Annotated in this window: 63 protein-coding genes, 1 pseudogene, 1 riboswitch and 1 other annotated feature (1 of these 66 cut by a window edge); of the genes and pseudogenes, 21 read left to right on the top strand and 43 right to left on the bottom strand. The window is 46.6% G+C overall.

The features are described from left to right. From H525_RS0118125 to mce, 4 genes are all read right to left on the bottom strand, one after another. Positions 1-1454: the 5' portion of a methylmalonyl-CoA mutase family protein gene (locus H525_RS0118125; protein WP_245590523.1), read on the bottom strand. Its footprint begins 817 nt before the window's first position; only the first 1454 of its 2271 coding nucleotides appear in the window; the start codon lies at positions 1452-1454; its stop codon lies off the left edge, out of view. 76 nt (positions 1455-1530) lie between these two features. Beyond that, the gene (locus H525_RS0118120; protein ID WP_027417340.1) at positions 1531-2646 is read right to left on the bottom strand and encodes a M20/M25/M40 family metallo-hydrolase; all 1116 of its coding nucleotides are present in this window, start codon (positions 2644-2646) and stop codon (positions 1531-1533) included. 90 nt (positions 2647-2736) lie between these two features. Further along, positions 2737-4287, bottom strand: a complete 1551-nt coding sequence (locus tag H525_RS0118115; protein ID WP_027417339.1) for an acyl-CoA carboxylase subunit beta — start codon at positions 4285-4287, stop codon at positions 2737-2739. Positions 4288-4382: 95 nt separating this feature from the next. Then, positions 4383-4802 (bottom strand): methylmalonyl-CoA epimerase, encoded by a 420-nt coding sequence (gene mce / locus H525_RS0118110; protein WP_027417338.1) that lies wholly within the window; start codon positions 4800-4802, stop codon positions 4383-4385. A 567-nt stretch (positions 4803-5369) separates the two neighbouring features. Here mce and H525_RS27590 point away from each other — a divergent pair. Then, a complete protein-coding gene (locus H525_RS27590; protein ID WP_155837422.1) occupies positions 5370-5507 on the top strand; it encodes a hypothetical protein in 138 nt (45 codons plus the stop codon). Between the two features lie 50 nt (positions 5508-5557). Here H525_RS27590 and H525_RS0118105 read toward each other — a convergent pair whose 3' ends face one another. Beyond that, positions 5558-6163: an undecaprenyl-diphosphatase gene (locus tag H525_RS0118105; RefSeq protein WP_027417337.1), complete on the bottom strand. Its 606-nt coding sequence runs from the start codon at positions 6161-6163 to the stop codon at positions 5558-5560. Positions 6164-6251: 88 nt separating this feature from the next. Between H525_RS0118105 and H525_RS0118100 the strand changes: the two genes are divergently transcribed. Further along, entirely contained in the window at positions 6252-6797 is a 546-nt protein-coding gene (locus H525_RS0118100) for a hypothetical protein (RefSeq protein WP_027417336.1), read from the top strand. Between the two features lie 116 nt (positions 6798-6913). Here H525_RS0118100 and H525_RS0118095 read toward each other — a convergent pair whose 3' ends face one another. The 6 genes from H525_RS0118095 to H525_RS0118070 form a co-directional block, all read right to left on the bottom strand. After that, positions 6914-8362 (bottom strand): dihydrolipoamide acetyltransferase family protein, encoded by a 1449-nt coding sequence (locus tag H525_RS0118095; protein ID WP_027417335.1) that lies wholly within the window; start codon positions 8360-8362, stop codon positions 6914-6916. A 31-nt stretch (positions 8363-8393) separates the two neighbouring features. Further along, positions 8394-9377: an alpha-ketoacid dehydrogenase subunit beta gene (locus H525_RS0118090; RefSeq protein ID WP_027417334.1), complete on the bottom strand. Its 984-nt coding sequence runs from the start codon at positions 9375-9377 to the stop codon at positions 8394-8396. 12 nt (positions 9378-9389) lie between these two features. Continuing rightward, positions 9390-10388 carry a thiamine pyrophosphate-dependent dehydrogenase E1 component subunit alpha gene (locus H525_RS0118085; protein WP_027417333.1) on the bottom strand — a complete coding sequence of 333 codons (999 nt, stop codon included), beginning with the start codon at positions 10386-10388 and terminating at the stop codon, positions 9390-9392. Positions 10389-10413: 25 nt separating this feature from the next. Continuing rightward, entirely contained in the window at positions 10414-11835 is a 1422-nt protein-coding gene (gene lpdA / locus H525_RS0118080) for a dihydrolipoyl dehydrogenase (protein ID WP_027417332.1), read from the bottom strand. Between the two features lie 108 nt (positions 11836-11943). Continuing rightward, the gene (bcd, locus tag H525_RS0118075) at positions 11944-13044 is read right to left on the bottom strand and encodes a branched-chain amino acid dehydrogenase (RefSeq protein ID WP_027417331.1); all 1101 of its coding nucleotides are present in this window, start codon (positions 13042-13044) and stop codon (positions 11944-11946) included. Between the two features lie 211 nt (positions 13045-13255). Further along, positions 13256-15313, bottom strand: coding sequence for a sigma 54-interacting transcriptional regulator (locus tag H525_RS0118070; RefSeq protein WP_035101891.1), 2058 nt, complete (start codon positions 15311-15313; stop codon positions 13256-13258). A gap of 153 nt (positions 15314-15466) precedes the next feature. Here H525_RS0118070 and H525_RS0118065 point away from each other — a divergent pair, with 153 nt between their 5' ends. Then, positions 15467-15715 (top strand): DUF2627 domain-containing protein, encoded by a 249-nt coding sequence (locus H525_RS0118065; RefSeq protein ID WP_425387741.1) that lies wholly within the window; start codon positions 15467-15469, stop codon positions 15713-15715. A 2-nt stretch (positions 15716-15717) separates the two neighbouring features. Here the strand turns inward: H525_RS0118065 and H525_RS0118060 are convergent, their stop codons facing one another. The 4 genes from H525_RS0118060 to H525_RS0118045 form a co-directional block, all read right to left on the bottom strand. Then, a complete protein-coding gene (locus tag H525_RS0118060; protein WP_027417328.1) occupies positions 15718-16545 on the bottom strand; it encodes an MraY family glycosyltransferase in 828 nt (275 codons plus the stop codon). A 6-nt stretch (positions 16546-16551) separates the two neighbouring features. Further along, positions 16552-17229: a glycosyltransferase family 2 protein gene (locus tag H525_RS0118055; protein WP_027417327.1), complete on the bottom strand. Its 678-nt coding sequence runs from the start codon at positions 17227-17229 to the stop codon at positions 16552-16554. A 5-nt stretch (positions 17230-17234) separates the two neighbouring features. Beyond that, the gene (steA, locus tag H525_RS0118050) at positions 17235-18389 is read right to left on the bottom strand and encodes a putative cytokinetic ring protein SteA (RefSeq protein WP_027417326.1); all 1155 of its coding nucleotides are present in this window, start codon (positions 18387-18389) and stop codon (positions 17235-17237) included. Positions 18390-18489: 100 nt separating this feature from the next. Then, positions 18490-18870 carry a rhodanese-like domain-containing protein gene (locus H525_RS0118045; RefSeq protein ID WP_027417325.1) on the bottom strand — a complete coding sequence of 127 codons (381 nt, stop codon included), beginning with the start codon at positions 18868-18870 and terminating at the stop codon, positions 18490-18492. A 183-nt stretch (positions 18871-19053) separates the two neighbouring features. On the opposite strand from H525_RS0118045, the gene H525_RS0118040 reads away from it, so the two are divergent. From H525_RS0118040 to H525_RS0118030, 3 genes are all read left to right on the top strand, one after another. Continuing rightward, complete coding sequence (locus H525_RS0118040) at positions 19054-20064, top strand: PAS domain-containing sensor histidine kinase (RefSeq protein ID WP_027417324.1); 1011 nt, start codon at positions 19054-19056, stop codon at positions 20062-20064. After that, entirely contained in the window at positions 20061-20717 is a 657-nt protein-coding gene (locus H525_RS0118035) for a response regulator (RefSeq protein WP_035101889.1), read from the top strand. Before H525_RS0118040 ends, H525_RS0118035 begins: the two co-directional genes overlap by 4 nt. A gap of 166 nt (positions 20718-20883) precedes the next feature. Continuing rightward, complete coding sequence (locus tag H525_RS0118030; RefSeq protein ID WP_027417322.1) at positions 20884-21240, top strand: VOC family protein; 357 nt, start codon at positions 20884-20886, stop codon at positions 21238-21240. A gap of 196 nt (positions 21241-21436) precedes the next feature. On the opposite strand, the gene H525_RS0118025 is transcribed toward H525_RS0118030, so the two are convergent. Beyond that, complete coding sequence (locus H525_RS0118025) at positions 21437-21640, bottom strand: cold-inducible protein YdjO-related protein (RefSeq protein ID WP_035101887.1); 204 nt, start codon at positions 21638-21640, stop codon at positions 21437-21439. 182 nt (positions 21641-21822) lie between these two features. On the opposite strand from H525_RS0118025, the gene H525_RS0118020 reads away from it, so the two are divergent. Then, the gene (locus tag H525_RS0118020) at positions 21823-22557 is read left to right on the top strand and encodes a MerR family transcriptional regulator (protein WP_027417320.1); all 735 of its coding nucleotides are present in this window, start codon (positions 21823-21825) and stop codon (positions 22555-22557) included. A 340-nt stretch (positions 22558-22897) separates the two neighbouring features. Here H525_RS0118020 and H525_RS24700 read toward each other — a convergent pair whose 3' ends face one another. The 4 genes from H525_RS24700 to surE form a co-directional block, all read right to left on the bottom strand. Continuing rightward, complete coding sequence (locus H525_RS24700) at positions 22898-24259, bottom strand: hemolysin family protein (RefSeq protein WP_035101883.1); 1362 nt, start codon at positions 24257-24259, stop codon at positions 22898-22900. A 136-nt stretch (positions 24260-24395) separates the two neighbouring features. After that, positions 24396-25079, bottom strand: a complete 684-nt coding sequence (locus tag H525_RS0118010; protein ID WP_027417319.1) for a zinc metallopeptidase — start codon at positions 25077-25079, stop codon at positions 24396-24398. Between the two features lie 92 nt (positions 25080-25171). Continuing rightward, complete coding sequence (locus H525_RS0118005; RefSeq protein WP_027417318.1) at positions 25172-26248, bottom strand: hypothetical protein; 1077 nt, start codon at positions 26246-26248, stop codon at positions 25172-25174. 16 nt (positions 26249-26264) lie between these two features. Beyond that, entirely contained in the window at positions 26265-27038 is a 774-nt protein-coding gene (gene surE / locus H525_RS0118000; RefSeq protein ID WP_027417317.1) for a 5'/3'-nucleotidase SurE, read from the bottom strand. 262 nt (positions 27039-27300) lie between these two features. On the opposite strand from surE, the gene H525_RS0117995 reads away from it, so the two are divergent. Further along, positions 27301-27753, top strand: a complete 453-nt coding sequence (locus H525_RS0117995) for an N-acetyltransferase (RefSeq protein WP_027417316.1) — start codon at positions 27301-27303, stop codon at positions 27751-27753. A gap of 99 nt (positions 27754-27852) precedes the next feature. Here H525_RS0117995 and lepB read toward each other — a convergent pair whose 3' ends face one another. From lepB to H525_RS0117980, 3 genes are all read right to left on the bottom strand, one after another. Then, on the bottom strand, positions 27853-28362 hold the full coding sequence (lepB, locus tag H525_RS24695; RefSeq protein WP_081413493.1) for a signal peptidase I: 510 nt from the start codon (positions 28360-28362) through the stop codon (positions 27853-27855). A gap of 210 nt (positions 28363-28572) precedes the next feature. Continuing rightward, a complete protein-coding gene (locus H525_RS25815; protein WP_051331146.1) occupies positions 28573-29496 on the bottom strand; it encodes a DUF1444 family protein in 924 nt (307 codons plus the stop codon). Between the two features lie 79 nt (positions 29497-29575). Next, the gene (locus H525_RS0117980; protein WP_027417315.1) at positions 29576-30784 is read right to left on the bottom strand and encodes a hypothetical protein; all 1209 of its coding nucleotides are present in this window, start codon (positions 30782-30784) and stop codon (positions 29576-29578) included. Between the two features lie 337 nt (positions 30785-31121). Here H525_RS0117980 and yhfH point away from each other — a divergent pair, with 337 nt between their 5' ends. Together yhfH and trpS are read left to right on the top strand one after the other, a co-directional pair. Beyond that, on the top strand, positions 31122-31259 hold the full coding sequence (gene yhfH, locus H525_RS26680) for a protein YhfH (RefSeq protein ID WP_081413492.1): 138 nt from the start codon (positions 31122-31124) through the stop codon (positions 31257-31259). 69 nt (positions 31260-31328) lie between these two features. Further along, positions 31329-31538, top strand: a binding site (T-box leader). A 49-nt stretch (positions 31539-31587) separates the two neighbouring features. Beyond that, positions 31588-32571: a tryptophan--tRNA ligase gene (trpS, locus tag H525_RS0117970; RefSeq protein ID WP_027417314.1), complete on the top strand. Its 984-nt coding sequence runs from the start codon at positions 31588-31590 to the stop codon at positions 32569-32571. A gap of 108 nt (positions 32572-32679) precedes the next feature. Here the strand turns inward: trpS and H525_RS0117965 are convergent, their stop codons facing one another. Together H525_RS0117965 and H525_RS24685 are read right to left on the bottom strand one after the other, a co-directional pair. Then, the gene (locus tag H525_RS0117965; protein WP_027417313.1) at positions 32680-33462 is read right to left on the bottom strand and encodes an enoyl-CoA hydratase-related protein; all 783 of its coding nucleotides are present in this window, start codon (positions 33460-33462) and stop codon (positions 32680-32682) included. Between the two features lie 72 nt (positions 33463-33534). After that, complete coding sequence (locus H525_RS24685; protein ID WP_051331145.1) at positions 33535-33963, bottom strand: DUF533 domain-containing protein; 429 nt, start codon at positions 33961-33963, stop codon at positions 33535-33537. 97 nt (positions 33964-34060) lie between these two features. On the opposite strand from H525_RS24685, the gene H525_RS27585 reads away from it, so the two are divergent. Further along, positions 34061-34300, top strand: coding sequence for a hypothetical protein (locus tag H525_RS27585; RefSeq protein ID WP_155837418.1), 240 nt, complete (start codon positions 34061-34063; stop codon positions 34298-34300). 71 nt (positions 34301-34371) lie between these two features. Here the strand turns inward: H525_RS27585 and H525_RS26675 are convergent, their stop codons facing one another. From H525_RS26675 to H525_RS0117925, 6 genes are all read right to left on the bottom strand, one after another. Continuing rightward, complete coding sequence (locus H525_RS26675; protein ID WP_081413491.1) at positions 34372-34521, bottom strand: YvrJ family protein; 150 nt, start codon at positions 34519-34521, stop codon at positions 34372-34374. Positions 34522-34544: 23 nt separating this feature from the next. Next, positions 34545-34766: a DUF2922 domain-containing protein gene (locus H525_RS0117950; protein WP_027417312.1), complete on the bottom strand. Its 222-nt coding sequence runs from the start codon at positions 34764-34766 to the stop codon at positions 34545-34547. Between the two features lie 53 nt (positions 34767-34819). After that, the gene (locus H525_RS0117945; RefSeq protein WP_027417311.1) at positions 34820-35044 is read right to left on the bottom strand and encodes a DUF1659 domain-containing protein; all 225 of its coding nucleotides are present in this window, start codon (positions 35042-35044) and stop codon (positions 34820-34822) included. 395 nt (positions 35045-35439) lie between these two features. After that, positions 35440-36312, bottom strand: a complete 873-nt coding sequence (locus H525_RS0117935) for a Rossmann-like and DUF2520 domain-containing protein (protein ID WP_027417310.1) — start codon at positions 36310-36312, stop codon at positions 35440-35442. Positions 36313-36387: 75 nt separating this feature from the next. Next, the gene (locus H525_RS0117930; RefSeq protein ID WP_027417309.1) at positions 36388-36837 is read right to left on the bottom strand and encodes a hypothetical protein; all 450 of its coding nucleotides are present in this window, start codon (positions 36835-36837) and stop codon (positions 36388-36390) included. Positions 36838-36933: 96 nt separating this feature from the next. Next, the gene (locus tag H525_RS0117925) at positions 36934-38160 is read right to left on the bottom strand and encodes a hypothetical protein (RefSeq protein WP_027417308.1); all 1227 of its coding nucleotides are present in this window, start codon (positions 38158-38160) and stop codon (positions 36934-36936) included. Between the two features lie 418 nt (positions 38161-38578). Here H525_RS0117925 and H525_RS0117920 point away from each other — a divergent pair, with 418 nt between their 5' ends. The 9 genes from H525_RS0117920 (at position 38579) to H525_RS0117885 (ending at position 44877) form a co-directional block, all read left to right on the top strand. Further along, complete coding sequence (locus tag H525_RS0117920) at positions 38579-38968, top strand: globin domain-containing protein (protein WP_027417307.1); 390 nt, start codon at positions 38579-38581, stop codon at positions 38966-38968. Between the two features lie 62 nt (positions 38969-39030). Beyond that, a riboswitch (TPP riboswitch) is annotated at positions 39031-39145 on the top strand. Between the two features lie 99 nt (positions 39146-39244). Then, positions 39245-39889 (top strand): thiamine phosphate synthase, encoded by a 645-nt coding sequence (locus H525_RS0117915; RefSeq protein WP_027417306.1) that lies wholly within the window; start codon positions 39245-39247, stop codon positions 39887-39889. Positions 39890-39904: 15 nt separating this feature from the next. Beyond that, positions 39905-41026, top strand: a complete 1122-nt coding sequence (gene thiO, locus H525_RS0117910) for a glycine oxidase ThiO (RefSeq protein ID WP_027417305.1) — start codon at positions 39905-39907, stop codon at positions 41024-41026. Between the two features lie 56 nt (positions 41027-41082). Beyond that, a complete protein-coding gene (gene thiS, locus H525_RS0117905) occupies positions 41083-41286 on the top strand; it encodes a sulfur carrier protein ThiS (protein ID WP_027417304.1) in 204 nt (67 codons plus the stop codon). A gap of 5 nt (positions 41287-41291) precedes the next feature. Beyond that, positions 41292-42056: a thiazole synthase gene (locus H525_RS0117900; RefSeq protein WP_027417303.1), complete on the top strand. Its 765-nt coding sequence runs from the start codon at positions 41292-41294 to the stop codon at positions 42054-42056. A gap of 351 nt (positions 42057-42407) precedes the next feature. After that, positions 42408-43025 carry a DUF47 domain-containing protein gene (locus H525_RS0117895; protein WP_027417302.1) on the top strand — a complete coding sequence of 206 codons (618 nt, stop codon included), beginning with the start codon at positions 42408-42410 and terminating at the stop codon, positions 43023-43025. 15 nt (positions 43026-43040) lie between these two features. Then, positions 43041-44048 carry an inorganic phosphate transporter gene (locus H525_RS0117890; RefSeq protein WP_027417301.1) on the top strand — a complete coding sequence of 336 codons (1008 nt, stop codon included), beginning with the start codon at positions 43041-43043 and terminating at the stop codon, positions 44046-44048. A 104-nt stretch (positions 44049-44152) separates the two neighbouring features. After that, positions 44153-44278, top strand: a complete 126-nt coding sequence (locus H525_RS29085; RefSeq protein ID WP_281172643.1) for a hypothetical protein — start codon at positions 44153-44155, stop codon at positions 44276-44278. A 170-nt stretch (positions 44279-44448) separates the two neighbouring features. Continuing rightward, positions 44449-44877 carry a hypothetical protein gene (locus H525_RS0117885; protein ID WP_027417300.1) on the top strand — a complete coding sequence of 143 codons (429 nt, stop codon included), beginning with the start codon at positions 44449-44451 and terminating at the stop codon, positions 44875-44877. A gap of 14 nt (positions 44878-44891) precedes the next feature. Here H525_RS0117885 and H525_RS0117880 read toward each other — a convergent pair whose 3' ends face one another. From H525_RS0117880 to H525_RS0117860, 5 genes are all read right to left on the bottom strand, one after another. Beyond that, entirely contained in the window at positions 44892-46187 is a 1296-nt protein-coding gene (locus tag H525_RS0117880) for a sensor histidine kinase (RefSeq protein ID WP_027417299.1), read from the bottom strand. Continuing rightward, positions 46180-46860 carry a response regulator transcription factor gene (locus H525_RS0117875; protein WP_027417298.1) on the bottom strand — a complete coding sequence of 227 codons (681 nt, stop codon included), beginning with the start codon at positions 46858-46860 and terminating at the stop codon, positions 46180-46182. Before H525_RS0117875 ends, H525_RS0117880 begins: the two co-directional genes overlap by 8 nt. A 224-nt stretch (positions 46861-47084) precedes the next feature. Further along, entirely contained in the window at positions 47085-48008 is a 924-nt protein-coding gene (locus H525_RS0117870) for a cupredoxin domain-containing protein (RefSeq protein ID WP_027417297.1), read from the bottom strand. Between the two features lie 171 nt (positions 48009-48179). Further along, positions 48180-48962 carry a lytic transglycosylase domain-containing protein gene (locus H525_RS29080; RefSeq protein ID WP_027417296.1) on the bottom strand — a complete coding sequence of 261 codons (783 nt, stop codon included), beginning with the start codon at positions 48960-48962 and terminating at the stop codon, positions 48180-48182. Between the two features lie 95 nt (positions 48963-49057). Beyond that, the gene (locus H525_RS0117860) at positions 49058-49789 is read right to left on the bottom strand and encodes a hypothetical protein (protein ID WP_027417295.1); all 732 of its coding nucleotides are present in this window, start codon (positions 49787-49789) and stop codon (positions 49058-49060) included. A 180-nt stretch (positions 49790-49969) separates the two neighbouring features. Here H525_RS0117860 and H525_RS24680 point away from each other — a divergent pair, with 180 nt between their 5' ends. Continuing rightward, a complete protein-coding gene (locus H525_RS24680) occupies positions 49970-50431 on the top strand; it encodes a PCYCGC motif-containing (lipo)protein (RefSeq protein WP_051331144.1) in 462 nt (153 codons plus the stop codon). A 509-nt stretch (positions 50432-50940) separates the two neighbouring features. Here the strand turns inward: H525_RS24680 and H525_RS0117845 are convergent. The 7 genes and pseudogenes from H525_RS0117845 to H525_RS0117810 form a co-directional block, all read right to left on the bottom strand. Further along, positions 50941-51243 carry a 4a-hydroxytetrahydrobiopterin dehydratase gene (locus tag H525_RS0117845; protein WP_027417294.1) on the bottom strand — a complete coding sequence of 101 codons (303 nt, stop codon included), beginning with the start codon at positions 51241-51243 and terminating at the stop codon, positions 50941-50943. Between the two features lie 103 nt (positions 51244-51346). Further along, positions 51347-52177 carry a sensor histidine kinase gene (locus tag H525_RS0117840; protein ID WP_027417293.1) on the bottom strand — a complete coding sequence of 277 codons (831 nt, stop codon included), beginning with the start codon at positions 52175-52177 and terminating at the stop codon, positions 51347-51349. Next, entirely contained in the window at positions 52174-52542 is a 369-nt protein-coding gene (locus tag H525_RS0117835; RefSeq protein ID WP_027417292.1) for a response regulator, read from the bottom strand. Before H525_RS0117835 ends, H525_RS0117840 begins: the two co-directional genes overlap by 4 nt. Positions 52543-52556: 14 nt before the next feature. Beyond that, positions 52557-54467 (bottom strand): HAMP domain-containing sensor histidine kinase, encoded by a 1911-nt coding sequence (locus tag H525_RS25810; protein ID WP_027417291.1) that lies wholly within the window; start codon positions 54465-54467, stop codon positions 52557-52559. A gap of 21 nt (positions 54468-54488) precedes the next feature. Beyond that, positions 54489-55463, bottom strand: a complete 975-nt coding sequence (locus H525_RS0117825; RefSeq protein WP_027417290.1) for a BMP family ABC transporter substrate-binding protein — start codon at positions 55461-55463, stop codon at positions 54489-54491. 121 nt (positions 55464-55584) lie between these two features. After that, positions 55585-56118, bottom strand: coding sequence for a sigma-54-dependent transcriptional regulator (locus H525_RS0117820; RefSeq protein ID WP_027417289.1), 534 nt, complete (start codon positions 56116-56118; stop codon positions 55585-55587). 452 nt (positions 56119-56570) lie between these two features. Then, positions 56571-56812 (bottom strand): annotated as a pseudogene (locus tag H525_RS0117810) (AAA family ATPase); the annotation flags it as partial.

Below are 56812 nucleotides of genomic sequence, written 5' to 3'. Positions count from 1 at the left end.
GCCTGTGGAAATTTCGCCGTGAGCGCTTTATACATGCCACCCTTTGCTTCAACTTCCTGGAACAGGGCCCACGCTTTCTGTGCTAGAGAATCGGTTAGCGACTCAACATACCAGGAGCCGCCGGCCGGGTCAATCACCCTTGACAGATGGGCTTCTTTTTCAAGAATAAGCTGCGCATTGCGGGCGATCCGGCGTGAAAATTCATCCGCCGGGCGAATCGCTTCATCAAACGGGCTCACATGCATGCTGTCAACACCGCCTACTACACCTGCAAACGCTTCGACCGTTCCGCGAAGCATGTTGACATACGGATCGTAAACAGTTTTTGTCCAAGCCGATGTCCGGCCGTGTACTTTCATTTTTCCAGCAGCCTCGCTGCCGCCAAACTCTTGAATAATGGTGGCCCACAGTAAACGCGCCGCACGGAACTTAGCGGTTTCCATAAAAAAATTGGACCCGATAGACATGGAGAACACCATGCGCGAAGCAGCCTCATCGACGGAGAAGCCCCTCGCCAGCATCTCGCGTACATATTCAACACCAGTCGCCAGCACAAAAGCAAGTTCCTGTACAGCACTGCCCCCGCCATCATGGTACGGATGGCCCTGAATCGTGATCGTCCGCAGAGCCGGGGCGTTCTCGATTGACCAGAAAGTAAGCGCCGCCATTTTATCGTATTGGTCGGCCAGCGACGACCGCAGATACCCTTCGCTTACAAGAGCTGCGAGCGGATCCATTCCGATGCAGCCGCTGAGCTTTTCAACCGCCGCTTTGTTTCGCCGCATATAAGCAGCAAGAAGAGCCAAAAAGGAAAACGCGCCTTCTCCCTGCACAAATACCGGTACTTCTTCCAGGTTGATTCCAGCCACGGCTGTTTCGATATCGGAGAGGGTGGAAAGAGAAAGACCATCCGTTCCGACGTCTTCTCCTTTCGCTTCATCTGCATCGAGACCTGAGCGTGTTGGCCGGTCCAGGACAATGTGAAGCACCGTCTGTCCACGCTCTAAATCGTGGCGTGCACTGCGGTTGAATGCTTCCGGAGTACCTGCCGTGAGTTCCTGTGAAATTCCCCACGATGTTTCCCCATACCCAAGAACATCCGTAGCGCGAAGGTACGGTGAAAAACCGGGAAAGGACGAAACGTGCGGCAGATGCTCCACATCTTCCAACTGATACAGCGGCTTAACATCGATCCCTTCATATGTGGGCGTGATTAGCTTCTCAAAAGGCGCCCCCTTAAGCGACTTTTCAACAGATTCCTTCCATTGCCCGTAGGTTGGAAGCGGAAATGCATGAAACAATTCGTTTTCTTCTTCAGACGTTAGCTGTGTTTTTTTTCTCTCTACTTTATCCATAGTATTTTGGTGTTCCCCCTTTCGTACGGGACAGAACGCCCCGCCACTCCTTTCCGCCTTGAAAGATGTAAAAGAGGGGTGGCCATCATCGATTTTCATCTGTGTTTCCACCCCATCTCTATTATTCATTATTCGACATTTTCTTTCAATTACCTCTGCCTGGTAACTTTTTTCTTTATCTCGTCGCTTCTGTACAAAGGGCAACGACTAGTTCGGCTGTTTTCACAAGTTCCTCTACCGGAATTTTTTCATTCGTTGTGTGAATGTCCTCATAGCCAATGGCAAGGTTTACGGTCGGAATTCCGTGCCCGGAGATTACATTCGCATCGCTTCCACCGCCGCTGGAGAGAACCCGCGGCTCCCGGCCGACAGCTTTTACCGCCGCCATGGCTTTCTGTACAACGAGGTCTTCTGCCGAAAACTTAAAGCCCGGATACATAATATCAATGTGCACTTCGGCGGTTGTGCCGAATTCAGCCGCGGTCTTTTCAAACGCCTGCTTCATTTTTTCCGTCTGTGCTATTATTTTATCGTGAACCAGGCTGCGTGCTTCCGCCAGAATTTCCACTCTGTCGCACACAATATTGGTCGGCCCTACGCCCTGAAAGCTGCCGATATTTGCGGTTGTCTCTTTGTCGATGCGGCCGAGCGGCATGCGGGAAATCGCCTGACTTGCCACCTGAATTGCACTGATCCCGGCTTCCGGATTCACACCCGCGTGCGCGGATTTTCCGTTAATAATGGCTTTCACTTTCGCCTGTGTCGGCGCTGCCACAATAATATCGCCAACTTTGCCATTGCTGTCGAGCGCATATCCATACTTGGCCTGCACATGAATGGGGTTCAGTACTTTAGCCCCCTGCAGCCCTGATTCTTCGCCCACCGTAATCACAAACCGGATCGTGCCGTGCGGAATCTTCTTCTCTTGTAAAATCCGAATGGCTTCAAACATAGCTGCAATTCCCGCTTTATCATCACTGCCAAGGATGGTTGTACCGTCTGATACAATATACCCCTCTTTAATGCTTGGCTTAATCCCTTTTCCGGGCACGACCGTGTCCATATGGGAGGTAAAGTAAATCGTCGGGCAATCAACGGTTCCTTTTAAAGTAACAATCAAATTGCCCGCTTCATGGCTGGTTTTGTCCGCCGCATCGTCTTCGATTACTTCAAGCCCTAAAGCTGCAAATTTTTCTTTCAACACATTACATATCATACGTTCATGCGTTGTCTCGCTGTCCACCATCACAAGTTCCATAAATTCGTTTACAATCCGTTCCTGATCTACCATGCAAAACACCTCCGACAAATTATGTACACGAACTCACTTGTCCATTATACACAACCGTGGCAATGTCCATCCAGGTTTTCAGGAAAAAACTTACAGCGGGATGTTCCCATGTTTTTTCGCAGGACGGGTTTCCTGTTTGTTGCGCAGCATCTCCAGCGCCTGGCTCAGTTTTTTTCGCGTTTCACGCGGGTCAATCACATCATCGACCATACCGCGGCTGGCAGCAACATACGGGTTGGCAAACCGTTCCCGGTATTCGGTAATTTTCGCGGCGCGGGTAGCACCCGGGTCTTCGCTGTTTTCAATGTCTTTCGCAAAAATAATGTTGGCCGCCCCTTCGGCACCCATTACGGCAATCTCTGCATTAGGCCATGCATAGACAACATCCGCTCCAATTGATTTGGAGTTAAGCGCCACATAAGCTCCCCCGAAGGCTTTCCGTAGGATAACCGTGATTTTCGGCACCGTCGCTTCCGAATACGCATACAGAATTTTTGCCCCGTGGCGGATGATACCGCCATGCTCCTGGTTAACCCCCGGGAAAAAGCCGGAAACATCCTCAAATGTAATGAGCGGTATATTGAAGGAATCACAGAAGCGGATAAATCGCGAAAGCTTGTCTGACGAATTGATGTCAAGTCCGCCCGCCATAAACTTTGGCTGGTTGGCGATAATTCCGACGCTGTGCCCATCAATGCGGCCAAAGCCTACGACGATGTTTTTCGCAAAATTGGGCTGTACCTCCATAAAATCCTGATGATCTACAACCCGGTCGATCACCTTGCGCACGTCGTACACTTTTGTTGTCTGGATCGGTACAATCTCAGCCAGGTCATCATCCCATCCGTCGTCGGGAGGTGTCTCGATCACCGGCGGCTTTTCCATACTGCTCTGCGGCAAAAAGCTTAAAAGCCGACGTACTTCTTCCAGAACTTCCGGTTCACTCGGTGCGGTAAAATGCGCATTGCCGCTAATCGAGGCGTGTACGCTCGCCCCGCCCAGGTCTTCCGATGAAATCTTCTCACCTGTAACCGCTTCAATCACTTTTGGCCCTGTGATAAACATCTGACTCGTTTTTTCGACCATAAACACGAAGTCCGTAATGGCCGGAGAATACACTGCCCCACCCGCGCACGGTCCGAGGATGACTGAGATTTGCGGCACAACGCCGGAATAAATGGAATTGCGGTAGAAAATATGGCCGTATCCGTCCAGCGATTCCACGCCTTCCTGGATACGCGCCCCTCCGGAATCATTAAGTCCAACGACAGGAGCCCCATTTTTCGCTGCCAGGTCCATAATGCGCGCAATTTTCAACGCGTGCATCTCACCGAGCGCACCGCCAAATACGGTAAAATCCTGAGAGAAGATAAACACCTGGCGGCCGTTTACTTTTCCGTATCCAACTACAACCCCTTCGCCGGGACCTTCCATTTTATCCATTCCGAAGCTTGTGGCCCGGTGTTCAATAAAAGGATTGAGTTCGACAAATGTATCCTCATCAAGGAAAAGGTCAATCCGTTCGCGGGCCGTAAGTTTGCCGCGGTTGTGCTGGGCTTCGATTCGCTTATCGCCTCCGCCGAGTTCCACTTTCATGCGGCGTTCATATAGTTCATCAATTTTTTCGTACATACTGCTCATTGTTAGTAAAGTCCTCCCATCCAAACACAGGCTTTTCTATTTATTTTTTATCCAGGTAGTCTCACAGCTGAACGGTTAGTGTTGCGGTTAAACAGTCAATGGCTGCTGCTTGCCTGTTGGCAAAGTTCAAGCAGTACCCCGTTCGTTGATTTCGGGTGGAGGAACGCTACCAGATTATTATGAGCTCCAAGTTTAGGTGTCTCATTAATCAGCCTCACCCCTGCATCCTTTAACGCGGTAAGGCGCTCCTGCTGATGGTCCACATTTAAAGCGATATGGTGAATTCCCTCGCCTTTTTTCTCAATAAATCTGGCGATCGCGCTCTCTTCGCTCGTAGGTTCCAATAATTCAAGACGTGTTTCCCCAATTTGGAGAAACGCAACGCGCACGTGTTCACTTTCGACCGTTTCATAACCCAATAGCTTTAATCCTAACATTTGCGTATAAAAATGTACGGATTCATCAAGGTTTTTAACGGCAATACCGATATGTTCAATTTTTTTAGGCGCTTCCATAATCGGCTGCTGTTTGGAATTCTCCATTGTATCCATGGTTTCTCCTCCTTATAACTCCTCGGTTTCATCTCTCTCTTTTCATTATCTAAAATTGTTCCAATATTACATATTCGTCTTTTGTTATGTAGACTCCTGCTTTATTTTGAGGAATTCTCCCGATTTTTTTCGGTTTTCCTTGCCGGGAAGTGTGACTGTTCTTTGTGCTCCTAGAACTAGTTAATCCACACGTGTACTATCAGGCGCTTTTATGGTCAATCATTTAAAATTGACATCACATAAAATATCAGCACTATGGCCATTACAAAAGCAAATATCGTATCCATTTAGGAAGATTTCCAATAATACCGATGTATAAATGGTGGGTGACGCCGCCTTGTATATGGTTCAATATAGTCTTGCCCGGACTCCTATCCGCTAATCTATTATTTTTTCGATAATTTACTCTTGCAAGATGATCGACTAGGACAGGTCTTCCGTCCGTTCATACAATATAGTAATAAAAAATGAAAGGGGGAATAAAAGTTCGAATTTATTAGAGAACTTTTAAGAAACCGCGCCAATACTTTATTGACAACCACTATTGTTCGCCGAACCAATACAACGATTACCGGTACCGTTGCTTTTGTTAACGACAACGCAGTAGGCATTGCAACAGGCGGGGTCATCCGGGTCATTCCCTTGACAAGCATTGACCAAGTTTCATAACCTGGCTTTCGCAGCTATCCATAACAAGGATAGCTGTTTTTTTGCCTGGCTTACCGGCTGTTCCTTTTATGTTGGACAGGGAAAATGCGTTGTTCTATTTTTTCATAAAAGGAGAGACCGGAATTTAAAATAGAGCCGATCATTTTCCATTGTGGAAGCCAGTCGTTAATTTTCAAAGCCGTAATTGTACCGAGAATTATTCCTGCAATGACATCACTCGGATAGTGAACGCCCACCCATATACGGGAGAAAGCGACACAAGCTGCCAATACAAGCCACGCCCGTCCTTCCCGCTTGCGGAAAAGCCAAATCGATGTGGCAATAACAAAGGCGCCGGTTGCATGGTCACTTGGAAAAGAGGCGTTTGCTGCGTGGGGAATTAATTGGATTACATGGTGTGAAATAAACGGGCGGTCCCGGTATTTCAGTAATCCGATAACCGCGCTAATCCCTAACGCAACACATGCGGATAACAGAGATTGGATAACCATGGGACGATTGTGTTTGCGGCTAAACCAGTACACAATAATCCCCAAATAGAACAAATACTCTCCATCTAATGACAGAAACCGCATCAGCGGATTTAAAGCAGGAAAAACTACTGCTAAATGATTGATAGACTGGAATATCTGGTAGTCAAACTGCGAAAAAGACATCGTTGTTCCTCCACTTTTTAATGTAGTCAAGTAAAGAGACTGGGAGGAACACAAAAAAGTTCAGGGAGAATAAAAAATTTAATTTAAAATGGTTCCGATGTTTTCCCTGTCTCATGGATACAAGGACGCACTTCCAAAATGGATCCTGGGATTATTTCATGGCGGAATCGCGGCAGCGATTACAGCCATGATAAGCGGGATCCTGTTTCTAGAGCTGGCAGGAATCCTCCTGATAGCTGCGGGAATGCTGTTATTCGCGCTCCTTTCCTTTCTGCTTTTGCCTTTCTCGTTTATATGGGGCGACGGCAGCCGGCTGGTGCTGCCTGTATTGTATTTGTATCTGTACGGGTGGATCTCGCTAAGCCTTTTAGGATACCTTTACAAAATTGTTCCGTTCCTATGGTGGACACAAAAATATAGCCAGGAAATGGGAAAAACCAATGTTCCCCTGTTAAAAGATTTAACAAACGAGAGAATAGGCCGCTGGCTGTTCTGCCTGATGATTATCAGGATGGCCAGGTACTCCTTTAGCCTCCTGGTAAAAAAGCCCGGTCATGGCGGATGTATGTCAGGGAGCTGTTTTTTAGCCGCCGCATTGTTTACGTTTGAGATTTTCAACGTTTTTAGAAAATAAGGAGATAGAGACAGATGATTACTGAAAATGCCATTTATACAAAATTACACGAGGTGTAAAAGATAGGCCGATTTAGCAGGATCCTGCTAAATCGGCCTCATTTCAATCCTAAAATCCTAATATATCGTTGTATTCGAACTGTAGGCTTCCATTTTTTCCTTTACACGCTGCAGGAAGCGGCCGCACACAAGTCCGTCAAGGATTCGGTGGTCTAACGAAAGGCAAAAATTCGTCATGTCACGGATCGCGATCATGCCATCGATCACGACCGGTCGTTTTACGATCGATTCGATGCTGATAATCGCAGCCTGCGGGTAATTGATGATTGGCATCGACTGCACGGAACCAAATGAACCGGTATTGTTTACCGTAAACGTACCTCCGCTCATGTCTTCCATCGTAAGTTTACCTTCACGCGTTCTCCGCGCGAGTTCATCAAGCGCCCGCGCAATGCCATAGATGCTCTTCTGGTCGGCGTTTTTAATGACCGGTACATAAAGGGCATCATCGGTTGCTACCGCAATCGAGATGTTGATATTCTTGCGCATGATGATTTTGTCACCGGCCCAGGTCGAATTCATTATCGGGAATTCCTTGATCGCCTCGACGACCGCCTTAATAAAGAATGGCAGGAAGGTTAAGTTAAAGCCTTCTTTTGTCTTAAATTCATTTTTCACGGAGTTGCGGAACTTCACCAGATTTGTAAGGTCAGCTTCCACCATTGTCCATGCATGGGGTGCTTCGTGCTTGCTCTGCACCATGCGGGAAGCAATTGTTTTGCGCACGCTCGTTACCGGAATCTCCGTATCGCCCGGATACAACGCTGTTTGCGGCTGCGCTTCCTCCCACACCGGGGCGTTAGAGCGAACGATTTCCATTGTGGATCGGGAGTTGTAGCTATCAAGCGGCATTTCAGCCTGCCGCTGTGGTGAAACGGCAGGAATGGCCCGGAAAGGTGTTTCCTGCCTCTGAACTTGCCCGGCAGTATTCTGCTGCACCGCCCCTCCGTTTTCGATAAAAGCCAGCACATCTTTGCGCGTTACCCGACCTTCCCTGCCGCTTCCCTGGATGAAGGACAAATCAATATCGTTCTCCTGCGCCAGACGCAGTACAGCCGGAGAATAACGCTGCTTCTTGTCTACCGTGGCCGGTTGCGCTGTCGGGGCTGCCGCCTGAGCAGACAGATTCGGCGCGGGGTCAGCGAATGCAGCCTGTTCAGCTGGTTTTACCCCAGTTTGGTGCGGACGTTCTGCCAATGTTTCCACCGCGTTCTCCTTCGTACCTGCCGGAGCTGCAGTGGAAGCCGCGTTCCCGTCAGCAGACGCACCCTCCGCATCCATATAGCAGATAAGCTGGCCTACCGCGAGGGTATCCCCTTCCTGGGCCACGAGTTCTGTAACCGTGCCTTCCATCGTTGAAGGGACTTCCGCGTTTACTTTATCGGTCGTGACCTCACAAAGAGGTTCATATTTTTTTACATGGTCACCAGGCTTAACGAGCCAGCGGGCAATCGTGCCCTCTGTCACGGATTCGCCAAGCTGAGGCATGAGCACTTCCGTTGCCATAATACAATAAGCCCCCTTATTGATTCTTCACTTAGAATTCTGCAAGCTCACGCATTGCATCCAATACTTTTTCAGGCGTTAGCATAAAAAACTTCTCCATCGGAGGGCTGTACGGCATAGCCGGTACATCCGGTCCCGCAAGGCGCTTGATTGGCGCGTCGAGGTCAAACAGGCATTCTTCTGCGATCACTGCGGCGACTTCACCGCCTACGCCGCCTTCTTTATTATCCTCATGAATAATGAGAACCTTGCCGGTCTTCTTCGCAGCTTCCACGATACTCTCTTTATCAAGCGGGTATAACGTGCGCAAATCCAGCACATGGGCACTGATGCCTTCCGCCTCAAGTTTCTCTGCTGCCTGCAGGGCAAAGTGAAGCATTAATCCGTAGCTGATAACCGTAATATCTTCTCCTTCACGCTTCACATCCGCTTTTCCGATTGGCACCGTATAATCCGACTCCGGCACTTCCCCTTTAATCAAGCGGTAGCAACGCTTGTGTTCGAAGAATAAAACCGGGTCCTCATCGCGAATGGCCGCCTTTAACAGGCCTTTCACATCGTAGGGAGTAGAGGGCGCAACGATTTTTAATCCCGGCGTACTGTTGAACATGGATTCCACGCTCTGGGAATGGTAGAGAGCCCCGTGTACGCCGCCTCCATAAGGCGCCCGGACGACGAGCGGACAGTGCCAGTCATTATTGGACCGATAGCGCATCTTTGCCGCTTCACTTACAATCTGGTTGACGGCCGGCATAATAAAATCCGCGAACTGGATTTCCGCAACCGGGCGCATTCCGTATGCGGCCGCTCCGATGGCTACCCCAACAATCGCCGACTCAGCGAGAGGCGTATCCATGACACGCTCTTCCCCGAATTCTTCATACAATCCATTCGTGGCACGGAACACGCCACCGCGTATCCCGACGTCTTCCCCCATTACGAATACGCGCTTATCCCGCTGCATTTCTTCGCGCAATGCTTGAGTTACCGCATCAATATAAGAAATAATCGCCAATTTTTCCCCCTCCTATTCCGCTTCCGCATATACATGGCGCAGCGTTTCTTCCGGTTCCGGATATGGCGCGTCCTCGGCGTACTCAGTCGCCTCATCTACTTCTCTTGCTACACGATCATTTAATTCGTTATCGACTTCCTCGCTTAGAAGGCCCACTTCCTGCAGATAAGTACGGAAACGAAGAATCGGGTCTTTGCTTTTCGCTTCGGCAACCTCTTCCCGGGAGCGGTATGCACGGTCGTCGTCGTCGCTGGAGTGCGGGACAAGCCGGTATGTTACCGCCTCAATTAATGTCGGTCCGTCTCCGCGGCGGGCGCGATCCACCGCTTCCTTCGTCGCTTTATATACTTCAATCGGGTCGTTTCCATCGATGCTGACCCCGGGAAAACCATACCCGATCGCCCGGTCCGCCACGCTCTGGCATGCGATCTGTTTCGCGAGCGGGACGGAAATCGCATATTTATTGTTTTCACAGAAGAAAATAACAGGGAGTTTGTGCACACCGGCGAAGTTCGCCCCTTCATGAAAATCGCCCTGGTTACTCGATCCCTCTCCGAAAGAAGTAAACACAACCGGATTTTTTCCTTCCATGCGCCCGGCAAGCGCGAGTCCTACCGCATGGGGAACCTGGGTCGTAACCGGGCTTGAGCCTGTAAGGATATTGTACCTGCGGCTTCCAAAGTGCCCCGGCATCTGCCGTCCGCCGCTGTTCGGATCTTCTGCTTTCGCAAACGCGGACAGCATCATGTCTCTCGCTGTCATGCCGAACGCCATGACAAAACCCATATCACGATAGTATGGACACGCATAATCTTTTTCCCTGTCAAACGCGAAAGCGGCTCCTATTTGTGCGGCTTCCTGTCCCTGGCACGAGATGACAAACGGAATTTTTCCGGCGCGGTTTAAAAGCCACATGCGCTCATCCACCTTGCGGGCAAGCAGCATCAAATAATACATATCCAACACCTGCTCATCGGTTAACCCGAGTGGTTGGTGACGATTCTCAGCCATATAAAACCCTCCTTTTATTCGATTCCTACGAATGAATCGCTTTTCCGTCGACAGCGAGCGCGGCTTCCCCCATAATTTCGGAAAGCGTAGGATGCGGATGAATCGTATGAGCGATTTCCCACGGGGTTGCATCGAGCACGCGGGCCAGCGCACCTTCGGCAATCAAATCGGTTACGTGCGGGCCGATCATATGGACACCAAGCAGATCACCTGTTTGCTCATCCACAACCAATTTGACAAAACCGTCGTATTCACCGTATACGAGCGCTTTGCCAATCGCACGGAAATTAAATTTGCCGACCTTTACGATATATCCTTGCTCCTTCGCCTCCGCTTCCGTTAAGCCAACATTGGCAACTTCCGGACGGCTGTAGGTGCACTTGGCAATCATACTGTAATCAATCGGCTCCGGATGTAATCCAGCCATATGTTCAACCGCTGTAATGCCTTCACGGGAGGCCACATGCGCGAGCTGTAACCCGCCGATTACATCCCCAATCGCGTAGATATGGGACTCCCTTGTCTGGTACATGTCATTGACCTTAATGCCGCCACGGTCAATTTCCGCTTCTATATTATTCAGCCCAATGTCTTCAATGTTCGCCTGCCGCCCAACAGAAACGAGTAGTTTCTCCGCCGTTAACACGATTTCTTTTCCGTTTTGATCGGCTTTAATGGTAATGCTGCCTTCCCCGCGTTCAAGCGTTTCCGGCATAATTTTCGCCCCGGTATGTATTTTGATTTTGCGTTTTTTAAGCAGGCGGGCCATCTCCTTGCTGATATCCTCATCTTCGAGCGGCAGAATCCGGTCGGCGAATTCGACGATTTCCACCTCTACCCCCAAATCATTAAACAGGGACGCCCATTCGACTCCGATGACACCGCCGCCTACAATCACCACAGATTTCGGCAGGGTTTCCAGCTGGAGCGCCTCATCGCTTGTCATGATGAATTCCTTATCCACTTCAAGCCCGGGGAGCATCCGGGGACGCGATCCGGTTGCAATCAGCACAAACTTCGGGGTAATGATTTCAGAATCTCCATTGGGATATTCAATATTGACGGCTCCGGCCTGCGGCGAAAAAATAGAAGGGCCCATAATCCGACCTATGCCTTCGTATACGGTAATTTTTCCGCTTTTCATTAAATGCTGGACGCCTTTATGGAGCTGCTCGACAATCTTCGCTTTGCGCTCCTGCATCCGGGCAAAATTCAGTCCGATTTCACTTGCGGTTACGCCATATTCTTCTGCATGTTTAAGCGTATGGTACACTTCGGCGCTGCGCAGCAGCGCTTTGCTCGGGATACACCCGCGGTGCAGGCAGGTGCCGCCAAGCTTATCTTTTTCTACTACCGCTACTTTCAATCCCAGCTGCGATGCGCGAATGGCGGCTACATAGCCGCCGGTTCCGCCGCCAAGGATGACGACATCATATTGATTTGACATACGGTCACCTCATTTTTATTTGCGTATAGGAAAGTATAGCTTTTCTATACGCATAAGTGCAACTAAGGCTATTGCCTGCGCCTTTCGCTTGGCTAGCCAAAGTTTTCTTTAGTGGTGGATACGGGATAGCTCGTGCTTGCCGTTCTGTAAAAACATACTGCGTGATTTCTGCACACTAGCGATGCGCTCTTCACACATCCGATCGGCGGCACGGTAGGTCGGAATGTTATCGCGCTTGGCGATCTCAATTACCTTTTGAATATTATCATATATCGTTTCGACTTTTTTCATCGCCCGCTCCCGGTTATAGCCCTGCAATTCATCGGCTACGTTAATCAGGCCGCCCGCATTGATGATATAATCCGGCGCATATACGATGCCCATCTGCTGAATCGTGTCCCCATGCCGCTCTTCCTTAAGCTGATTGTTCGCCGCCCCGGCAATGACTTTCGCCTTCAGCTGCGGGATGGTCGCATCGTTAATGACGGCGCCCAGCGCACACGGTGAGAAGATATCGCACGGCCGGCTGTAAATATCCGCAGGGTCTGCTGCTTTCGCCCCGAAGTCATCGACAGCGCGCTGAACATTTTCTTTATTAATGTCGGTTACAATAAGCGTGGCTCCCTCTGCATGGAGATGACGACATAGATTGTATGCGACGTTCCCTACACCCTGTACCACGATTGTTTTTCCAGACAAATCATCGCTGCCGAATGCTTCTTTCGCCGCCGCCTTCATGCCGCGGTACACCCCGTACGCAGTAACCGGTGAAGGGTTTCCGCTGCTGCCGAACGCCGGGGATACGCCTGTTACATAATCGGTTTCCATATGAATTAAGTCCATGTCCGCTACCGTTGTCCCCACATCTTCAGCGGTAATGTAGCGTCCGTTTAACCCCTGAATAAAGCGGCCGAATGCGCGGAACAGCTCTTCACTTTTATCCTTGCGCGGGTCGCCGATAATCACCGTTTTCCCGCCGCCCAGATTGAGCCCTGCGCCTGCTGCCTTATACGTCATTCCACGGGCCAGCCGCAGCGCATCTTCAATCGCGTCATCTTCCGTTTCATACGTCCACATCCGCGTTCCGCCAAGAGCAGGGCCAAGCGTTGTATCATGGATAGCTATAATCGCTTTTAAGCCGGAGTTTTCATCCTGACAAAAGAGAAGTTGTTCGTAATCATATTTCGTAAGATAGTCAAAAATTTTCATGGTAAGCCTCCCAATGTATATGAACTGCAAACTGAATTACGTATCCGCACACCAGTTATATTATGCAAAACATATGCCAAGCCAAACATTGAAAACGCTTCCCTAAAAAATATATACCCGAAAAGATTACGCACCTGGTTCGGTAAAGCTATCGGTTCTTATTAGTCTGCAAAAAATTACATACCGCGCAATTCAATGCATGCAATTTTTGTCACAAACCATGCTTTTCAATTTTATAGTAAAGGTTGCGAATTGACAATCCCAGTTGTTTTGCCGCAGCGGTTTTATTCCCTTTGCAGCGAGCAACCGCGGCCTGAATGGCCTTCGCTTCCACCTCTTCCAGTATATCATTGAGCGGCCTTATCGCTCCGTCCGCTGTAGGCGGAATGCCGGAATCCGCGGTTTCCTGATTTTCAGCAGCATGCAATTCCGGCAAATGGCGGGCAGTAATGACAGTCTCCTGAAAACGCATCGTTATGAGCGACCGACTAATGACATTTTCCAGCTCCCGCACATTCCCAGGCCAGGTATAGCGTGAGAGAATGTCCAGCGCTTCGGGGTCAATCTTCGTTACATTGCGGCCGTATTCGATGTTATATTTATCAAGCAGGTGGTACACCAGAATTTCAATATCCTTTTTCGTACGGTAGCGCAGCGGGGGAATAACGATAGGTAGTACGTTAATCCGGTAATAAAGGTCTTCACGAAAAAGTCCCATTTGCATCGCTCTCTCCAAATTCACATGCGTTGCTGCAATAATTCTGACATCCACCGGGATAGCCTTCCCTCCGCCAACGCGGACAATTTCTTTCTCCTGCAGCACACGCAGCAGCTTTGCCTGCGTGCTCATGCTCAATTCGCCGATTTCATCGAGAAATATCGTTCCTCCACTTGCTTCTTCAAACAGTCCGCGCTTTCCTCCTTTACGCGCGCCGGTAAACGCGCCCTCTTCATAGCCGAACAGTTCGCTTTCCAAGAGGCTTTCCGGGATGGCTGCGCAATTGACCCGGACGAACTGGTTATACTTACGGCTGCTTTCATTATGAATCGCGTGGGCGAACAATTCCTTTCCCGTACCGGATTCACCGCGTAGCAGCACGGTTGCGGGTGTAAGGGCTGCTTTGCGACCCTGCTCTATCGCATGCACCATTCCTTCGCTCGAACCGACGATATCATCAAAGGTGTACTTCGCTTCCAGTGTACGAATTAAACGTTTTGCGCGTTCCAGCTCATCGGTAAGCTTTTTGATTTCCGAAACGTCATGGATGATACCAACACTCCCTTTTAGCATGTTGTCTACGATAACGGGCGCCACGTTGACAATAATGTCTTTTTTACGCGGTCCAACCTTTAAAGGAACTCCGCGTACCGGCTGACCCGTGCGCAGCACCTGCATATGCATGCTTTCCCCTTCCGAGATATCCACATCGGCCGGTTTACCGATCACATCCTCTTCCGTCAGACCTGTAAGCCGGGTATATGCAGGATTAATCATCAGGCCGTTCCCCTGTGTATCCACTACGGAAATGGCATCGTTGGAAGACTGGATAATCGCCTGCAGTAAGCTCTTAATATCCTTTAAATCCATAATCTCTTCCGTAAGCGCAGTCACTTCCGTGATATCATGGAAAACAGCCACCGCCCCTATCATCTGTCCGCCCTCATCCGTAATCGGCACGCGGTTTGTGACAATGCGATGCCTGTTTGTAAGCCGCTGCTCTTGATTGAGCTCCGCTTCTCCCGTAGCCAGTACAACATGGAGACGGGTGTTCGGAATAATTTTTTCGGCAGGTTGCCCCATGGCCGTTTCCATCGCGATACCAAGAATGCGTGCCGCCGCCCGGTTATATAAAGTAATAACACCTTCCTGATTGACAGCCACCATCGCATCATGGGTTGAATTAATAATGGCATCCAATTCGCGCTTTTTATTATGCAATACCAAAATCAGCCGCTCGTGCTCCTCGATTAATTTTACGATGATGGAAGCGATCATTCCCGGTATAAGTACGGTCACAGACGGCTTTATTTGTTTTAACCACTCGTAAACCGCTTCATCACCTGTGGCTTCAAAAATAACGGATAATCCGTCGTCCAAAAAAGACAGAACGGAAGCGGCAACAGGGATGTTCATTTCGCGGGCTAACCTCATGCCGGGCGCGTCTTCGCAGCGGTCCACAACCCCGACAACCCGCAGGCTGTCCATATGTGAAAGCACTTTCAACAGTGCGGTTCCGCCGCGCCCGGCTCCAACAATCACCACTTTCATCGGATCCTCTCCCAAATGTGAAAAAATTTGCAGATTTCTATTTATATTTAAGCAAATTTTTTCATGTAACACAACGGTAGACAAACACCGGGTAAACAAGTAATATGATGGCAAGTAAAAAGATAACCGTTTATGAAGGAAGCAGGGATTTGCATGCTGGCACGTTTTCTCGCTGTTATGATCGTTTATGTTATCCCGGGCGCCATCGCCGTGTTTGGGTTTAAGATGATGCGTGATACCGTTTTTTTGTATTTTGACCCAACTATTCACCATTTTATGGCAGGACGTTTTTTTGCGGCGCTGGCCATGTTTTTGTTTGGCCTTTGTTTTATCGCCGGTTATATCCTCCATAAGGACCGCAAAAAAAACCGTGTGCAGTCGCGTTTTCAGAAAAAAATATAACTCTACGTTTTTCGACCCACGTGATCCAGGCGATTGAGCCATTTATTATTTTGGATGACAAGGGAAAGGGAAGACGTTTCCGCCCGCCAGTGCAGGACAATAAACAAGGCCAGCAAACAGATACGCACGGAAAACGGCAGGGCCGCGGCGCAAAAAATACCCGCAAGAAATCCAAGGGTGTTTGAACCGACGTCACCCATCATGGCCCGCGCGTTAAAATCATCGGGAGCGGCCGCCACGGTAATCGTGGATACAATAAGAACAAGCGGCCATGACGCAGGCGGGACAGACCCGAAACATACGCTAAGGAAAAGAAGGAACCAGAAGCCTTTCAGGGCGCGCCCGGGACGTACATCCAACAGGTTAATCGCATTGATTGCCAGCGTGATAATCAGAGTATTTACCACAATATTTAGCGTTCCATCGTTTATAGTAAAAGCCGCGCCGGCTGCGGCAAGCAGCCCTGCTGCGGCTTTTATCATGCCGGTGGTCAGCTGTCCGCTGTTCTGCAATGCCCCCAGATGCCCCCTTAATCCTTTTATACCGCGGTCTCCTTTCCTGTCGTCCACCCAGCCGACAAGAGAGATGAGGCTGCAAAGAAGTACCTCTCCGCCCGTTTTGACAATGGCCGTACCACCACTTCCGTCTAACTGTATCCACAGCACGTAAAAGATACATAAAAACACAGGAACAACCGTTCCGTAGCCAACCGGGATGTTTTTTTGCCGGTAATTGGCGGCAACCCATCCTTTTTCTATGTAAACATGCAGGAGATATATCATGCTCATCCGGACCAAAAACCATATCACAGGTAGAAGCAGAACGTGCATCTCTCATCACCCCCTTATCCGCTTCTGTATAAGTACGTTACAGATTGCCGCATACTGCCGGCCGCGATGGAGGAATCCCGGTAACGTCTTTCCTGTTTCACGGTGGGAAAGCGGCAGGGGAATTTCGCACACCGCAAGTCCGGCTTGCACGATGTCAATCGTCATCGCGACTTCAATCCCGAAACCGCAGTCCCAAGAACGGATGGTTTTCACGGCGCTGCGCGATAATCCCCGCTGTCCGGACAGCGGTTCGCCAAGCGTTACGCCGGTCAGCTGGCGAATGGAACGCCGTGCCGCCTGTTTCACCAATCCAAATCCGCTCTGCTTCCCGGGCGGAAAAGACGCAATCACAAGGTCAACCCCTTTATTTTCACGAAGTTTTTGCAAAAGTGCTGCGGTATGGCAGGCGCTGTTCCCAAGGTCGGCATCGATAAACAGGAAATAATCCGCGTCCGTCTTCTCCACACCGCGAAATAACGCATACCCCTTTCCCCGGTTCCGCTCATTATGTATCACGCGGTGGGCCCACACCTGTGCAATATCGCCTGTCTTGTCCGTACTGCCGTCGTTGACCACGATAACTTCGCTGCCGGAAAATGCGGGATGCCTCAATGATTGAAGTGTAGCCTGAAGGTGTGCTTCCTCATTAAACGCCGGGATAATGATGGCGGTATGTGCGCTCATTTCATTCACCCGCCTACAATCGCTTTCACATGCAGCCAAACAGCGAGCAGGCTGTTGCGAAAAACCGGATGGAAGCCCGCTGCGATCACGGCCGGGAATCCGATCCCCCCGAACATATGCAGGATAGATTTTCCCGCCGTACGCCGGGGATAAAGCTGGCTTATTCCTTTGGCATCGACAAGGCGCGTCCCAATTTTCATTCGCACGAGGAGTGTGCTGGCCATCCCGCTTCGCCCCTTTTCTAAAAACTCAATCATATTAGAATGGGTGCCTAAACTCACAATGCACCGGGACTGGTATTCGTAAGCAAGCAGCAAAGCGATATCCTGGCTCATTCCCGGCGCATGAAGCAGATGATAGGGAAGGCCAAGCCCATGGACACGCTGCTCGCCCGGTGCCCCTCCGGCAGGATAAGCGTGGACAACAATATCTTTTGCCGCCGCAAGCGCTCTATCGCTCACACTGTCCATATCCCCGATTATAATATCAGGGGTAAGCCCGAATTCAAGCAGCGCATCCGCCCCTCCATCCACGCCAATCAGCACCGGATTCACTTCATGAATATAAGCGCGAATCGCCTGTAAATCCTCACGATAGTGATTGCCGCGCGCGACAACGACCGCATCTCGGTTGATAAGAGATGTATTCAAGGGCAGTTCCGGTAAAGGATTGATAAAGTATGATTTTTCACGGATGGCGTGCTCCAGTGTATTATTAATAAACTCTTCCAGCAGACGCTGCCCATTATCCTCGGCTATCTTATGCTTCTCTTTCCAGATAGACATCGTGACGAGGGTAAGGCGGGATAGTTTTTGTCCGTTCTCATTAAATAAATAATGGCCGTCTATTGTAATCAGTTGCCCATTATGCAAGTATGAAATGATATCGGAACAGGGTGAACAATCATACAGCGGAACGTGATTGTCGAGCAACAGACGCGCCCCCTCCGTACTGTAGCGGCCTGTAAAGGAAGGCGAACAATTAATCACCGCCCTCACTCTCCGCGAGACAAGGCTATGGGCCGTTACTTCATCGATGTCCGCGTGGGAAATAACCGCTATTTCCCCCGGCTGAATCTGGTTGACGATTTGCTTTGTTAGTTTCCCGCATCGTACCCGTCCATGAATGATGCCCCTTCTCTTTCTCAATACGGAAAGCATGTTCATCACTCCTTCAATTCCTAGTATGAAAAGAAGGAACGTGTTCCATACATTTGTATAGATTGAAAAAAGCGCCGGACGCCCGACGCTTTGTAAGAACTTACTTTTTTACAATTTTCCCTTTCCACTGCTTCATGCCTCCGGACACGTTGTACAGGTTCGTGAACCCCTTCTTCTTCAGTATACGGGCTGCCTGGGCACTGCGTAACCCGCTCTGGCAAATTAAGTAGGTGTCTTTATCTTTCGGAATGCCGGATGCTGCGGATTGGACTTGTCCAATCGGAATATTGCGTGCTCCCTGAATATGTCCGCCACGGTATTCCTGCGGTTCCCGTACGTCTATGAGCTGCTTCCCTTTCGGTTCCTTCATCGCTTCCTGCAGTTCACCGGCGGAAATACTCTTTATTCCACGCGGCGGCATCAACCGGAAAATGACAAAAACAACAATTAAAACAAGCAGAACAATCGTTAACCAATCCATCTGTTTTCTCTCCTTCAACAATTTTACCTGTATAGTATGGTACTATAGCCGCTGATTTGCCGCAAGGATTATACATAACGACGTAACCAGGCAGGCACAGAAAATGGTATAATGGAAATAGAAAGTATTGTGATGATCAACTTCACTTTTTACTTATTTCATTGGGATCGGAGGAACTGCCGCGTGTTTACCAGGGAGCTTTTTCACTATTTAACGGATGGTGTTGTGATTATGGATAGGGACCGCATTATCCAGCAAATGAACCCCGCCGCCCGTAAGCTGACCGGCTGGCAGATCGGTGAAAAGGTCCCTTATTGTACATTTTGTCAGAAACGCGAGCTGATGCCAGGGGAGGAACGATGCCTTCTCGCGGAAAAAGAGCCGGTCCCCTATTTTGAATCAGAAATGCCTGTTTATGGCGAAAATCTTCCCGTAGCCTTTAGCACTACGTATCTTCCGGGAAAAAATGATATGGAGAAACAGATGGTGCTGATGATCCGGGATATATCAAAAAAGAAAAAAGAAGAAGAAGCCCGGATGGCCAAGCTTATTACCCGGCAAACGATTGAAGCCCAGGAAGCCGAAAAAAAACGGATGGCCCAGGAACTGCATGACGGTGTCGGTCAATCGTTATACAGTGTGTCGATGGGGCTGCACCGCCTCGTCCGGCAAATCGATGAGGAAGAAGCCAAAAATACCGTTGCTGAACTGCAGACGATTCTGAATGATACGATGAGCGAAGTCAAACGTTTATCCGCCAACCTCCGGCCCGATACACTCGATATGCTTGGTTTGGGGGCAGCCATATCCTCTCTGATCCACAGCATGGAGCGCCATTTTCCTATTAAAATTACGTTGAAGTCTGTCCTGCGTACCGAACACAGGATGGCCCCGCATATTGAACTTAATATATACCGGATTATTCAAGAGATTTTAAATAATATCGTGAAGCATTCTAACAGCCCTACCGCCTACGTATCCGTTGATTTTGCGAACAGACACGACCTTGTTATTTCCATTCGTGATGAAGGTATCGGCTTTAATGTAAATGAGGTTCATTCCGGCCTTGGTTTAAAGCATGTCAAAGAACGGACAGTGTTTCTGGACGGCCATTTGGAAATTAACTCCGCACCCGGCGAAGGGTCAAGCTTTCATTTATATATCCCCGGGGCGTGGAAAGGTGAGAAAAAATGAAAATTAAATTGCTGTTAATAGATGACCATAACATTGTACGTTCCGGGCTTTCTTCCTTTTTAAACAGTCAGCCTGATTTGATTGTGGTTGGGGAAGCATCGGAAGGTACGGAAGGTCTCCAGAAAATCTACGTCGTCGAGCCCGATATTGTTATCTGCGATTTATCGATGCCGAAAGGAATGGACGGGTTTACTACCCTGCAGGAAATACACCGATCCCACCCTGATTTACCGGTCCTTGTCCTTACGATGTATGAGGATGAAATTTATTTGAAGGAAGCCATTCGCATTGGGGCAAACGGCCTTGTGCTGAAACAGACCGACCCGAACCAGCTGCTTGAAGCGATTCATGCCCTTTTTCAGGGAAAGAAATATTATGACGCCTTTTTCCCTGAGGAAACGGTAACCCGCTGCATAAAGGAAATACAGTTAGAAACCCGTCCGGTTACATTAACGGTACGCGAAGAAGAAATCCTGCGCTTGACCGCAAGAGGCTATACCAACCGGGAAATCTCGGATCGCCTTGTCATTAGTGTAAAAACGGTGGAAAACCATAAAAGCAGCATCATGAAAAAACTCGCCTTAACAAGCCGGGCAGAGCTTGTTCAATATGCGATTAATCACGGGCTTATGCAGGTCAGCCCGCCGAGTTAAGAGTGGTAAAGAGGCTGCGCATGCATCTCTAAAGGGAGTGCTCGTCTCATTCCTCGCCGCAAGCAATAATATATAAAAACCCCTTAAGAATTGATGATCTGTTATTAAATCGTGGAAAATACTGGTTTTTGTTATCATGTAGACAAACTGAAAAGGGGGTAATGGTTTGTTCAAGAATGGTAATGTGACGGTGATGGTGTCAGATTTAAATCGAGCAGTCCAGTTTTACATGAAAACGCTTGAGTTGAGGCTACAATACGAAGTGCAGGGACATTGGGCTCAGGTACAAGCCCCAAGGTTAACTGGGTTACACCCCGCTGGAGAGCACGGCCCCCAACCAGGAAAATCTGAGAGCCTCTCTATTGGCTTTGAAGTACAGGATTTGGTAGCTGCGACCGAAACACTGCAATCCCGGGGTGTTGTCTTCTCACCTGTAATGGAAGACAAGGCAACCCGGATAGCATACTTCGGCGACCCTGACGGGAATACCCTTTACTTGGTCGAAGTCAAAACTCAGAACTGAGGAACCTAATTTGGTTCCTCGTTTTACTTAAAGGCTTAAAATCTAATAAAATTAATTCATATTATTTAACTTATAAGAGAACTCTTCCAATTCATTTTCATAAAGGGCTTAAAGGCAAAATTAATCAGCGAATTGCAGAAAATGGCCTGGCGCTAAATTACTAACATAAATGTTCACGTTATAAAAAAAGCCCTTTTCAAGGGCTGATGGAATGGGAGAGAACAGGAAGAAGTCTAATTTCCTGGCTCATGGTTGACTGACACAGGGGGCACACCGGATCTTTTTCGAAGGAGTACAATTGTCTCATCCAGGCGTTACAATCGGGATTGTCGCAATTCCAAATCGCGATGTCGTATTTTTCTACCTCTTCTACCTGCTGTTTACCGCGCATAAAAGCCATGATAAACCACCTCCGGCAATGATAGTCATAGTATGCCAAATGTGTGTGCTTTTATGCGAGTTGATGTCGGAAATAGCGAATAGGCACTTCTTTTGATAACCTTTGTCGAGGTGGTTGGAAGTTGCGGCATTTTGCCGTATGCTAATTTACAACAAGACAACGTGAAGGGGGAGCGATTCATTATGCAAAACAATGGTGCGTGGATGACTTCAAAGGATGTGGCGGTTACACTTGATGTACATGTTCGGACGTTGAGAAACTGGATTGATTTTTTCAGCCCGTATATGGTGCTGCAAAAAAACAGCCAGGGTCACCTTCACTTAAGTGAACAAGCCTTTCACTTGCTAATTGAGATAAAACGGGTGAAAGACACCGGTGTTCAAACATTGAAAGAAGTAGAAGATAGACTCCTGGCGGAAGGAATACTGGCGGAAAGAAAGGAGAGCGGAAAAGAAAACGAATCACCGACTCATCCTTTCGAGTCCTCCCTGAACGGTATTCAGGAGGAAAGCGTTGTGGAAAGAATTACGGAACTTGAAGATCATATTAATCGACAGTTTTATCAAACAATTCAGGAAATTACAGAATCATACCGGCAAACAGCGGCCGGGGTTGAAACGGCAGTCGGCAGCGCACTGGAAACGGCTCTCGAAGCCGCCGCTGCCAGGCAGATACCCAGGCCTTCCCTGCCCACTGCCACATCCTCTCCTTTATCAGACGTCCATTTTAAGGATATTATGCGAAAAATGGAGGAAATAGAAAAAAAACAGGAAAATATTCGCCTGGAAATGCGCAAAATGAATTTCGAACTGCAGATGCTTTCTGTTACAGAAAAAAGGAAGAATAAACACAAAAAACCCCACTTCTTTAAATGGTCTCTTTTCCGCAAGGCCCCGCGGATTTCATCCGAGTATTAACGTGATGCATCGAATCTGTTTATTTTTGCCAGTTTTCCCTTGCAGGGAAGTATCTAGTGTCCGTGCTTCTCTTCCGTTTGGGGACCGGCCCGAAACATTTGGGTAGCTCGAAGATGTAGTCAGTCGGGCCTAAAAACGTCCCCAAACTCCAGAAAAACACTGGGCAGTTAAACATCCCCACAAGGGAAGACCCTTACAAAAAATAAAAAAGGGCCATTCCATTGCCACCGCGTAGTTTTTCGTTGCGCGTCGCAAACAACGCTTATAGGTGATGCAAAAAAGGCCCGCTAAAACATTTGCCAACCAAATGTCCAGTGAGCCCAATGCGTGGTTTATTTAACTATTCGTGGACGCCTGCACCGCTTGCACGGATTTCACCCTCCACATTTTCGGAATCTATCTCCAGCTTTTTCATCAACAGGCGTACGATACGCAGATGGTCGACTTCCGTTACTTTAAACTCATACCCATGGGACGTGACCGTCTGGCCAACTTTAGGCGGGAATTCCACTTGAGAAAAAATCCAGCCGCCAATTGTATCATAGTCGTCCGAATTTAACTCCACACCAAAGCGGTCGTTTACTTCTTCGATCAGCAGCCGTCCGTCAACAGAGAAAGTATGGTCGGTTTTTCTCTCTATGTGTGGGCGTTCTTCGTCAAATTCGTCCTGAATTTCGCCCACAATCTCTTCGAGAATATCCTCAATCGTTACAAGCCCGGCTGTTCCGCCGTATTCGTCGATAACGATAGCCATATGGCTTCGTTTGCGCTGCATCAGTTTAAGCAGATCGCTAATATGAATCGACTCAGGCACCGTTTCAACCGGCCGAATAATTAAAGACATCTCATTTTTACGGTCACTCATATAGAGATTGTAAATATCCTTTATATGAACAAAGCCGATGATATTATCCTTATCTTCGGCAGCGATCGGATAACGCGTATGCATTTCTTTCATCGCTATACCAAAGTTCTCTTCAAATGTTGCATCCTGAAACATACAGACCATGTCTGTACGGGGGATCATAATTTCGCGGGCATTTCTCTCCGCAAATTCAAATACATTATCCACAAGCGTCAGCTCTGTCTGATCAATGAGTCCACTCTTATGGCTTTGCTTCATAAGAATACGGATTTCTTCTTCCGTATGTGCCGCTATATGAGGCCCGCTCGGTTCAATCCCGACGATGTGAAGAAAAAAGGTGGCGGCCTTGTTTAACAACCATATAAACGGATACATTACCTTATAAAACATAACGAGAATTCCCGACGTCCACAGAGCCGTTTCCTCCGCCTTCTGAATCGCAAACGATTTCGGAGCAAGCTCTCCGAGTACAATATGAAGAAAGGTAATTACAGAAAAAGCAATGATGATAGACAAGGTATGAAGAATCGTATCCGAAATAGAAAATAATGAAAAAACAGGACGGAGAAGAGTGGCAATCGTAGGTTCCCCAATCCAGCCAAGGCCGAGCGACGCCAGCGTAATCCCTAATTGCGTAGCGGATAAGTAGGCATCCAGATTATCAACAAGTTTTTTAGCGGTTTCAGCCCGCTTATTTCCTTCGGTGATTAATTGATTAATTCTTGTACTTCTTACTTTTACAATGGCAAACTCAACGGCTACAAAAAAACCGTTTAAGAGGACGAGTGCCAAAATAGCAATAAGAGAAAATAATACCGAGAGAGGGTCATTATTCAACTGGTCTCCGCTGCCGTACCTGGCAACAGATACACCTGCCTTCCGTTTTGTATATTATGTTGTACAATATGACAAGTATTAATATATGTATACCACATCTAACGCGATTTATAAACGGGCTAATAGCTAGCCCGTTTTAATCATCGTTTGATCGGTTGAAAATCCATACATATTCGAGCAGCTGGAGGACGGCCATAACAGCGGCAGCAACGTACGTAAGAGCCGCTGCCCCTAGCACCTTGTTTACCCCCGTTTTTTCCGGCTCTGTTACAAACCCTTCCATAGCCATTAGCTGTTTCGCCCGGGAACTCGCATTATATTCCACCGGCAGCGTGACTACCTGAAACAGAACCGCTGCAAGAAAGAAAAGAATGCCTACAAGAATAAGCCCTGAAGCTTTAAATAAAAATCCACCTATGAAAAGCAAAGGTGCAATCCCTGAAGCGAAGTTTACTACCGGAAACATGCGATGGCGCAGCACAAGCATACTGTAGCCTTCCTTATGCTGGATCGCGTGACCAACCTCGTGTGAGGCCACTGAAATCGAAGCAATCGAGTTTCCATAATAAACAGGTTCTGATAAACATACTGTGTTTGAAACTGGATCGAAATGGTCGGTAAGCGCACCTGCAACAGGTTCGACCGGCACATGACGCAGTCCGTTGTCATCGAGAATACGGCGCGCCACCTGCGCACCGGTTAAACCGGAATAAGCCGGAACCCTCGACCACTTCTCAAAATTGCCTTTTACACGAAACTGAGCCCAGAGAGATAACGCGAAAGCCACCAAAATAAATGGGGTTAACGCTGTAAATAACACGGATCCAATTCCTCCTCAATTATTTTTGCCCCTTCTACATTCATTTTACCATAAAACGTACCATCCATACAGTAATACGTGACGGTTTGGATTTACGATCCCGCATACGGATTGGACGCGGCTTCAGGAAACGTGTGGATAAACAGTTTCTTTAAACGGAGGAGAGACTCCTCGTCCCATTCAATGTGCTGAATGGATCCCCCTGCATACCCGATAATTGGCAATCCCCCATGCACCAATGGAGATTCCTCTTCGGTTTTCTGAAATTCCGTTACAGCCATAAGGATATTGGCCAGCGGGTTTTCATCATCTGCTGACAGATTTACCACCCTTAGGATATCGCGCAGCAAAGGCGTCATTGTCACAACCAGCAGCCGGGTCATTTCCCCTCCACGGTTCCTGCCGACAATCTGGCTTACCCAGATCAGCAGCGCCGCTTCCCTCACCCCGGCATTTGGATGGCGACGCATCATCCAGATCGAACGGTAGATCAAACCCATGGACAGTTCCCGGGCCCCCTGCTCACCTAGACGATTTTCCATCGCGCTGTAGTCGAGATAAAAGGAAACTCCTTTCTCCAGCAACCTCTCGTCCGTCACGGACCCGGCATCGACCGTCTCCTGCGGAATTTCCTCCTCATCCTCTTCACGACCAGGGTCGTAAGAATAGGCTTCAAGCAGCAAGCGCTCTGCTTCTCCTTTTTCCTCATCAGAAAACGCGATCGCTTCCGAATAAACATGGACAAGGTAAGAGTCCTCAAGCGCTATATAATGAATCCATATTTGTTTTTGCTCTAAAAAACGGATGGCAAGATAACGCGCTTGTTCATCTTCAACGGCAAACGTTATCGGATAGCCAAGCGGGTCATCAGGATTGGTAATCGTCCACAATACCGCTATCCATTGGCTTTTATGCCTCGTAAATTCCAAAAACACTTCTGCTTCCGCCTGCTCGGCGAAACGCTCAATATTATCGTATACGATATAAATCTCAACATCGCCTTTCCCGTTCAACCGGGGAAAATAACGGAACCCTTCCTCCTCCACTGCCTGATAGATATCCTGAAAGGTGAGGTGGTTCAAACCCTCCCCCATCGTTTTTTGACTGGGAGAAATCCGTTGTGCGGGTACTGCAATCGATGGCTTAATAGCCTCTATAGACGAATTCATAAAAACCCCCGCATTCCTATACACTTTTTTTGGTAATAATGCTCCATTTCTGCATTTCTTTCATAAAATTTCTGTCTGTCGAATCGATATGTATCGGCGTAATAGAAATGTACCCTTTTTTAACCATTTGGTAATCGTCATTTACATCACTTCCAGCGAGATATTCCCTTTCAAGCCAGTATTCGCTGCCTGCTGACGCTTTCTTTTCATCCACCCGGTCTCTGTAATGATGAATGTCGAGACCTGTTGTCACAATCCCCTGTAAAGCGCTCTGGTTAACATGCGGTACGTTAATATTTAGCAGGACGTCAACAGGAATATCGCGGATGCGAATTTCCTCCCAGATCGGACGCAGGAGTTTCTCCACTTCGCCAAATTCAAAAGGATGAGGATAATTGTCATAAGAAACAGCAATGGCCGGAATGCCGTTAATCGCCGCTTCTCTTGCCGCACTAACGGTACCTGAATAATAAATATCTTTGCCCATATTTAACCCGGCATTAATTCCTGATATGACCAGGTCAGGCTTTTCCTTTAAAACGACATGCACAGCCATCTTTACGCAGTCGGCCGGTGTACCGTTTACTGCCCACGCCTCCACGTTTTGCCCAGGAAATTTTGCATTTTTCACGGTGAGCCCTTCTCTGACTGTAATACGGTGCCCCTCAGCGCTTCGCTCCTGGTCAGGTGCAACTACAACAATTTCCGCCAGACCTTCAAGAGACGAGACAAGTTTGCGAATACCGAGCGCTTCAATCCCATCATCATTGGTTACTACAACTTTGTACATGTCCTACGTCCTCCAGCTTCCATTAGATTCTTTTACAATTTTACTATTTATCCTTTCAAAAAGCATCCGAATATACATGGTGCTGTTATGTAAACGCCGCCATCGAACACCGGTAAACGCTTTACAAATGTTCACATTTTATTCGATAATATAGGTTTGCCACGGCAGTAAAATCAATGTATAGTGATTGAGAAATCTACTTTAGAATCCAGTTGACAACCGAACAATCCTGTATTCCGTTAATGGAAAGGAACGAAAGACCATGAATATTTTTCGGGAATTCGAACGTATCTTCGAGGAACATGCCATCCCTTATACTTTTGAAAGTAAAGGGGAGGACCACTATATTTATCGCACAAACGAGGAAATGCGGGATGCAGGAATCACTCCTGATAACGTAATGCTTGACTTTAACCTTGATCAAAAAAATGAGGCATTGTTTCTCGGCATGATTCGAATCCCCCACAGCTATCGCAATCAATCGGTAGGCGCCAAGCTTGTCCTTGTCATGAAAGAATTCGCGAAGGAGAACCACTGGGTTATCATACTGGAAAGTGCCCCTGAGAATCTTTTATTCTGGCAGAAAATGCACTTTTCCACGTTTCTTTACGAATCGTATGGTTTCTGGATGATGGGGTACGGCGCGAAAAATAAACTGGCCTTCAAAGTGAAATGGCAGCAAATGAAAAAATACTTATATGCGGAAGCGCATTAAACATAAGCAAACCTCCACAAGCAACAGCCTGCACAGGCAGCCGACTGTGGAAATAATAAAAACGAGCACGTGACGATGCTCGTTTTTTTATCCGTTACGTTAGCGAATCACTTTCGCGTTGTCGAAGGGGTAAAAGATTAACTCCGCTTTCCCTACTACATTGCCTCGTTTTATAAAGCCAATTTCACGACTGTCCAGGCTGTGGTTTCGGTTATCCCCCATCACGAAATAACTTCCGGCAGGCACCGTCAATTTTTTAAATCCGACCATTGTTACTTGGGAAATATACGACTCATTGACCTCCCTGCCGTTTCGGTAGAGAATTCCGTTTGTTAATTCAAGCGTATCGCCCGCCACACCGATGACCCGTTTAATATAGTCATCGGTTTTGGTGGCATGCAGTACGATGACGTCTCCGTATGACGGTTCCCTGTACAGGTAGACAAATTTATTTACAACAATCCGTTCGTTGTTCTCAAGCGTCGGCTCCATTGATATGCCCTCCACAACATAAGGGGTCAACACATAAAGACGGAACACGATGACAGCGGTCACAACTAGAAGAAAGTACTTACTCCAACGGTAAAAATCAGAAGTCTCATTTTCCACAGCGTTCACCTCTCAGTCAGCTTAACTATACACACAACATAAAATAAAATAAATATATTTTGGTTTATTTTTACACATAACTTCTCGACAGGTTATTTCGACATTAAAAAAACTTGGGCTGGCCAAACCTCAGGCGCCGGCAATAGCCTTAGTTGCCCCTATGTAGATTAAAGAAGCAGCATCCCGCTTGTGGTATGCTGCTTCCAAGTGCTATTTTTTCTTTTTATTTTTCCCGCCCATAATGGGGTATTTATGACGTGACTGCGTATGATGCATGACCATATACAGCTCAAGCCCGCCGCCTTGTTCATACATAAACGGCATGGGCGTAATGGGGACGTTGCCCCGCATGGCAAAATCCACTGCAATCCGGGAAAGCAAGGAAGCTCCTTTTGCATCGGCCAAATCAGCGATAATCAAAACATCTTGGTGGGGAACGGCTACGCCCATCTGTCCTTCACATTTCCCGGCCATCTCTTTAAGGAGGGCCGGAAGCAGTACCCTGCTGGCACTGTAACTATCTTTGCAGGCGAAGAAATAGAAGCGGTTACCGCCAACCCTGTCTTCCTTAAAAGATGTATTGAGGCTTTCCAAATTGCGAATGGCCAGCGTATGCAGCTGATCGCGTGACCAGCCGGCGTTCTGCAGCATATGCTCCGTTATAAGCGTATAGCTTTGTGAAAAATCAAGCGCATACAATACCGCAGTCTCAGCCGTATGCTCCCGGTACACATACTCTGCCAGCGCATTTTTTAAAAACGACGGGTGGCGGACGACGGGATATATGCGCTCTTCCTGTCCGATAAGTGATGGATCATTCCGTGCTTCGTCCATCACCCGGCCGAGTTTGGCAACAAAATCTTTCAGTATCGATTCCTGTTCGGACTCATTATTCGCCATCCTGGCAAGGAGGGCATCCAGCTTAATGGTGAAAGGAGCCGGCTGCCCTTCTTTGCTGAGTTGAAGGAGCGGCTGCTCATCTTCAACTACACGGGCCAACCATGAAGAGCCTAATGTTTCCGCCACCGCTTCCGTTATTTTTTGTACCAATCCTTCATCATGTTTATCCTTATCATGTTTACCTTTATCGTTACGATTGTCTTTATAACTGTTTTTATAATTGTTCTTATCCATTTGTTTCCTTCCTTACTTCACGTTCTGCTTCGGCTTATCTTACCCCGATTACAGTTTTTAGCCCTGTGAAATTCCGCGATTATTGCTTGAGCTTCCTTTCAAACAAGTTGATCAGTTTGTCGCCGTCTTCCCCTGTCCACAGAGCGACTTGGCGAAGCGCATCACCGATATAATGAGTAAGTTCCTGCAGTTCGTCCGGGTCAAACAATACCTGGTCATTTTCCAGCCGTGAACGAACGACGAGCGACGTGAGAAAAGAGGTCATCGGTACATATTCATCGTTTAAAAAATAAAAAATGTAGGGATACTTCTCCACGAGCAGGCTCGCCCAAGTATTAACGGCGGGGTTGTTTACCAGGTCTTCCACTTCACCGGCAAATCCGTAAAAGGAAAAAACCATCTTTTCTTTTTTCCGGGCTGCATTTTGTTTGTCTAGACCGTCAAAAAACCGAGTGAATTGGCTAATGTCTTCCTGTTCTACTTCATCACGCGATATTTGAAACGGGATCATACGGGCAAATGGTTCTTCTTTTTCATGGCTTCCTTCCCCATCGTCCGCTCCGGCGGGCTCATTCGCACTCCCCTCCACAGGCTCTATTACGGCCTCCGTAGACTGCTCTTCCATGATTTCATCCATACGCCCCAGCCACGCTTCGAAATCGATAAAGTAGTCATCCGGTAAATGAAAACCCAATGCGGCGGCAAATTCGCGTGCCACCTTCCGATATTCCCAACCGATGGCGTCACATGTATCATAGATAAGAAGGATTCGACTTTTAATAAATGCATCCTGTTTTTCCGTCTGGGATGGCAGTACATACGTGGCGTAAAGGGTGCTTGTTTCCTCATTCCCCCAGTCTAAAAAAGCGGTGATGTCGTACGTTTCCCGCTCAAGTAATTCGATATATTTGCCGAGGCGCTTGCCTAAAAATTCATCCATTTCGCCTGCAAGTTCCGGATCGACGCTAAGGCGAATCCTCCCTTTTCTGCGTTCGCCGTTTTCAATTTCATGAAATACCTTAGCAATGAGCTGTTGCGCTTCTTTGAAATTATGCTTTTCAATTTTGTCGCGCGTTATAACAAAAGGCAGCGGAATATCCTCTTTCTCCTCAACTTCTGCTCTCGGTTCGGAACCTAAAGTGCCGGGCGCTTCCTGGCCACCAGTCTGTTCCATCCAGTCATTCTTCGCTGCTTCCTGATCATACTCTTCCGCAGAAACCGGCACGTTTTCTCTTTCCGTATCAGTCTTTCCTGTAAAGAAGACCCTCCGCAAGAACTGTTTTACCATTCAACATTTCCTCCTGCTACTGTAAGGCTCTTTCATCATGATCGTATTTCCGCTCCATACTATATTCGACAAGGAGTGAAGTTTTCCTACCTTATTGTACTTAGAGACCCGTCCGGTGTAAATGAAGGAGGAACAATCGGATGCTTTTTTCGGATAAAAATTATTTGATGCACACACACTAAAATGTCGCCTTTCTACTCGTTGAAATAGTCAGATAGATTTAGAATAACGGGAAAAAGCAGAGAAAACCCGTATTATTTACGCTATTTTATTGTATAACAAAGTTTTAATTTTCCACTGCTGTTATATTACAATTAAGAAAAGGAGGCGTCTGCTCATGAAACCTGTATCCGAATTTTACAATAACCTTCCGAAAAAACAATGCGCGCACTGCGGTACATTAATGGATGAACAAGCCGAATCCTACACGACAGCATGCCCTGAATGCGAAGAAAAAGAGACTTCCCCGGTTTAAGGAAATCTGTTTCTGTTCAGCTTGACCAAAGGCGATATTTTTCGGTATGATATAAAAAATCATACCATATAATTGGCAATGACGAAGAATAGTAAGCAGGAAAGGCGTTGACAGAGAGCCGGAGGCAGGTGGGAATCCGGTACGGACTCCTGGCTGAATGGACTTCTGAGCCCCACGCTGAAGCGTAAGTAGGCGGTGGCGGGACTCCCCGTTAACAAGAATAGAAGTGAGCCGTTCATTCGGCTAATTAGGGTGGTACCACGGTCTCTCGTCCCTTTGCGGACGGGAGGCCTTTTTATTTTATTTTGCAATAAAGGAGCGACAAGACATGAAGCAAATTTTTTCAGGGGTACAACCGAGCGGAAGCTTCACGCTTGGCAATTATATCGGTGCAATGAAGCGATTTGTTGATTTGCAGGATGAGGGAAACTGCCTGTACTGCATCGTCAACCTGCACTCGCTTACCGTGCCGAAAGACCCCGAACTTCTGCGGCAGTATACGATGGAATTGGCAGCCATGTATCTGAGCATTGGGATTAATCCTGAGAAATCGATTCTCTTTATTCAGTCTCAAGTACCGCAGCATGCGGAACTTGGCTGGTTGATGCAGTGTACGGGATACATCGGCGAACTGGAACGAATGACCCAATACAAGGAAAAATCAACCGGCAAAGATATTGTGACAGGCGGCCTGCTTACCTACCCGGCTTTAATGGCAGCCGATATCCTGCTGTACAATACCACCCATGTACCGGTCGGCGAGGACCAAAAACAGCATTTGGAATTTACCCGCGATATGGCCGATCGCTTTAATAAGAAATACGGAGAAACGTTCGTTATACCCGAACCGATGATCCAGCAGTTCGGCGGCCGCATTATGTCGCTTGACGACCCAGCAAAAAAGATGAGCAAGAGCAATCCGAACGCCGGGAGCTACATTGCCCTGCTGGATGAACCGAAGGAGGTCGAAAAGAAAATCAAACGGGCAGTGACGGATTCGGAAGGAATCATTCGATACGATAAAGACAGTAAGCCGGCTGTCAGCAACCTGTTAACGATTTATTCCGCCTGCTCCGGCGAATCGATTGAAACGCTTGAAAAACGTTATGAAGGCAGGGGGTACGGTGACTTTAAGAAGGATTTGGCTGAAGTCGTTATTAACACGTTAACTCCGATTCAAGAAGGATTTACAAAGTGGATTTCAAGCCCTGATTTAATTGACATTCTAAAAGACGGCGCAGTGCGTGCGGAAGCCATCGCCGAAAAGAAAATGGCCACCGTCCGCAAAAATATGGGTCTTGTCACTTTTTAATCGTAGCCTGCCAATTTAGCATGACAACGGCATCCCGGGGCTGTCGCCGGATAAGCCCCAGGGATTCTTTCCTGCGACAGACCTCTTTTCTTATTATATCTATGCTCCTTATTCCCCTTTAAACTCAGGCTTGCGCTTCTCACTAAATGCATGCAGGGCCTCCATCCGATCACGTGTCGGTATAATCACCTCGTACGCTTTGGATTCAATTTTAAGCCCGGTTTTTAAATCGACTTCCGTTCCGTAGTTAATCGCGTATTTCGCTTGAATCACCGCCAGCGGACCGTTCTGCATAATTTCTCCGGCGAGTGCTTTCGCCTTTGGCAATAGCCCGGCCTGATCGGTCACTCCGTTGAGAATCCCGAGTTCTTCCGCTGTAGGGGCGTCAATCTTGCGTGCCGTTAAAATAAGCTCTTTCGCCTTCCCTTTTCCTATCAGGCGCGGCAGCCGCTGCGTTCCGCCTGCCCCCGGGATAATGGCCCAGCTTACTTCCGTCATCCCAAGCTTTGCCGCTCGGGTCGCATAGCGAAAGTCGCAGGCGAGAGCCAGTTCAAATCCTCCTCCGAAGCAAAATCCGTTAATCGCTGCGATCGTCGGCTGTGGCAGTTCCTCCACCCGATCGAACACATGGCGAATTTTGTTAACAAAGTGCTGAACCTCCTGTTCCGGCATGGTTCGTCTTTCTTTTAAATCCGCCCCTGTACTGAATGAGCGCTCACCCGCCCCGGTAAAAATAACGGTCCGAATCCCTTTGTCAAACTGAATTCGGTCAAGCGTCTGCTCCAGTTGATGCAGCATATCATAGTCAAAGCAATTGAGCTCGTTGGGGCGATTCAATGTGACCAGTCCCAGATACCCCTCTTTTTCAAAAACAATTTTCCTCTCACCCACTGCAGCATCCCGCCTTCTATATCTAATCTTTAACAAGAACTGAACATCGGCAAACACCTGATTTGTAATGTTTTATTCAGCCGCAATCTCATCCCAACGGGCAATCCAGGCCATCCCTTCGACTACCCAGTGCTCGATTTCCCTGATTTTCTCTTCCTTAAGCCCAAGACATCTGGCTATTTGATAGATCGCCGTTGTCTCCTCTTCCGTTAGCCCTTCTCCCATGTCAGCAAGCTTGAACATTTTTCTTGTAAGCATCAATTTGGCATGATAGCTCAGATGCGGACCTACTTCGTTGGCTATCGCAATCGGATCTTTAGGGTTTTCTATATCATCGTGAAAAATTTGCCTCTCTCGAACCGAAAACATATCAAGGTGGACCTGTTGAAATATTTTTTCCTTTTCTTCTTTATCCAAATATCCATCAGCCTGTGCAACGCAGATAAGCAGGCGAATTTCATATACTTGTGGATGTTCTGCGGCACTAACCGGTTCATACATATGGTGGCCCTCCTATTTGAAAACGCTTTTATTAACATTATATCATTATTTGTACACTTAATTGTGTGGAAAAAATGTAAACTTTTTGTTTGATTAAATGAGAAAAACTCGCGGGCGTTGCCGCTCGTCCTTTTTCTGCAGGGAAGCGAAACGGCCGCTTAGTGACCGGAAGGTCGGACCGACAAAACATCCGGGTACCTCAATGATGGAGACAATTGTCGGTCTGATCGACCTTCCGGCCACACGCTCCACATCGAAAAAGCAACGTTTGGCACACTCCCGCGAGTTTTTCTCAGGTGACCCATGGAGGAAAGTATATGTTGCTTTAACACTGTAAAGCAACATATACTTTCTTTAACGGTCAAAAAGGGAGATGCAGTCTATTACGCACCTCCCTTTTGCCTTTTCCTACCGTTCTTTCATAAGATGAATACTGGCCGACAGTTCTCCAATCGAACCGCTCAGCATATCTAATTTTCCTTCAATACGGAGCAACAGATACAGCGTGACGGCAACCGGGAATCCGACGTTCGAGACCACCGAAACCCAATCACTCATGTCTGCCCCCTCCTTTTGCGCCTTTATGCCAGAGCAATTTCCGAAATCGTCTGGCCGACAAGACGCGCAGATTTTTTGGCGACAAGCCCGCCGCCGTTTGTTGTAAAGATATTGGTGGCTATGATTTTATCCATCACACGATTTACATTCGCCTCATTAACAGGTACAGCCGCCTGAGGAATGGTAAAACGGCATGTCTTCCCTTTGTCCGTGGTAAAAACGAGCTCAAGTGTCTGGGTTTCCATTTAGATAACCTCCATTCTTTTTGTCGACTTTTGTCTTCCGACGCTGTTAATAATTAGACGTTGTCCAACTCCGTTTGGGCGCTTTGTTCCACCCGAATAAACGGAAGTGTTTGCAGCGAAGCGATATCCGATGCTACTTCGTACACATCCTGCTCGTTGGCGCCCGGCTTAATTTTCCCAACCATCCGCCGCTTATAGCGGGCATTCCCTTTACTGTCGACACCATCCTGCAGAACGAGCGATAGCTGAACCGGTTTCACCGTACTCACAACACTCATTTCCTACACCTCCTGGCTTTAATTGAACGGCTTGTGCTGTTCTACTCTATTGTTTTGACACAGGCAGCGCCGCAGGGACATAAAGAAAACGAATACCTTCTAAAAGTATGATGACTGATAAAGTCCTTACAGTGTAAAATAGGAAGATAAGGCTGACATTACAAGGTGGTTTTGAAGAAATGAACAAAAACAGGCGGAAATATTTTCGCAACTATTTGAAAAAACTTTTATACGCCGAAATGACGATTATTAACAATCCTGCTCAATCTGATGTCCATACAACTGCGCAAGAATCCTGCAACACTCTCCTTCCGCCTTTGCGATAAAGAAAATCTCGACGTGTGTTTAAGAGAACAAGAAAAAAAGGGAGCGCCGAAGCTGCCAGAAAGCAGCAGCTAATCCTCCTTTTCTGCTAATAGCCGAAGCAGTGCGTTGATTTTGTCAGGTTCCTTTAACTGTTCACGCATGGATGTCATAAGTATGAGCCGGGCCAAGTCCCGGTATATAGGAAGCCATTCAGGTGCCTGCACTGCCAGCGCACGCAAATGCGCCGCTACCGTTCCGGTATCCCCCCGCACGATAGGACCGGTAAGCGCTCTGGCAGGCCCCATTGTCCGAGTGTTTTTTATGCTCCCTTCTATTAAAGGCAGAAGAGCAGGCAGAACCATTGTTTCTTCTATACCTGCTTCCTTCATAAGCACAAGACTGTAGTCGATAACCGCTACCAGCGCATTTGACGCCATCGTAGCCGCTGCATGGTAGATCGGCTTCTGATCGGATGTAATAATAAAGTACGGATTATGTAAAGAGGTAAGCAAATTCGTTAACGTTTCCAGCGCTTTTTCCGTTCCCTCCATACTAAACGAGGTCATCGTCAGCGCATCGGCGCCCGCAACCGGATCACTAAACGATTGCAGTGGATGCAAGGACGCAATATGGGCGCCTCTTTTTGCAAGAGGCCGGAGTTTGTCAGATGTGGCCGCTCCACTCATATGGAAAATGACTTTTTCTTCGACAGATAAATCTTCCACGATACATGTTTGCACCACGTTGTCTATCTGGTCGTCACCCGTCGTAATCCCAATCCAATCACTTGCCGCAACTAGTTCTTTTATCGTTTGCACCTGTTTGCCGCCTGCAAGTCTGGCCGCATGGCAGGATTTTTGATAGGTGCGATTATAGAATTGAATCCGGTACCCATTCCGGGCAAGATAGATACCGAAAGACGTACCCAGCCTGCCCGCGCCAATGAATCCCACGGTCGTCATTAACATTCATCCCTGTCTGTTATTTTAGCTACATTATAGCATGCAGCATTATTCACCGGAAACGGTCAGGTGGTTTTAATCAACCGTCATATAAAGCTGTACCTTTAGATTACCCAACCCCTCGACCGCGTGAACAACCATTGCACTCAACTTTGCGTCATTGGCTTTATCCTGAATTTGCTTGACAACCAGAAACAAATCCTGGTACACGTAGGAAAAATCAATATGGCGTTCGGGGTACTTTGCTTTCAGTTTGTTGTCGATATCTTTTAGCTGCTTCCCCGTTTTCAGCACGGCCTGGACAAGATTTGCCTGCGTTTGCGGCGTGAGTTTATATGTTGACTGGTAATCGATAATTTCTTTATAAAGCCCTGCCAAATGTTCGACCGTCTCTTCGCCCTTTAGCGCGCGAAATTCATTTAAATATTGGTGCGAAACATAACTCTGATATTTAATGAATCCCAAATAAACCGCAGCTGCGATTAATGTATAGAACAAAATCTTCTTACCAAGTTTTTTGGCCACCTCTCCTACACCAACCTTTCTGCATCATTTTTCTACATTTTATTCTTGTCCTCCCGGCGTTTATGCTTAAAGATAAAGAAAAAAGGAAGCCGTGAACTAGCTTCCATAGTAATGTATTTCATTTTCAATTAGTTTTGCCTGCTGTTCAATCGTAGCGCGATGCGCCCTGTAGTGCTTAATGTTATCTTTATGCGCTTCAATTTCCTGGTCAAGCTGATAGCGCCAGCGCCTAATTTCCTGTATTTTGCTGTCGCTGTCATAAATCATTTTTATCCGATCCATGTAGTAGACGGGGAGCTGCGTAATGTCTTTACCCAGCATTTCATCGGTCAGCTTCGATGACAGCCGTTTGATTTCTCTATCGGTACTGTGGTCGGCAATACTCGAATCAATTTTGTTCCAAAGGGATCGGAGCAGCCCTTCATCCTTCTCCTCCGTTTCCGGAATTTCCTGTTTGCTTTCAATAAGATCCAAGAGCTTATCTAGAATGGTGCCGGCTTTTCCCTGCAGCACGCCGTGTAATTTATGGACATCATGGGGCAGACGCTGAATTAAAACCGCGCGAATTTTTTCTTTTTCATCGACGATTTGATCAAGCTGCTTTTGCAGGACTTTACTATTGCTCTGTTTTTGTTCCAGAAGCCGCTCTTCCAGTTCAATTTTGTACGTATGATCCTGAAGCTTTTTTTGCAAGTGATCATAAACGCCTTTCTTTTCCAGCCAGAATGAAACGAAACGCCCGATGGCCTTCTCTACGTCCTCCTCGCTTTTTTCTTCACTCCATTGGAAGACACAGTAAACGATAAACGGGAGAATTTGTTCGCGGAGACGCTGGTTTGAGAGTGATCGGAGAACGGCGCCGCTTCCTTCCAAGGAATAGTGAAGAAACATCCCCAGGGAACGGGGTTCCGGTATAAGCGCGCCGCGTGATTCTCCGGCTTTGCCCTGTTCACGGATTTTTTCCGCTTTTTCATTCTGATATACGAGCAGGTCAAGTAGATTTTCACCTTGAAAATCTTTTTCATTTCTTGCCAGCAGCTCTACGGTTTTTTCTATAACGGATGTCGTATTATTTATAAAATCTTCGCGTGAGAAATACATGAGCTTTTCGATTTGAACCAGTTGATTTAACCAGATGAGCAGCTTCAACACCAGTTCTTCGTGGCTTAAGCCGTTCAGCCTTGCCGACTCCTTCTCAAGCGATGCCGGCAATTTACCCGTATATAATTCAATTGCGTTCACTTTTTCCAGCAGTGCATTAAGAAGGCGCAGGGTACAATCAGGCAGTAAAATGAGAGACTCCGCAAATACTTGCTTTCGCATGTTCTCCTCTCCTTACGTGAACATCCATAGTCTGTTTTTTTTACTATAACACACCTTGCCTTATCCGAAACGCGTAAAGAATACAAACGTTGTTGTGCCGTAAGAAAAAAATGATGTACTCGGCCAGTGTTCTATTCGACAAAAAAAGAAAAAATATTCATGTATCAACCAATCACAATATGACAAAATTCTCCTGCGCGGTATGCCATAATATGAAAGGTACTCCTTTTAGCTGCCCTGCTAATCGGATCGTATTGGTTTCATTGACTCCACCTACTGGCCCCATCGTTGCTGATGTGGGCCCCTTTTTATGTCATCGATTTAGTTTGCTGCATGTGATGAATATCACCGATTTTTACATCCACTGTAGGTAGAATAGGGTATAATAAATGAAGTAACTAGCTGGAGGTATTACATTATGACATTTTCGTTCTCTCAAGAGAGTATATATGAAGCAATCGGAGGGGAAAAAACCATCCGCAAGCTTGTCAACGCTTTTTATCCAAGGGTTGGCGCCGATCCGATCCTCAGTCCGCTTTTTCCGGAAGATTTAACCTTTATTGCGGAAAAGCAGTTTATGTTTCTCACTCAATTTCTCGGAGGCCCAACCATTTATTCTGATGTTTACGGTCATCCAATGATGAGGGCCCGCCACATGCCGTTTGAAATCACGCCGGAACGCGCGCGGCAATGGCTGAAACTTATGAAGGAATCGATGGACGAAATCGGCATGGAAGGCCATGCCCGCGACTATATGTTTGAACGATTAACCCAGGTTGCGCAGCATATGATCAATAAGCCGGAATAAATTACTCATCAAAACCTTTAAAATTTTCACCGCTTGCTTTATAATGGAAACAAACTTAATAACAGCACTACTAGGGGAGCCTGTGAGCCAGGCTGAGAATGAAACGCGAGGAAGTTTCTAAACTCTTGGAACCTGATCTGGATTGTACCAGCGTAGGAAAAGTAGTTTCGGCACAACTGTCGATAAGCAGTGCCGCTCGTACAAATACAGGTCAGGTCCTTCGGGGTCTGGCCTTTTTGATTTGTTTAGTTTTCATAACAGAGGGAGGTAGCAGCAGTGGAGTCTCATGTACTGCATATTATCAGCAGCGGGAAGCAAACGCTCGCACGAGTGAAAACAATTATCCACTCCATTCACCCCTACCTGGATGTTTTTCAGATTCGAGAAAAGCAGCAAACCGCCCGCACCCTTATGGCCTGGGCCCAAACGCTTCTCGCCGAAGGCTTGCCCGCTTCCAAGTTGTCTATGAATGACCGGTTGGACGTGGGGCTTGCTGTGCGGGCCGGACACATTCATCTGGCCTATCACAGCCTGCCCCCGTCTGAAGCGAAGCCCCTCTTGTTCCCGGGCCAGAAGCTGGGCGTTTCTGTTCATGATGTAAAGGAAGCGGAACTGGCCGAGGAAAATGGTGCGGACTTTCTCTATTTCGGACACGTTTACCCGACCCATTCTAAACCGGGCATGGCACCGAGGGGGATACACGCATTGGAAAAAGTGGTGCATTCCGTTTCCATTCCGGTAATTGCGCTTGGCGGGATTACCCTGGAGAAAGTCTACGATATTCTGGCTACAGGGTGTGCAGGGCTGGCCGTGATGTCTGCTGTCATGAAGGCTGAAAATCCGGAAGCGACCATCATGGCGTTTCGCCGTGAAATGGACAAAGTAACGGTCCATCCTGTCCGGATACAAAAACATATATAAGGGAGGAAGAAAAGAATGAAGCATTGTGATGTCGTAATTATAGGCGGAGGAATCATCGGGAGCTCAATTGCCTATTCCTTAGCCAAACGTGGAAAAAAGGTTGCCATTCTGGAAAAGGACACAATCGCCGCCCATGCATCCGGAGCGGCCGGTGGAATGCTGGGTGCACAGGTGGAGTTTCCTGTGCACGGTCCACTTGTTGAAATCTCCATTGCAAGCCGGAAGATGTTTGATGAACTGCAGCCGGAATTACATACGCTTACAGGCATCGATTTTCAGCTGCGGAAAGCCGGAATGCTGCGCATTGCTTTTAGCGAAGAAGAAAAGAGCTTGCTGACCAGCCAGGCAGCCTGGCAGAGCAGGCTCGGACTGTCTGCCGAATGGCTCGAACCCGCCGAAGTGACTGCTATGGAGCCAGCTGTTTCCGTGGAAATTGCCGGGGCACTCTCCCTTAAGGATGATACCCAGGTTTCCGCTCCTGACCTGTCCATGGCGTTTGCCGTGGCAGCGGCCCGGTACGGCGCGGAAATCGTCGAACAGTGTGAAGTGACATCGATTCAGCACACAGGCAACCGCATTACCGGTGTTGAAACGTGGCACGGCATTTTCGAAGCGGACGAATACATCATAGCGGGGGGAGCGTGGAGCGGTAAAATCGCCGAATTGCTTTCCCTGTCCCTGCCGATATTTCCGATAAAAGGGGAAGCCTTCTCGGCGTTTACACTGCCGCATCCGGTGCAGCGAACGATCTATTCACACGGCTGCTATATCGTACCCAAAAACAACCATCGTCTTCTGGTCGGTGCATCGGTAAAAAATAGCGGATTTGATGCCCGGTTAACTGTCGGTGGAATGCAAGAGCTTATGGCGAAGGCAGTTCGTTTGCTGCCCGCCCTTAAGGACTGCCCGCTCGATAAGACATGGGCGAGCCTCCGACCGCAAACGGAAGACGGACTTCCGTACGTTGGCCGTCTTTCTTCATTTGAGAACGGCATTATTGCGGCCGGACACTATCGCAACGGTATATTGCTCAGCCCGATAACCGGGCATCTGGTCGCTCAGATCGTATCCGGGGAAACCCCGGACTTCCCCATAGAGGCTTTTTCAGACAGGCGGCGCCTTTCCTCCCCTGTATAGATAAAGTGCGCGATACGTTTTATGGAACTGAGCCCCAAGAAGGAGGTGACAAATCCATGCATGTCATCATTAACGGGGAAGCTCAAACATTGCCAGCTTCCATTCAAACCGTGAAACAACTGCTGGAATATCTTCAGCTCCAGGATCGCATCGTGGTCGTTGAAGTAAACCGGTCTATTCTCGAAAAAAATCAACATGACATTTCGCCGGTTCAGGACGGCGACACCATTGAACTTGTTCATTTTGTTGGAGGAGGTTGAATCCTATGTTAAAAATTGGCCCTTATAAATTTGCATCCCGTCTGCTTCTCGGCACGGGGAAATTTCCTGACTTTTCTATCCAACGCCAGGCTGTGGATATTTCCGAAACAGAAATTTTAACGTTTGCGGTCCGCCGCATGAACATCTACGACCCTGCACAGCCGAATTTTCTGGAACAGCTTGATCTGCAAAGATACAAACTGCTGCCCAATACAGCCGGCGCGTCCACAGCGGAGGAAGCGGTACGAATTGCCCGAATGTCCAAAGCTTCCGGCCTGTGTGACATGATTAAAGTTGAAGTCATTGCCGACACGAGAACCCTGCTCCCCGATCCAATTGAAACATTAAAGGCAACACAAATACTGGTGAATGAAGGGTTCATCGTTCTTCCTTACACGAATGATGACCCGGTTCTTGCGCGCAGGCTTCAGGAAGCGGGAGCCCATGCAGTGATGCCGGGCGCTTCCCCCATCGGCAGCGGGCAGGGAATTTTAAATCCGCTTAGCATTAGTATTATTATTGAAGAAGCTAGCGTTCCTGTTATCATCGATGCGGGAATCGGCACCCCATCAGACGTCACGATTGCGATGGAACTTGGCGCTGATGGCGTGCTGCTTAATACAGCAATAGCAGGGGCGAAAGATCCCGTAAAAATGGCCGAAGCGATGATGCTGGCTGTCAAAGCCGGCCGCCTTGGCTATGAAGCGGGACGCATCGCAAAGAAACGATACGCGCAGGCGAGCAGCCCGATGGAAAGCATGGTTAAATAGGAAACTAGTGTAATAGTGTAATAGTGTAATAGTGTAATAGTGTAACAATGAAAACCCCGCTAGCCTATCATCTGTTGGCTGGCGGGGTTTTTTGCCCATATACCGGCAAAAAATCTAAAAAATTACAAATGATTAGTTTATTCGACTTAAGGGAAACATACGTGCTATCCTCTATCATTCTGCAATGGAATGAAATAGATTATATCCGGCTTAATAATTAGCTAACAAAATCTTAACAAACTTTACGAATTGTTTACATTATAATAATGATTGTATGTATTGGCGAATGATGTAGAAACACGCGCAAACTTTTTACTATCTTAATTGTCTTATTCAACTGGAGGTAAAATCATGGTCTTTAAGAAAAAGGACGTCTTTCTGGAAACCCTGTACAAAATCGCTCTCAACATTCAAGAAGCGGCTCATTTCTTTAATGAATTCAAACTTGAATCGTCCGAAAGTGTCAAAGAATTCACAGATAGAATCAAAGAATATGAAAGTCTTGGGGATTCGTATATTCATGAATTAACCAATGCATTAAATAAAACATTTATTACGGCAATCGAAAGAGAAGACATCCTCAATCTGGCTGTTACGCTGGATGATGTGCTGGACGGTATAGAGTCCTGTGCTTCCCGCTTTTACATGTATGACATCACTAAAGGCGATGATTATATGGTCAAGTTCGGGGAGATTATTGAAGCTTCCACAAAAGAAATATTAAAGGGTATCGAACTTCTCCGCGACCGCAAATTATTACCTATTCGCGAATATACGGTTCGCATCAACGATTTGGAATCGCACGCGGACGAATTATTAAGGACAAGCATTCGGACACTATTCCAATCTTCGGAAAACGCCATACATATTATGAAATATAAAGAAATTTATGAAATTTTAGAGGGTGTGTCCGACAGCTGTGAAGATGTGGCGGATACGCTGGAAACTATCATCATGAGAAATTCTTAAAGGACGACTGAATTTATGGGGACAAGCTTAGCTATTATCGTACTGATTGTTGCTCTCGCACTGTTTTTTGACTTTATAAACGGATTTCATGACACGGCAAATGCCATTGCAACATCCGTATCCACAAGAGCCTTAAAACCTAAATTAGCCGTTTTACTCGCATCCACGATGAATTTCATTGGCGCGCTGACATTCACCGGTGTCGCAAAAACGATTGGCGGTAAAATCGCGGACCCGGGAAAATTAGAACATGGGGTTGTTATTGTTATTGCCGCTTTAATCGCCGCTATTATATGGAACCTGATTACCTGGTGGTACGGGATTCCGAGCAGTTCTTCCCATGCTCTTATCGGGTCGCTCGTCGGGGCTATCGTAACGGCTTCCGGATTTTCAGCCGTTAACTGGAGCGGGTTTGGCGATATTTTTAAAGGGTTAATTACTTCGCCGATCGCTGCTATCATCGTGGGCTTTCTAATTATGAGTCTTTTTTTTCTCATCCTGCAAAACGTAACGGCTCCACCTTCTAAAGTAAACCGTGCATTCCGCGGGTTTCAAGTCTTTACCGCTGCTCTACAATCCTTCACCCACGGTACAAACGATGCGCAAAAATCAATGGGGATCATCACATTCGCCCTTGTAGCAGGCGGATACCAATCAAACATAGGCCATATCCCTTTCTGGGTGCAGGCAAGCTGTGCTCTTGCGATGGGTCTTGGAACATCGATTGGCGGCTGGAAAATTATTAAGACGGTTGGTGGAAGAATCATGAAAATCGAACCCGTGAACGGTGCGGCTGCCGATTTATCCTCTTCCTTAATCATTCTGACTTTTACCAAGCTCGGTCTTCCGGTAAGTACAACCCATGTGATTTCATCCGCGATTATGGGTGTAGGTTCAGCCAAACGCGTAAAGGGGGTAAAATGGGGTGTCGCCCAGCGCATCGTGATTACCTGGATTATTACTCTCCCTATTTCTGCACTTATAGCATCTATTGTTTATTTTCTTATTCATTTTATTTTTTAAATAAGAAAAACTCGCGGGCGTTGCCGCTCGTCCTTTTTCTGCAGGGAAGCGAAACGGCCGCTTAGTGACCGGAAGGTCGGACCGACAAAACATCCGGGTACCTCATGATGGAGACAATTGTCGGTCTGATCGACCTTTCGACCACACGCTCCACATCGAAAAAGCAACGTTCGGCACACTCCCGTGAGTTTTTCTCAGGTGACCCATGGAGGAAAGTAATGTTGCTTTAACACTGTAAAGCAACATATACTTTCCTTAACGATAAAGAAAACTTGGCTAGCGCCAAGCCAAAGGCGCCGACGATAGCGTATAAGAAAGTTACGTTTTCCCTTTTCATTTTGTTTTCAGTTAGAAAGGATATAGTAATGATAGATAACAAATGAAAGGAAGAAAACACGGTATGAAAAATAAGAATTGGCCAAAATGGATCATCGGGCTGTCAAGTGTTGCAGCTTTCACTGGTTTTGTAGGATTATCAAAACAATATGATGAACAGAAACAGCATAAAAAAGCGGTTCAGCAACCCATTCAGCAGAATAACGCGATAAATTCTCTCCCTTCGGCTGTTCAAACTCGCGACCAGGTGTTTGATGAATGGATGTCATCTGGCCAGGTAAAACAAGACATTATAGAAAATTATACGGAAACGGAAAATGAAGGCCAAGGATATGAGGAAGGTGAGGATGAAAACCATGAGCAAAGCGAACATGATTATAATTATAAAAAGGAGAAGCCTACTGGATCAAAGGTTGGGACTACGAGTCAACGCGCGGGAGAAAACATCCCCTCTACAAATCCAGTAACGGCCATCCGTTCTCAGGCTTCCTAAAGTCAATGTTCGCTTCAGTTTTCCCGAATGGGGAGGCGTACAGTAAATGTACTTCCTTGACCGGGTGCGCTTTGTAGATGTATGGAACCTCGATGTGCATTAATTATCCAACTTGCAATGGAAAGACCGAGACCTGTCCCTCCAAGCTCGCGAGACCGTCCCTTATCTATCCTGTAGAACCTGTCATAAATGCGAGCTTGCTCATCCTGAGCAATACCTATGCCTGTATCCTGAACAATCATCCGAATCTTGTTTCCCCTCCCTTTTTCCTCCTCATCAATGCGAAGCGTAATTTCACCGTTAGCCGGCGTATATTTGCTCGCATTATCCAACAAGATATATATCAATTGGGCGATTCTTTCCTTATCCGCATACACATGCAATTCATTTGGAACAATGAGTGTAAGGTGCTGCTGACGTTTTCTAGCCAGCATTTGAAACGAACGGACTAGTTGTTCAGTTAGTGTAACGATATTAAATCTTTCACAACTCAACTCAACCGACCCGGAATCCGCCCGTGCTAGCGTCAATAAATCCCTGACCAGTCCAGTCATGCGTCCCACTTCTTCTTTCATATCATCAAGTATCTGGTGCGAAAAATCAGATAGCGACTCCTGTTCTTTCTTAAGTACTTCTAGCGATGACTGTAAAACGCTCAACGGAGTCCGCAGCTCATGGGAAGCATCGGCAACAAACTCCCGTTGGCGTAAAAACGACCGCATGATCGGCCGCATGGCTTTCCCGGCCATGTAATACCCTAGAACAGTTGAAAGTAAAATAAAAACCACTGACACATATATGAGAATCCAAATGATTCGCTGAAATACGTTTCGCTGCTGGGTAATGTCGGTCCCCGTATAAACGACACCAAGGTAGCGATTTGCGTTATATACCTCGCGTCCTGCTATCATAAAATAAACATCACCTCTTCCATTTAATTTGAATTTTTCCATTCTAACTTCTTCAGCAGTAGGTTTCCAACCCTCCATTCGCTTTAAAATATCTGCCCGTATTTCTGGCATGATTTCATGCCCGCTTAGGATTTGATTCTGATCATTTATGACAAAGTAAAACGAATGGCTATTTTCCTTATATTCAATACTGTGACTTTCGTTCTTACTGACGTTGTGCATCAACTCCGCTTTATGGTCAGCAAGTTCGCTTACCGCAAGAGTTTGTATGTCATTCCTGCTGTCATTATACAGAATAAACGAAAGCAGAAAATAACTAATGATAATAAAAGAAACCAGGAACAGAATCATTAATATGCTGAATAAAATCGTCAATTGATTTCTTATTTTTTTAAACATTCTTTACCTCAAGTTTATACCCAACCCCGCGTACATTTTGAATGAGTTTATTTTCTCCGGGCCGGTCAATTTTTTTTCGAAGCAGACGAACAAACGCATCTAGTGTATTACTGGTTACTTCTGAGTCATATCCCCAAATCCGATCCAGAATAATATCCCGTGGGATAACTTGGCCACGATTGCGCGCCAAAAGCTCCAGTAGTTGAAATTCCCGAGGAGTAAGTCGAATTTCTTTCCCCTTCTTAATGATAGAACGCTGGTTACAGTGCAGGACAAGATCAGCCACTTGAATAATTTCTTCTTTAATTTCGACATAACTTCGCCTCGTTAGCGCACGAATACGTGCAAACAGTTCATCAAATTCAAAGGGTTTAACTAAGTAATCATCCGCCCCCGCATCGAGCCCTGTAACGCAGTCATCCAAAGCGTCGCGCGCTGTCAGCACTAAAATTGCACCTTGATAATTGTCCTCTCGCAAACGCTTGCATACGCTAATTCCATCTGTTTCAGGCATCATCCAATCCATAATAATCAAATCGTATTCTCCAAACAACGTATACTCGTAGGCTTGGCGGCCCGAAATAACCCAATCAACAAGATACCCTTCTGCTTTAAGCATATGAACAATCAACCTGCCGAGTTTTTTATCATCCTCTGCCAACAATATGTGCATACATCTCATCACTCCCCTCTCTATATTGGCATAAATGTAATTCGTATTACTGAAAAAAAGATGAAAAATTTCGGAAATAAATCACGTTAGACATTGAAGAAAAAAAAAGAGGATAGACGGAAGCAGACATTCATCTGCTCTTCTATCCTTACATCCCTATAGCGAATTTCTACTCACTTTATATGTGATATGCCCGTATTTTTTTCATAGCTACTTATATTTTTTTATTGAACCGTTATAAAGCCCATCATATAATTGTCGTGTGCCATAGCCCAATCGTTATATTTCCCGTCACAAGGCATCATACAATTCCATTGATATTTTCCCGACTTTTTCGGAGTGAAAGTTGTGGTAAATATGCCAGGATCTCCAGCAGCTTTTCTGCCTGTAACAGGAACGTTAATACCAAGGTTAGGGCTTACGAAAGGATGCTTGTTTTTACCGTAGTTGATAATCGTCAGTTCTACAGGCTGCCCTGCATGTACAGTGAAATCACCAGGTGTATACGCATCGTGTCGATTCCCGTCTGGACCTAATTTATAATCCGGGTTAATCACTAAAGATACATGCTGAACGTTATTGGAAGCAGGAAGAACTGTGATTTTCCCCCTCATATATCCATCCTGGCTCATGGCCCACTGTTTGTTTGGACCATCGCAAGGATCGGCACAATACCAGGAATATGTTCCTTCTTTTTTCGGCGTAAATGTGTAAGTGGTTAAAGCAGGCTCACCTTTTTTCTTACTGCCGGCTATCTTAACAGCAAGTCCAAGTTCCGGTGAAGTCATCGTATGTGTTCCATCATCATAATTGTAAAAGTTTAGGGTCACTGATTTCCCTGCTGTTACTTTAATATCTCCATTGATAAAGGCATCATGAAGTTTTTTATCCGATCCTAACTTCACACCAGGCTCTACCGTTATGTACACATTATCAGACTTAGTATTGCTTGCCGCTGTACGCGTGATAGAATTCGTTGCTGTTGAAGTAGTGGTTGTGACTGGTGTTTTTTGGGAAGATATGGCATTTTGTGCTGGTTGAGCTGTATTATTTGCAGTGCCGCTTGTTGGTTGGCTGCACCCGGTTACGGAAAGCGAAGCAAGTACAGCAAATGCAATGACCCCTTTCAACATGTTTTTCTTTTTCATTTCGAACCATCCCCTATTGATTTTCGTTGTTTACAAACATATTATCCGTCTCTACCATTAATTTGTGGGTGAACATTTTAGTAAGAATCGTTTACAATATAATGACAATATTTGCTTTCTCATCATTTTCTAATGACTTTTCAAGATTTGCAGTTTGTTATGTCATACACCTTACGCCAACATACCGGTTATTTTTCGTACGTAGTCCTGAGTTTCCTTAAACGGTGGAATGCCTCCGTACTTATGCACGTTTCCCGGCCCCGCATTATATGCAGCAAGCGCCAGCTGCAAATTGCCATTATACTTGTCCAGGTAAGACTTTAGCTGCCTCGTTCCTCCATCGATATTTTCTGCTACATCGTAAGGATTTTGGATGCCAAGTTCCTGAACGTTTTCCGGCATGAGCTGCATTAACCCCATGGCTCCGGCGCTTGAACGGGAGTTGGGATTAAAATCACTTTCCTGCTTAATGACGGCGCTAATGAGTTTTTCAGGAACTCCGTACCGCTGAGCGGCCGCGGTAATTGCCTGAGCAATGCTGGAGGATGGTGCCTTTACAGAAGTTCCCGTATATAAACGCTGCACATCCTGCACATTTGGCAGAAGAGCCCCCGTCATCGGTGTGAGCATGTCCAGCCCATCATTCTGCTGATCCTGGCCTGACCCGGAAGTTTCCTCTCCTGTGCTCATCGAATCGACAAATGAATTTGTAGTTAAACCGTTGCCAGCAAGGCCGTTTAAAAGCAAAGATAAAGGGCTGGACTCCATAGACGAGCCTGAATTCATGGCCAGCGAAGCGCCTTCACCGTTCAGGGCGGATGCCAGTATATCAGCAAATGAACCCGTCTGTCCGGACGCTGCCTGATCACCTAAACTTTTTTGCAGCTGCGGATTTTTTTGAGCCATCTGAACAAGCATATTCTCATAAAACCATTGAGGGGAAGCTACCTCCATCACACATTCTCCTTCCACTTCCGATCATTCATACTTATTTTACCTTTTATTTGATCAATACAAAAGAAATATTTTCTTGTTTACGACCAGGAAATTCAATTCCACAAATGAAGGATTAACAGCAGTAGTAAAATTAATACGGGAAGCAGCCGCTTGCGGCGCTTGTTTGATTCATAAATAAAGGTAAGGCTTTCTTGAAGCAATAAAAAACCGTAAAAAAAGAATGCGACCATGCCGATGATCCCGGCCGTCCCCGACGCCGCCTGCAGCCGCAGCATAATACCTCCATGGAGAGCGCCTACGGTTAACGAAAGGATCGCGCTAAATGGCAGCCAGGTAGAAGCCTGCCGATAAAAACGCCGCATGTACGCGGAGCGCGGCATCCTGCCTGCTGTTAAAAAGAACACCGGGAAAACCGCTGTTACTACAACGAAATAGCCGACGAATTTTCCCATAAAATAAAGCACCGGCATGGACACTGCCACCTCGGTTTTTGCGGTTGGTTTTGGAGCTTCATTCACGGCTTCCTGCTGTTGTGTACCGGGTGATGGTTTATTCGACTGCATTGACCCATCGGCCGCGCCAGTCCCATCCTGTGACGGTGCAGGCTCTTTGCCCACCTGTTCCTTACCCGCAGGTTGGACTTCCGTTTTCCCCTGCATATACGGAATGGGTGACGATGGGGACGCAGTGTTATTTTGTATTTGTTTATCCGTGGTTAACTGGTTATTATCGGGCACCGGATTCATAATAAGGATGAACAGCAATAAACTAAAAATAATGATGCCAATCAGAATAATAAACCAGATAATGTTTCGCAGCCACATACCGTCATCTCCTTATTGTTATGTATGCACGGAGAGAAATTTTATGTGCCATTTCACCGGAGTTGTGCGGAATTGGCCAGAAGATAATCCTGGCATTTTAGCCACTTAATTGTAACAATTTTACGTTTCTCAATATTCCAACCTCCCTTATAATGAAACGTGGGGGGAGGAGTCTGGATTATGGTCTATAAAGGTATACGAGGACTATTACTTTTTATTCTTATTCTAGCAGTAACAGCTTGTTCAACAGGCAATAAACAGGAGCAATTAGCGAATGGGGACACCTTAGAAACAACAGCAAGCATCCATGATACCCCGATATTTCTTGAGCATGCGGATGGAGAACTTAAGAATGTGTATCAGCTTGCCTTAACACATAAAGATATCATGCAAAAGATACCGGTATATGACGGGAGTTCATACAAAAACATTTTTGAGGCTTTTCTGTATAAAGTCAATCCGGACGGCAGCATTGTCTGGAATTCTCACGGTTCGAACAGCGGTAAGGCGATTGCGGTCGCTACAGACGTAATTGCTATGAGTGAAGAAGGTAAATCGCTGAAAGAAATTGAAAAAGCCATCAACAAAAAGTATGCAGGTCAATACGGGGCTGATTCCCCACGCCTCCATTACAATCAATAATAATCGAGTAGGAGGGGGTGATAACCCCCCGACCTCTCACACCACCGTACGTACCGTTCGGTATACGGCGGTTCCATGAAGTCAGACGGACAGTGGTCTTTTCTCTCACTGTCCGTTATGCTTTTACGGTCTGTCAGTGCCGCAATCATTCTCAGCCCTCTTGAAGTTTCCCATGGAATTCACCATGGGCAAGAGCATTATCTTCCCCTCCACCTATCTGCCTCATTTACTCTCATTCGCCTTCGACAGTAAGGACTTTGCCTTGTTTAGCAGACTCATCCAACGAATGCTAGCCTTATATGAGGTTCGTGTTTCTCAGACCGGAGGTTTGCCGCCAGCTTCCTTCAGATTCGACCTCACGGTCGACACCCTTTCCTTAAGCTAATGGCTACTACTGCCTTCACCATTCAGGACTCTAACCCTATAGATAATACCCATGCCGGGCGCACTAAAAAAGCAGGCCCGTCAGACGGGTCTGCTTTTTTATATCCTGTCTTTTGAATGCCCATTTAATCAACCAATTCCACCTTGGCAGAAACAATTTGATTGATTCGTTGGGCAAGGGCAAAGTCTTTTCCCGTGAGGCCACGCACATCGTGCGTCGTGAGTGCGAGCCTGACATTGTTATAGCGGATATCTATATCGGGATGGTGATTGGCAGCTTCCGAATATTCACCTACTCGATTCACAAATTCAAGTGCTTCACGAAAACTTGCAAAACTGACCAATCGTTCGATTGCACCATTTTTTAAATACCAACCGGGAATCTTAGAGAGACTAATCGTAATTTGCTCATCCGACAGTTTAGCCATATAATCATCCCTTTCTTTCAGTAGATTCAGCTATTTTCATTGTACACGGAAAATTCAGAAAAGTATAGAGGCACTTTTTGTTCCCTGGCAGAAAAACCGCACGCTATTTTTCTGCCGCAGGAAGAGAAACAATAAAGGTTGTTCCGATGCCGGGTGTGCTTTTCACATCGATTGTCCCGCTGTGGTAGAGGACCAAATTCTTTGTTATTGCCAGTCCCAGTCCGAATCCTTCATATTTTTTATTATAGGAGGAGTCCCCCTGCTTAAACGGTTGATATAAATGCTCCATCATTTCAGGTGCAATTCCAATTCCATTGTCTTCCACTTCAATCCAGTTTTTCCGTTCCCGGCTGTAAAGCCGAATCGTAATCTTTCCATTCTTAGGGGTATATTTTATGGCATTTTGCAGTAGATTGCTAATGATCTGCTTGATTTTCCCTCTGTCTGCTTTAATTAACAGCGGGCGAGGGCCGGTCACCACATGGACCGCATGTTCCTTTTTTGCCGCACTGGTGGAAAGTTCCTCAACCGTCTCCCTGACCACTTCATCGAGCGATAAGCGCTTGATATTCATCTCCACTCGTCCAGACTCAATACGCGACAGTTCGATCAAATCATTAATCAGGTTTAATAAATCTTCAGATTTTCTATGAATGGTTTCCACGTATCGAAAATCAGTCGCCCGTTCCGGCTCGATGATTAACTTTTCAAGAAGAAGTTCCGAATATCCCATAATAACTGTGAGCGGTGTGCGAAGTTCATGCGATACGTTGGCAAGAAACTCCGTTTTCAACCGGTCGACTTCTGCCAACTGTTTATTCGTTTGTTCAAGAATGCGATATTGGCCTCTCATTTTGCGAATGATATACAAGAGAAGGCCGGTCAAAACAATAATAAGCGTGCCCAGCGCGGATAAAATGACTGTATATCTCATTTCGTATACATCTCAAGTTCATCCATAAAGCTCTTGATGCGCACCGGCTTTGTGATATATCCACTGCAGCCCGCTTCTATCGCTGATTCGATATCGGATTTCATAGCCAGCGCGGATAAGGCAACCACCGGAATGGACGATAGTTCCGGAGTGGATTTTATCGTCCGGGTTACTGCCAATCCATCCATCTCAGGCATATGAATATCCATCAAAATAAGATCAGGATGAAACGTTTCCAGCATTTCTAAGGCCTTCAAGCCGCTGTCTGCCACGTGTACCTCATATTTTTTATTTAAACGGATGATCTCTACAAATAATTCCCGATTCGACGAATTATCCTCCACGAGTAAAATTTGCTTCGTCATATCCAATTCTCCTTTTACTTTCTCGTTTCATCCGAAGATACATGAATGAGCTCATCAGCCAAACGCATAACTTGTCCCCGCTCTACCAGACGTAAAGATCCCGCCAGGCATGCGACAAGCCGGCCCATCTTATGCTCTCTTATCGTTTCAAGCATCATTAAATACATATCGTTATAATTATTCCCTGCAAAATACACGGATTCATACCTGTTTCTTTGAAGGATACCTATCGCATCTTCTTTTGATTCTACCACAAAAATATCCGGTTGGATCTTGTTTTTTTGGAAATGAGTTTTTAAACAGGCAATATGTGGGCTGAAGGTAGGCAAATGCAGGACAACAGAACTTGGATAGGAGGATGTTGGCATAATGGGAATATTCTGATCCATAAAGCCGGAATCGATGGGCAAAAAAATCGTAAAGCTGCTCCCTTCCCCCGGGGTGCTTTCCACATGAATCGTTCCGCCGTGCAGCTCGATCAGCTGCCTGGAAAGAGTTAAGCCAAGACCTGTTCCGTCATATTTCCGATCAAGCTGCCCGTCGTTTTGATAAAATTGTTCAAAAATTTTGTCCAGTTTCTCCGCTTCAATTCCGATCCCCTGATCTGCAACGGTCACCCCCATCATCTCTTTACTGTTCTTTGTTAACGTGATATCAATCCGGGTCCCCGGAGAGCTAAACTTAATCGCATTGCTCAACAAGTTAAATAAAACCTGTTTCAGCCGTTTCGCGTCCGCTTTAATCTTCCACGAATCTTCCGTCGAATAATAGACAGCAATATCGTGTTGATGGGCGGGAACGACCTTTATTGTATTTTCAACAAGGTCAACCATATTAAACCAACCGTATTCGAGTACATATTTACCAGCCTCAATTTTTGATAAATCAAGGATATCGTTAATCATGGCAAGCAAATGTTCACCCGCCAGAATAATGTTGCCGGCAAAGTCTTTTTGTTGAGCAGAAAGTGTTCCGCCGGATTCAGCGAGCAGCAGTTCACTAAATCCAATAATTCCGGTAAGCGGTGTTCTCAACTCATGCGACATGTTAGCGAGAAACTCCGATTTTAACCGTGTCGACTCCTGAGCCCGCTTCATTTCTTCTTCAAGCCTCTCATTCGCTTCCTTCAATTCTTCTATAAGCTTGTTAATACTCCTTGACATTTGGTTAAATGCGTTTCCCAATTCCCCGCCCGCATCCCGGTTTTGCACAGGGATGCGGGCGGTAAAATCCCCTTTTGCCATTTTTCGAACAGCTGTAAGCACGAGAACGAGGGGATTCGTCATCGTATTAGACATATAAAGAGCGAAGTAAACAGCAAGAATCAGAGTAACAGCAATCACCACATAACTCAACTTGACCGAATACCATGCGTCCTGCAGGGAGTCGTTATTTGTTTTGTTAATTTCCTCTGTTTTATGCTGGGAAAGCCCCTCTACCCGGTTGATTAATTCTACCGCAATCGGTTGAACCTCGCTCTTCAGGATAGTAATAGCCCCTTCTTTATTGCCAAGTTGATACACCGGTATAACCCGGTCGCGCAAAATAAATTCCCAGTCTTCACTTTTTTGAATAAACTGTTCTATTTGTTTTTTTTCGCCGGGCGCAGCCCCTGTCAGCAAGTCTTTTTCAATTTTGTCCGCATGCGTACAGGACTGTTGAAACTTTTGATTAAAGTCTTCCCTTCCGGTTGTAATGTAAAGGGTAACAAAATTAATCCGTTCAAGAATGCTGCTTTTTACCTGTAATTGTGTAACAAGTTTAGGGACCGATTGATTAATCACCGTTTCATTATCGCGTACAACGTGCAGCAATTGGATGTTCAAGACAACCATACTAATTCCCACAAACAGAAGGATAGCCATAAATCCGCTGAAAAATTTAAAACGTATAGATAAATCCATCCATCTTTGCAAAATTGTCATCTTTTATTTACCCCGCATGTTTTATTCTATGTTCCTTTGTACGGGTAAGACAAACGTTCCCTCTTTGTACCGCTGGATTTCGTAAAATAATTTACGCTGAACCTGAGAAGGAACCATCGGCCCAAACGGAGCCAGTTCCTGTACCCCGTCTTTAAAATCAAAATACAGGCTTCCACTGCGGAGTGTATGCGTTTTATATTCTTTTGCCACTTCAAGATAGAGCTTGCTCACCTGTTGGATCGTACTCGTGATCACCGTTTTCTTTGAGACAAACGACTGGTCGGAGATATACCCAATCGCCAAAGCGTTCGCGTTGTGCGCTTCCATAATCACTTGAATACTAAATCCGTCTCCCATGGGCACCAGGATATCCGCACCGCCCTTAATCATCTTTCGCGCAATACAACCCGCTTTCATGCGGTTATTCCAATCGTTTACAGACTGAATCATAATACGATTCTTCGGATTCTGAGCTTTGGCGGCCATGATAAACGGCTGGATTTCCTTTAAGTCTCCAAAGGCAGGAATTAACCCTATTACATGGCTTTTTGTCATGAGAGCCGCAGCCATTCCCGAGAAGTATCCCAGCGATTCCGGCGTAAAATTAACAGCGGAAACATTAGGACCGGAGGGATGTCCATTGAAGAAAACAAAATGAGTAGCGGGGTACTGAACCGCCAGTTCGTTAAACGTCTTCTCAAATCCTCTTCCATTTCCAAAAATAAGCGAATATCCTTGTTTGGCGAATGTTTCCACAGACTTCCGCCTTAAGCTTGTTGTATTAATATATTCGAGATAGCTTGTTTGTGCGCCCATCGTCCGTTCAATCTGCTTTAATCCCAGATACGCCTGTTCATCCCAGCCTTGATCATATATAGAGCCTTCAACCAGCAAAGCCACGCGAAAAGGTGTCTCTTGTTTTGATTGATTCACGTGAAAAAGCGAGGAGCAGCCCGTCAACAGAGAGAGCACTAAAAACAGCCATAATTTTTTCATAATAAGGCACTCCTTACCTCATATCTACGGTATTATTTAAACATTTATTGATACGGGATAGAAGTGCAAAAATTGCAAAAAAACCCAGATTCAGTTTCACAATCCGGGTTTCTGGTTTTCTTTATTGAATATTATACTGTTTAATTTTGTAGTAGAGCGTGCGTAAGGAAATATCGAGGCGTTCGGCTGCCAGCCGGCGGTTTCCATTCACTTCATGAAGAACCCTTTCGATGTGGGCGCGTTCCATCTGTTCCAAGGTAACAGTCTCTCCCTGCTTATTGATTTTCACATATTCCAGCGCCTGCTGAACGGTTACGCGCAATTCGGGCAGTTTAAATGGCTTACAAATATAATCAAGTGCCCCGATTTTCATTGCTTGAACGGCTGTTTCAATGGTCGCATATGCGGTCACCATGATAACCTGACAATCCGGACACCGGTCTTTTATTCGTTTAAGTATCTCAATCCCGTTCATTTCAGGAAGCTGAATATCTAGCAGGACGAGATCGGGCTGGTCTTTTATAAAAATAGTAAGTGCATCCTGCCCGGAATGGGCGGTTAAAATATTTATTTCATCTGACTTAATCGCTGTAGCAATTAAAAAACAGATATCGGTGTCATCATCGACAATTAAAATCTTCGGCTTGTCTCCCATTTTACCACTCTCCCGCTCCTGTTATTATACCATACGCATGCCAGAAACTGTTAAATACATAAAATTCTCAATACTGGAAACCATAAAATTTGAAATCGGTTATTAACAATCCCAAGTAGAGGTTCTTCCATATGAAGTCTGAAAATATAACCATGCTCCAAGCTTGTTTGCTTATCATTTCTTCCATCGGAATCTTAGATCATGTCATTATTATTCCAGTTCTGCTCCAAACCGCAGGACGTGATGCTTGGATTTCAGTTTTACTTACTGGTACAGTATTTATGCTGTGGATTCCTTTGATTTTTTACATAATAAAGCATATCCATCCTCAGCATCTGTACCTTTGGTTACTCCCATGTTAATGACGTAGTATATCGTCCCGAAGGTGACGGCGTTAGTTGTCCGCAAATTGACGAATCTATTGTCCAAGTGTCATTTGAAAAAAGGGAGAATCATGATAATTCTCCCTCAATCACCCGTTTGACCATGTGATCATCAATAATTCGATGTCCGTTCTGTGCTCCATAAAGTAAACAGTGCGTACATACCTTGTTGATGAGCCTTGCGGCCCCTCCGGAATAGCGGTGGATTTCATCTAATGCACCGTCAGAAAAGATTTGTTGGTCTACTCCTGCATAGTGAAGATGCCGTGCCACATACTCGTCAACCTGTGCACGATCATAATGACCCAGTC

The sequence above is a fragment of the Aneurinibacillus terranovensis DSM 18919 genome (assembly GCF_000430625.1).
GTDB classification, from domain to species: Bacteria; Bacillota; Bacilli; order Aneurinibacillales; family Aneurinibacillaceae; genus Aneurinibacillus_B; species Aneurinibacillus_B terranovensis.
Note: the sequence above shows the minus strand (reverse complement) of the source record. Positions and strands in the feature narration are given on the sequence as shown.

Bases quoted from the DNA above. Each gene is read 5' to 3' on its own strand.
- H525_RS0118100 (WP_027417336.1), top strand. From the start codon at position 6,252: ATGGTTCCGATGTTTTCCCTGTCTCATGGATACAAGGACGCACTTCCA.
- H525_RS26675 (WP_081413491.1), bottom strand. From the start codon at position 34,521: ATGAGTGATTGGGTTTCGGTGGTCTCGAACGTCGGATTCCCGGTTGCC.
- steA (WP_027417326.1), bottom strand. From the start codon at position 18,389: ATGCTTTCCGTATTGAGAAAGAGAAGGGGCATCATTCATGGACGGGTA.
- H525_RS0117885 (WP_027417300.1), top strand. From the start codon at position 44,449: ATGAAAAATAAGAATTGGCCAAAATGGATCATCGGGCTGTCAAGTGTT.
- H525_RS0117980 (WP_027417315.1), bottom strand. From the start codon at position 30,784: ATGGTAAAACAGTTCTTGCGGAGGGTCTTCTTTACAGGAAAGACTGAT.
- H525_RS0118055 (WP_027417327.1), bottom strand. From the start codon at position 17,229: ATGAGCGCACATACCGCCATCATTATCCCGGCGTTTAATGAGGAAGCA.
- H525_RS0118105 (WP_027417337.1), bottom strand. From the start codon at position 6,163: ATGTCTTTTTCGCAGTTTGACTACCAGATATTCCAGTCTATCAATCAT.
- H525_RS0117900 (WP_027417303.1), top strand. From the start codon at position 41,292: ATGTTAAAAATTGGCCCTTATAAATTTGCATCCCGTCTGCTTCTCGGC.
- H525_RS0118045 (WP_027417325.1), bottom strand. From the start codon at position 18,870: ATGGATTGGTTAACGATTGTTCTGCTTGTTTTAATTGTTGTTTTTGTC.
- mce (WP_027417338.1), bottom strand. From the start codon at position 4,802: ATGGAAGCGCCTAAAAAAATTGAACATATCGGTATTGCCGTTAAAAAC.
- H525_RS0117875 (WP_027417298.1), bottom strand. From the start codon at position 46,860: ATGCACATATTGTTGGCAGAGGATGATAAAAAACTCGGCAGGTTGATT.
- trpS (WP_027417314.1), top strand. From the start codon at position 31,588: ATGAAGCAAATTTTTTCAGGGGTACAACCGAGCGGAAGCTTCACGCTT.
- H525_RS0117840 (WP_027417293.1), bottom strand. From the start codon at position 52,177: ATGAGATATACAGTCATTTTATCCGCGCTGGGCACGCTTATTATTGTT.
- H525_RS0117870 (WP_027417297.1), bottom strand. From the start codon at position 48,008: ATGAAAAAGAAAAACATGTTGAAAGGGGTCATTGCATTTGCTGTACTT.
- H525_RS0117880 (WP_027417299.1), bottom strand. From the start codon at position 46,187: ATGTTTAAAAAAATAAGAAATCAATTGACGATTTTATTCAGCATATTA.
- H525_RS0117890 (WP_027417301.1), top strand. From the start codon at position 43,041: ATGGGGACAAGCTTAGCTATTATCGTACTGATTGTTGCTCTCGCACTG.
- H525_RS0117935 (WP_027417310.1), bottom strand. From the start codon at position 36,312: ATGACGACCGTGGGATTCATTGGCGCGGGCAGGCTGGGTACGTCTTTC.
- bcd (WP_027417331.1), bottom strand. From the start codon at position 13,044: ATGAAAATTTTTGACTATCTTACGAAATATGATTACGAACAACTTCTC.
- H525_RS0117920 (WP_027417307.1), top strand. From the start codon at position 38,579: ATGACATTTTCGTTCTCTCAAGAGAGTATATATGAAGCAATCGGAGGG.
- H525_RS29085 (WP_281172643.1), top strand. From the start codon at position 44,153: ATGATGGAGACAATTGTCGGTCTGATCGACCTTTCGACCACACGCTCC.
- H525_RS0117825 (WP_027417290.1), bottom strand. From the start codon at position 55,463: ATGAAAAAATTATGGCTGTTTTTAGTGCTCTCTCTGTTGACGGGCTGC.
- H525_RS0118115 (WP_027417339.1), bottom strand. From the start codon at position 4,287: ATGAGCAGTATGTACGAAAAAATTGATGAACTATATGAACGCCGCATG.
- H525_RS0118060 (WP_027417328.1), bottom strand. From the start codon at position 16,545: ATGCACGTTCTGCTTCTACCTGTGATATGGTTTTTGGTCCGGATGAGC.
- H525_RS0118095 (WP_027417335.1), bottom strand. From the start codon at position 8,362: ATGGCAACGGAAGTGCTCATGCCTCAGCTTGGCGAATCCGTGACAGAG.
- H525_RS0117820 (WP_027417289.1), bottom strand. From the start codon at position 56,118: ATGGGAGACAAGCCGAAGATTTTAATTGTCGATGATGACACCGATATC.
- H525_RS0117925 (WP_027417308.1), bottom strand. From the start codon at position 38,160: ATGCGAAAGCAAGTATTTGCGGAGTCTCTCATTTTACTGCCTGATTGT.
- H525_RS0118020 (WP_027417320.1), top strand. From the start codon at position 21,823: ATGCAAAACAATGGTGCGTGGATGACTTCAAAGGATGTGGCGGTTACA.
- H525_RS0117895 (WP_027417302.1), top strand. From the start codon at position 42,408: ATGGTCTTTAAGAAAAAGGACGTCTTTCTGGAAACCCTGTACAAAATC.
- H525_RS0117835 (WP_027417292.1), bottom strand. From the start codon at position 52,542: ATGACGAAGCAAATTTTACTCGTGGAGGATAATTCGTCGAATCGGGAA.
- H525_RS24680 (WP_051331144.1), top strand. From the start codon at position 49,970: ATGGTCTATAAAGGTATACGAGGACTATTACTTTTTATTCTTATTCTA.
- thiO (WP_027417305.1), top strand. From the start codon at position 39,905: ATGAAGCATTGTGATGTCGTAATTATAGGCGGAGGAATCATCGGGAGC.
- H525_RS0117845 (WP_027417294.1), bottom strand. From the start codon at position 51,243: ATGGCTAAACTGTCGGATGAGCAAATTACGATTAGTCTCTCTAAGATT.
- H525_RS25810 (WP_027417291.1), bottom strand. From the start codon at position 54,467: ATGACAATTTTGCAAAGATGGATGGATTTATCTATACGTTTTAAATTT.
- H525_RS0118065 (WP_425387741.1), top strand. From the start codon at position 15,467: ATGCTGGCACGTTTTCTCGCTGTTATGATCGTTTATGTTATCCCGGGC.
- H525_RS0118005 (WP_027417318.1), bottom strand. From the start codon at position 26,248: ATGAATTCGTCTATAGAGGCTATTAAGCCATCGATTGCAGTACCCGCA.
- H525_RS0118070 (WP_035101891.1), bottom strand. From the start codon at position 15,313: ATGAAAGTGGTGATTGTTGGAGCCGGGCGCGGCGGAACCGCACTGTTG.
- surE (WP_027417317.1), bottom strand. From the start codon at position 27,038: ATGTACAAAGTTGTAGTAACCAATGATGATGGGATTGAAGCGCTCGGT.
- H525_RS0118085 (WP_027417333.1), bottom strand. From the start codon at position 10,388: ATGGCTGAGAATCGTCACCAACCACTCGGGTTAACCGATGAGCAGGTG.
- lpdA (WP_027417332.1), bottom strand. From the start codon at position 11,835: ATGTCAAATCAATATGATGTCGTCATCCTTGGCGGCGGAACCGGCGGC.
- H525_RS27585 (WP_155837418.1), top strand. From the start codon at position 34,061: ATGAGAAAAACTCGCGGGCGTTGCCGCTCGTCCTTTTTCTGCAGGGAA.
- H525_RS0118035 (WP_035101889.1), top strand. From the start codon at position 20,061: ATGAAAATTAAATTGCTGTTAATAGATGACCATAACATTGTACGTTCC.
- H525_RS0118025 (WP_035101887.1), bottom strand. From the start codon at position 21,640: ATGGCTTTTATGCGCGGTAAACAGCAGGTAGAAGAGGTAGAAAAATAC.
- H525_RS0117950 (WP_027417312.1), bottom strand. From the start codon at position 34,766: ATGGAAACCCAGACACTTGAGCTCGTTTTTACCACGGACAAAGGGAAG.
- yhfH (WP_081413492.1), top strand. From the start codon at position 31,122: ATGAAACCTGTATCCGAATTTTACAATAACCTTCCGAAAAAACAATGC.
- H525_RS24685 (WP_051331145.1), bottom strand. From the start codon at position 33,963: ATGTATGAACCGGTTAGTGCCGCAGAACATCCACAAGTATATGAAATT.
- H525_RS25815 (WP_051331146.1), bottom strand. From the start codon at position 29,496: ATGGATAAGAACAATTATAAAAACAGTTATAAAGACAATCGTAACGAT.
- H525_RS0118120 (WP_027417340.1), bottom strand. From the start codon at position 2,646: ATGGTAGATCAGGAACGGATTGTAAACGAATTTATGGAACTTGTGATG.
- H525_RS29080 (WP_027417296.1), bottom strand. From the start codon at position 48,962: ATGGAGGTAGCTTCCCCTCAATGGTTTTATGAGAATATGCTTGTTCAG.
- H525_RS0117860 (WP_027417295.1), bottom strand. From the start codon at position 49,789: ATGTGGCTGCGAAACATTATCTGGTTTATTATTCTGATTGGCATCATT.
- H525_RS0117945 (WP_027417311.1), bottom strand. From the start codon at position 35,044: ATGAGTGTTGTGAGTACGGTGAAACCGGTTCAGCTATCGCTCGTTCTG.
- thiS (WP_027417304.1), top strand. From the start codon at position 41,083: ATGCATGTCATCATTAACGGGGAAGCTCAAACATTGCCAGCTTCCATT.
- H525_RS0117995 (WP_027417316.1), top strand. From the start codon at position 27,301: ATGAATATTTTTCGGGAATTCGAACGTATCTTCGAGGAACATGCCATC.